The following is a 57,671-nucleotide window of genomic DNA, read 5'->3' as shown; positions in this document are numbered from 1 at the left end:
CGTCCCCATGAAATTGTCTTGACTTTTTCGGCCTGATAACCAATGTTCTTTAGTTAAAACACTCAACCAACATAATAAACAAGTACATCAAAACCTATCCTGTCTGGTGAAGGATGGGTCTGCCCCGGCACCTTTTCAACCCAAACCACCCGACGCGGCCCTTTTCAAGCGGGCCCATACTGCAGAGAGCCATGGTCCGAATCAACAACCCGCGGGTCGCCCTGTTCCTGACCCTGGTGCTGGTGTCAGCCTTCACTCTCCCCATTACCGGCCTGGTGGGAGAGGCTCCCCTTGCCACCGATGACCCGGTGACGGCGGCAGCCGCCCTGCACATGGCCGCGGCCCCATCCCTCTCCCTGGCCACGGTTCGGGAGTACCTCGCAGGCCTTCCCCCGCTCTACCCCCTTGCAGCGGCCACACTGTCCCATGCCACAGCCCCCTTTCTGGAGGGCATGGCTCCCCTTCGCCTGACGTCGGCCCTTTTCAGCCTGGGAACCCTGGTGCTCTTCTTCTGCTTTGCCCTGCGCTACGGAAAAAGCAGGTTTGCGCTCCTTGCCACGGCCCTTCTGGCCACCATGCCCGGTTTTGCCTTCGGTGCCGGGTGGATCGGCCGGGACCCGGCCCTGCTTTTTTTCCTGATGGCTTCGGTGACGGCAACTTTTCGAACCTTTGTGGACGATTCCCCTCCCTGGATCCTCATGGCGGGGACGGCAACGGCCGGAGCCTTTCTCACCAGCTCATGGGACGGGCTCCTGCTCATCGCCTGTGTGTGGGCCGCGGGCATCGTCTGGTTTATCAGCTCCCGAGGCCCGGAAAAAGCCAGCCATGTCAGCCATCTCTTTTTTCACCTGGCCGCTCTTCTGGCCCTCCTCGTCTTCACAAGCGGAGGCATGGCTACCCAGGTCATCGGCCACACGGCAGCACCCCTTACCCAGGGATTCTGGATTCCCGCATCGGACCCGGGTCCGCCACCGGCACCCACCAAGCTGGCCCTTCAGATCCTTGCCCAGACCTGGCCCTGGACGCCCCTGTTCTTTATCTATGTGGGACGCGTTACAGCCCGCACCTTGCGCAGCGGTACCCTGTCTCCTGCCCCCATGTTCATTATCTTCTGGTTCCTTGCTTCCCTTCTCCCCACCATCACCGGTGAGACGGGGCTCAGCCCGATACTCCCCCCCCTGGCCCTCATGGCAGCCTTTGTCCTGAAGGACGGAATGCCCATGTGGGTCCGCCCCTTTGCCGCAGCCTGGTCCTGGGCGGTGATTCTGATCCTGTTCATCCTGGCCCTCTCCCCGGGCCTGCGCCCCTTTAGCCTTCGCACCGACCACGCCCTCCTGCCGGGGCTCCTCCGGGGCGACCTCTTCTCTCCCTTTGCCGCCGCAGAGCTGGTCCTGGCCGCCGTCACCTGCGTGGTAAAGGCCATCCCCCTCACCCGCACGGGGAGACTCCTCACCGTCACCGCCATCCTCTGGGTGACCCTGGCCAACGGCCCCTTTTCCGCCATGACCGGTCACCGGGCCTCTGAGATCCGCCCCCTGATCACCGCCATCAAAACCCACCCCCACAAGGGCACCGCTGCCTACGGGGTGGACCGCCGCCTCCGGGCCTCCCTCTGTTTTTACGGGCGGCTTCACCTGCTCAACACCGACAACCTGGATCGCTGCTTTGACATCCTCAAAGGGGGGGACCCCGATTATGACACCTTGCTCATGCAGTCCGATGCCGCGGATCACCTCCCGGAAGCCCTCTCCATGGTGCCGGTGACCATTGTGGAAAAGGTTCCCCTTGAAAAGGGCGGGAGTCTCCTGTTTGTCCGGGGCCTGTAAAACAAAACCGCAACAAAAAACCCGGAGAGCTGAGCGTTGTGAATTCGCTCGGCTCTCCGGGTCTGTTTTTCCTGGCTTTCTGTTTTTTCAGGTTGGAACAACCAGGGTAAAGGTGGAGCCTTTTTCCGGGGTGCTTTCCACCCGCACCTCCCCGTTGAGCAGGTGCATCACGTGCTTGACGATGGCAAGGCCCAGGCCTGTGCCCCCGAGCTTCCGGCTCCGGGCGCTGTCCACCCGATAAAAGCGCTCGAAGAGCCGGGGGATGTGCTCGGCGGGGATTCCGCCCCCCTGGTCCGACACCCGGATCTCCACTCTGTCCTCGGTTCGTGCCACATCCACGGTGACGGTGCTCCGGGCCGGGCTGTACTTGATGGCATTGTCCAGAAGGTTCACCACGGCACGCTCCAGAAGCATGGGGTCAAAGGTGGCCATCACCCCTTTGGCCCCTGTCACCTCCAGGGTCACCTCCTTGGCGTCGGCGCTCCCCGAAAGAAGAGTAAGGCTGGTCTCCAGCACCCCGTCCACCTGGGACGGTGCCAGGGAAAGCCCGCCCTGCTGCTGTTCGATGCGGGAGAGCTCCAGAAGGTCCTCGATGAGGTGGGTCATCCGCTCCACGTTCTTTTCAATGATGGTGTAAAAACGATCATGGCTCTCGGGGAGCTTCTCTTTTTCCAGAAGGATCGTCTCCACGGCGCCCTTGATGCACGTCAACGGGGTGCGCATTTCATGGGAGGCGTTGGCGGCAAAGTCCCGGCGCATACTCTCCAGCCGACGCATGCGGGTGACGTCGTTAAACACGATGAGGGTTCCCAGGCGCATCTCCCCCACCCCCTTCAAAGGGGTACTCCGACTGTGGAGCAGGGTCTCCCGGTTGTCCCAGAGCTTGATGTCCTCCTCCATGGCCTCGGACGTTCCCGCGGCCTTTTCCACAAAACGGATAAAGGCGATATTTCGAATCGCTTCGGACACCCCGAACCCCACGGCCTCCCCCGGCACCAGGCCGAAAATTCCGTGGGCCGCGGCGTTCATGCTGATGATGGAAAAGTCGGCGTCCACGGCCATCACCCCTTCCACCATGCTCGAGAGCACGGCCTCCATCTCGTTCCTCTGACGGGTGGTGGTGCGGATGCGCTCATCCAGCTGATGTGCCATCTGGTTCATGGACTCGGCAAGCCCGCCGATCTCTAAAGAGTCAGGGACGTAAAGCTTGTGGCTGAAGTCCCCTTCGGCAAAAAGGCGCGCACTCCGCTGCATGTCGGAAATGGGGCGGCTGATCTTCCGGGAGACCACGAGGCTGATGAACCCGGCCACCAGGGCAGTGGCCAGCCCCCAGAAGAGGATGCGTTTCTGAACGGAGCGAACCTCGCCTTCTAGGGCCGTCATGGGAAGCGCCGTGCGCACCACCCCAAGCACCACATTGTCCTGCTCAATGGGAATGGCCACATACATCATGTTGGTGCTCAAGGTGGCGCTGAAACGGATGGACGAGCCCGTCAATCCGTCGAGGGCCTTCACCACCTCGGGACGGGCCCCGTGATTTTCCATGGCACCCGAATCCTTTGTGGAATCCCCCAGGACCCACCCGTCCCGGTCGATGACGGTCACGCGGCTGCCGGATCGTTGGGACGACGCCTTGCAGTAAGCGTCGATGTCGGATACACGCCCCCCTTCCATGAGGGGGCCCACCCGAAGGCCCATGACACCGGCCAGGGACTCCAGGTCCCGAAGGGTCTGGTGGTGATAAAAGGAGGTCATGGAGGAGATGGCCAGAAGGCTCACCGCGGTAAGGGCCAGGACGAGGATTCCCACATAGGAAGGGAAAAGCTGCCAGAAAAGACGTTTGCGCTGTATCATGGGTGTATGCTTGCCTGCCTGTATAAAAGATAAAGGTAACTGTTAAGCTTGGCTCCGGCGGGTCACTTTTTGAAAAAAACTCCGCAAAAACGTTCCGATTTCGGCCGGTCCGAGTCGTTCGCAAAGCCTGTTTGACCGACAGTCATAAGTCTCGTGACGGTAAAAAGGCCTTATACACTGCGTTTACGGCCCCTTTAGACCTCTTTGAACCGATAACCGATACCCCGGACCGTTTCGACATATTGACTGCAGGCTCCGAGTTTCTTGCGCAGCCCGGCCACAATCACGTCCACGCTGCGATCCGTGACCGCGTAGTTGTCTCCCCGGATGCCGTCCACGATCTGGGACCGGGTAAAGACCCAGCCGGGTCGCCGGGCCAGGAGCAGCAGCAGGGAAAACTCGGAGAAGGTGAGTTCCACCCCCTGACCCTGCACCTTCACCTGGACCCTGCCGGGACGGATCTCGATCTCCCCCAAGAGGAGCACCTCATCCATGGATGCGTCCCTTTCTCCCTTGTCGGTGCGCCGCCTCACCGCCCGGACCCGTGCCAGGAGTTCCCGGGGGCTGAAGGGCTTGGGCACGTAATCATCGGCGCCCAGCTCCAGGCCGGTGACGATGTCGGCCTCTTCTCCCTTGGCCGAAAGCATCACAATGGGAATATCCGCGGTGGAAGGACTCCCTTTAAGGCTGCGGGTCACCTCCAGCCCGTCGATACCGGGAAGCATGAGGTCCAGAACAATAAGGTCCACGGCTTCGCGCCTGGCGATCTCCACGGCCCGCTCCCCGCTTCCCGTACAGGTCACCTTGTAGCCTTCCCGTTCGAGGTTGTATTTCACCAGGTCCAGAATGTCCTCTTCATCATCCACGACCAGCATATGTGCTTTGGGTTTCATCACGTTCTCCATGGAAAGGGTGGCATTGACGGCCAACGAGCCCGTCAAGGGTGCTGTAGGTTGTAAACCCGTTGTGTTAGGCTTGTGTTAGGCGGAGGTATGGATCGTATAATATCCCCGTTTTCCAAGGGCCCCCATGCCGCCGCGCCATAAAAAAAGGCGAGGTTCCATGGAACCTCGCCTTGGTATTGGAGCCCCGGTACCCGAAGGCCGGGGCCTTTGACATGGTTACCGATCTTCGGGAAATCCCCTGGGAAAGATGTATCGTGAGATGCGCGCCAGAAATCCGATGCGCCGATCCCCCGGCCGACGCCTGAAGAGCCCTTTCCCCTCGAAAGTGCCCCGTTGACGCCGTTCGTTGCCCCGGCGTCGCCATTTCGGATAGGTATCAAAGCGAAATCGATCGTTATTCCCGTCTCTCCTCTCCTGGGTTTCTGCCATACAGCCCCCCTTTGCCGTTTCGGCGGTACCTCATGCGGGGCCTTTATCGCAGGAGCTGCTCCATCGGCCCATGCGAAACCATCCGAAACGACGCTCACTGGAACGTCTCCGTTCCAAAATACACCGATTCTCCACGCCGCCCTCTTCGGCGCTGTGGAGCACCCCATACCCCTGTCGGCGCTCAAACGGTTCACGCCGATCCAGCCCGAAACGCCGTTCCAACGTCGCAAGGCGGGACATCGCTTCCGGGTCGAGATGAATAATGGTACTCATAGGACCTCCCGGCACAGGGCGTGTCAGGCACGAAGCGGTTCGCGGCACCGGGCTTGGCCCCACGGCCGTAACCGCCCTTTGCAGGCGACACACCGCCCGCAAGGATTCCGCGCCTATCCAACTGATTCCATTTCAATATACACCCCTTCCCCCAAAGGTTCAAGGCGGGTTCCCAGGGCTTCAGGAAGCGGCCCGATCGTAGAAATCGACCAGGGCGGCCACCACCTCGTCCCGCTTCTCGTGGTGGGCCACGTGGCGGCAATCGCTCACCTTAAGGGCCGTGGCCCCGGCAACGGAGCGGCAGATCGCCTCCACCTGTCCCCAGGTACCGTACTGATCGTGTTCCCCCTGGATCACCAGGGTGGGGGCCGCCACCGCGGAGATGGCCTCGGTGATGTCCCAGGTTCGATGGGAAGGGGAAAGCCAGGTGTCGGCCCACCGCCTAAAGGCTTTTTCCGTATTGTCGCCATGGTGCCGGGCGAGTTTTTCCCGAAAGGTGCCCTCGGCAAAATAGCTGTCGGCATCGGCAATGCCGTCGATGGTGAGCTCGTCCACATACACATGGCAGGCCTCCACCACGATCCCGGTCGTGCGGTGGGGAAACATGGCCCCGAACAAAAGGGCAATGGTGCCGCCGTCGCTGTGGCCGAAAAAGAGGGCCTGGTCCAGGCCCAGGGCGTCAAGCACCAGCGGCAGCATGGTCTCTGCCTCAAAGGCGGGGTACTGGGAGTTGGCCTCCCACTCGGTCAAAGGGGATGATTTGCCGTATCCCCAGCGGTCCCAAGCCCAGACCGTCCGACCCGTGGCCCGGCTGAGGACCTCGGGAAAGTCGTGCCACATGCCCACGCACCCCAGACCTTCATGCAGCAGCACGATGGGCACGGCACCGGGGTTGTCACCTTTCACACACACGGTGTAAAGGGTCTGGCCCAGAACAGAAAGCGTCTGCTCCTCACGCATGGGCCTCTCCTTTTGCCGAGGCGGCAAGGGCCACAAGGGCCATGGTCACGGCAGGGACCATGTAATCGGCACGGGTCACGGCCCCGTTTGAGAGAAGGCCGATGATCCCTTCGGCATAGCCGATGCGCCGACTATCGGAAAGCCCGGCCCGATGCACGGCCTCGTCCAGCTCGCAGCCCCCGTCCACAACCATCCGGCACACCTCGCCGGGGAGCTCAAAGGCCGGGCCCACGCCCCGGTGAAACCGCTGGCCGTCGTAAATCACGCAGGCGGTGAGGTTCATGTATCCGGTCTCGGTGCCGGCAACGGGCACCAGGCCCGACTCCAGGCCCACGCCGTAGCCGGAGCCGCCGTAGGCCCCCTGGGCCCTGTTGTCGGCCCCGCTGAGGGTCTCCTCATAGCCCACTGGCTGGTCCGACACCCCGGAGGGAGAGGCCACCGACACAAACGAAAGGTTATTGAACCCGTTAAAGCTTTGAAAAGCCCTTTTTACCGCATCAAGCTTGTTGGGGTTGGCCGAGCCCACGGCCACCCGAACACTGTCCTCTGACATCACGCACAATCCTTTTCCATAAACCCGATGATATCCAGCACCGTCTGGTTCACGGGCACCGGCACCCCGTGTTTTTCCCCTAAGCGAACCACCTCGCCGGTGAGGGCATCGATCTCGGTCTTCTTGCCTGCCTTGAGGTCCTGAAGGGTCGAAGAGACGTGGCTGGCTGCCGTGGGAAGAAGATCGCCGGTGAGCACCGCAAAATACTCCTCCGGGGTCTCCCACCAGGTGCGGTAACCGGCCGCGGCCATCACCGCAAAAATCTCGTTGACCACGGACCGCATCAGGCGCAGCCCTTCGGGGTGGTGGGAGAGCTTGCCGTAGGGCACGCCGAAGATGGCCCCCAGAGAATTCAGGGAGCCGTTAAAAAGCATCTTGGCCCAGAGGTCTTTTCCCACATCGTCGGACGGGGTACAGGAGAGCCCGCCCGTGGTGAGGGCCTCTGCCAGGGGGACCAGCTCGCCGTCCATGGGCCTCTCCAGGTGCCCCATGGAGATGGGGGCCACATGGACGGTGATGTGACTGGTGTTGGGGGCCGGCCTGGAAAACCCGGTGATGACCCGGGCGTTGTAGACACGGTCCGGATCCACCCAGCGGGAAACCCGCTCCCGGTTGCCCCAGCCGTTCTGGCAGAGCACCACGCAGGTGGCGGGCCCCAGAAGCCCGGGAACCGCTGAAAGGGCCTTTCCCGCCTCCCCCGTGGCGCTGGACTTGGTGCAGACAAGCACATAATCATAGGGCCCGTTTGCCGAAAAATCATCCGGGGACACCCCGGCCCGCACGTTGCGAAACACCGCCTGCCCCAACAACCCCGTGCGCGTGAGCCCCCCTTCCGCAATGGCGTCAGCGCCCTCTTTCCGGGTCACAATATCCGGGGTCACCCCCGCCTCAGCAAGGCACGACGCCAGTCCCAACCCCACGGCACCGCCCCCAAACACCAATACCTTCATATGATGACATCCTTTCGCTGCTTTCCACTGTCAAAACCGGTCCACAAAACGGCCTCCGGCGGCGAGGTGAGCCACCTCGAAAGCTGATTGCCCTTGCGCTTTGTCCCTCGTACCTCGGGCCAAAGCGCAAGGGCCTCCGGCTCGGGCTTCGCCCGACAAAAACGCTGATGGTGTATCCGGGCTGCTTTACAGGCTTCGGAGTCTCAGGATACGCAGCCATATTTTGTTTTTTATCATATTTAACTGAGGTGCCTCCGGCGGGTTGCTAAAAAAACTCCGCAATAACATTCCGATTGACTGTCCGTTATGTTCCGAACAGTCGACTCGCCGAAAGCGTTCCACCGCTCCACGTCATTCGTAAGACCTTTTATCAAACTTTTCAAATATTTGACCCCAGGCAGGGCCGCCGGAGGCTTTTTTTCTTCCCGTACGCTTTACACCTGGCGCAGTTTGAGCCAGAGGATCACCGCTTTTTCCTCCCCTTTGTTTTTCCAGCGGGAGGGGGTGCGTTCCACCAGGTGGATGAGGGAGCCTTCCACGGCTTCGAGGTCCCGGCTGCCGCTCTGGAAGAGGACGCTGCCCTTGATGACGTAGCCCACCTCTTCACACTTCTCGTCGAAGAAGTGCTGCTTGATGACCCGGCCCGGCTCGATCTCCAGGAGCCACACCTCAAAACCCGTGTCCCCGCCCGAGGGGATCACCTGGCGCACGGATCCGCCTTTTCCTGTGATGCCGGGGATGTTGATGTCCTGCCACTGGGAGGGCTCGTAGACCGGGGTGGCCTCTTCGGCGGAGTTATCTGAGAAGAAAGAGCCTGTTTCCACGGCAAGGAGCTCTGCCATACGGAACAGGGCGGGAAGGGAGGGGTAGATCTGGCCGTTTTCAATCTGGCTGATGGTGCTGGGGGTGACCCCCACCTGCTTGGCCAGGCCGGTCTGGGAAAGGCCCGCCGAGGTGCGGAAGTGCTTGAGGCGGCTTCCGATGTCGATGCGGCCCCAGCCCTTCTGGTCCCCGGAGCCGAACACCACCTCCCCGTCCCGCACCCAGTAGCCCTGGGGCTTGTTCAAGGGGCCGTGTTCCCGGCCTTCGGCTTTGATGAGGTTGAAGAAAAATTTGCCTCGTTTGACGGACAGCTCGATGACCACCTGGGCGATCTGGGCGATGCCCGCTTTAAGCCGGTCGCTGTGGGCCCGGTGCTCAATGAGCCAGTACGCAATGGTGCTCAGTTCATAGAGCTTGGGGCAGGTGCGGGTATAAAACTTCAGGATCCGCTCCTCATCGCCCCAGAGGTCCTGCATGCCGGTGATGGACTCAAAGATAAACCGGGTGTCCAGGCCGTGGTCCGCCAGGTTGCTCTCCAGGGCGTCGGAGAGGGCCGATGGATCCGAGGGGTTCTCCACCAGGATCACATTGGCGTTTCGTTCCCGCGAGCTGTAGTACTTGAGGAACAGCTCGCTGCCCCCGCCTTTGCCGTGGGTGAAACAGTCCAGGATGGTAAGCCCGGGGGCATCGGCCAGGGGTCCCAGCTTTTTCACGAGGTTGTTGGGAGACCGGTCGAAACTGACATAAATCACCGGCTTGTCTTCCCGTGCGGATGCTTCCATGAGTTTCAGGCAGTAATCGGAAGCCAGGCTCCCGGAATCATCATGCCAGATGACGTTGTCTCCCACCCGAAGTCCGTCAAGTATCTCGTCCACTTTCCCGATGCCGGTTCCCGCTTTTTGGTGCATTCTTACGTCCTCAAAATGGTTGTGAGCCCTAAAATTAAAGATCCCGTTCATGGTTCGCCGCCCATGCGGCCGGGGGCGTCCCCTCCAAACGCCCGCGCCGGTAACACGCGTCTCCCCATAATAACAAAGCCCGGAAGAGGATGCGAGGCACACTCTTCCGGGCTTATATATAGCACTGATCAGGGATGAAATCCCCTATAACCTCTTATCGGTTAGCCGATGAATGCGTCTTCGGGCATCTCCATGATGGAGCCGGTGAGGCCTTTGACGGAGTCCATCTTGCCGAGGCCGATGGGCAGCATGTGCTCGATGAAGAACTTGGCGGTAACCACCTGACCTTCGTAGAAGGCTTTGTCCTTCTTCTTGGCTTTTTCGATCTTGGGCTGAGCAACGGCAGCTCTCCAGAGGTGCATCCAAGCCATGATCAGGTCACCGCAGCACTCCTGGAAGAGGGTAGCGGAACCGAAGGCGTCGAGGAGCTTCTCGCTCATGGCGGCGCCGCCGATGGCCATGGCGCACTCACCCACTTTGTTCAGGGCGGCTTCAACCTTGGCAGCCATGTCTTCGAGACCGGCTTCCTTGGCCAGGGCGATGGCAGCCTGGATTTCACCCATCAGGTCCATCATGGGCTTGCCTTTCTTCATGCCGAGCTTACGGCCGAGGAGGTCCATGGCCTGGATCCCGTTGGTGCCTTCGTAGATGGAGGTAATCTTGCAGTCACGAAGGAGCTGGGCCTGGGGATACTCTTCGATGAAGCCGTAGCCGCCGTAGATCTGGATACCCAGGGAGCAGACTTCGAAGCCCTTGTCGGTGCCGTAGCTCTTGGCAACCGGGGTCACGATCTCGATGAGGCCGTTGTACTTGTCACGAACTGCTTCGTCTTCGGCGGTGGAGACCATGTCGAAGCAGAAGCCCATGTAGTAGAGCAGGGAACGCATGCCTTCAACATAGGACTTCATGATGAGCAGGTTGCGACGCACGTCGGGGTGCTGGATGATGGGCACACCCTTGGGCTCGGCGTCGAGCATGGAGAGCAGGTTGGGGCTCTGGATACGCTCTTTGGCGTAGTTCACGGCGTTCATGTAAGAGGTGGTGGCAAAGCCGTGACCCTGGAGGGCAACGCCCTGACGGGCTTCGTTCATCATGAGGAACATGGCCTTCATGCCCTTGTTCTTCTCACCGATGAGGGTACCGCGGCACTTGCCCTTGCCGCCGAAGGCGATGGAGCAGGTGGCGTTGCCGTGGATGCCCATCTTGTGCTCTACGCCGGTGACGACCACGTCGTTGTCTTCGCCGAAGCTGCCGTCATCGTTGACCCAGAGCTTGGGCACGATGAACAGGGAGATACCGCGGGTCCCTGCGGGGGAACCTTCGATACGGGCGAGAACCGGGTGGATCACGTTGGGAACCATGTCGGAGTCGCCGCCGGAGATGAAGATCTTGTTGCCCACGATGTTGTAGGTGCCGTCGTCGTTGGGGGTCGCCACGGACTCAAGGGCGCCTACGTCACTGCCTGCGTTGGCTTCGGTGAGACACATGGTGCCGCCCCACTCGCCGGTGTAGAGCTTCTTGAGGTAGAGCTCCTTCTGCTTGTCGGAACCGAGGCTGGCGATGATGTTGCCGCAGCCGTGGGTAAGGCCGGGGTACATAAGGAAAGCACAGTTGGCGCCGGTGAAGAGCTCACCGCAAGCCAGGGAAACAGAGTGGGGAAGGCCCTGGCCGCCTACTTCCGGGGCATCGGCCATGGCAACCCACTCGTTCTCGCAGAAGAGCTTGTAGGGCTTGTGGAATGAAGGGGGTACCTTCACCTGGCCGTTTTCCAGCTTGACGCCCTCTTCGTCACCGGTCTTCTGGGTGGGAAGAATTTCATTGACGGCGAACTTCCTGGCTTCGGACAGAACCATGTCGATGGTTTTCTTGTTGAAATCACCGTACTTCTCGGTCTCTGAAAACTGAGCAACGTTCAGCATTTCGTGAAGAACGTAATCCTGGTCCCTGCGGTCTGCAATCTGTTGTGCCATAACCAAATCTCTCCTTATATTAAGACATTTTAAGATTATTTAAGGCATATTAAGGGCCTTGTCAGCTCTGAAATCTAATGAATTCCCTTCCAATACAGCACTTTCGACCAAATCATTATTACTCAAAGCAGAACTATGTTTATGGTTTTACACAAAAAACCAATGTCCCGCCTGCCTTGTGTGGCAACGCCCTTACAGGCCTAAAACAAGCCAATTGTCAGCGTTAACGCGGTATTATTCCAGATTTTTACCTGTCGGTCAATAACTATCCCGACCTCTCCCTCACTTGGAGACACAAAAGCCGTTGGTCAGAAGCTCAAAGGCCCGATTCAGCCAGGCTTCAATGTCGTAAGCCTCCTTGTTCCCCGAAACCCAGGGCCAGATGGCCGAAAAGATCACCCCGTAAAACAGGGCCGAAAGGTCTTCGGCGGGGTAGGGTCTGAACTCCCCTTTTTCCACCCCCTCCTGAAAAATCTCGGTGTAGGTCTCCACCATCTTGTCGTTCAGGCGATTGATATCGGCGTTGAGCTCCGGGGAGAGGATCATGTCGACGCTGCTCCGCAGGGAAATGTACACCCGCACAAAGGCCTGGTTGCTCCTCAGGAAGCGGGCGTTGGCCTGGAGACAGGCGTATGCCCTGTCCCTGGGGGCCAGATCCTTTCGCGAGGCGGCCTCGGCAATGAGGCGGCCCAGGCGGATGCCCCTGTCCATCACCATGTCGTGGAAAATCTGCTCTTTTCCACTGAAGTACTTGTAGATGGTGCCCAGGGGATATTCGGACTTCTGACTGATCTGAGCCATGGTGGTCCCGTAGTACCCCCTCTCCGCAAAAACGGAAAGTGCCGCTTCCAGAATCTCTTCCCGACGCCGTTTGTACTCCCGTTCCTTTCTGCTCAGTCCCGAATCCGTCACGCCCCCTCCCAGTTAGTGAAGTAAATTTTATTATTATTTTGACTTATAATTCTGTCAAGTTGTTTCTCTACGAACCATCGGAAAAGCAGGAAGGGCGGGCTGTTTCGGTGCTATCCCCCCGCCATGGAAATCTACTCGATCTGGTATCAGGGATGCGTATGTCACCCAATACCTTGGGGAATCACCCGCCCTTTCCCGACTTACTTCGGGGTGATCTCCTCCTTGAGCAGGCAACATGCCACGCGCCACTCCGGGGTCCCATTTTCTTTGTATACAATGTTTCCGGGCTGGATGATCCGGTTCATGACGCACCCCTCGGCAATGGAGAGATCAAAGAGATCGGTCTCGTTGATGCGGGGGGCATCCTTAAGTTTCCCGTCCTCGATGACCATGGAGTGAACGGGAAAATCTTCGCACAGGGGACACCTGTAGACCCTGCCGTTGGGAAAGAGAAAGAGGTTGTCCGCCACATGGCCTGCGCACTCGAAGGCCTCTCCCTCCTCTAAGAACACCTTGGGCCAGGTGACCTTGATCCCCCTTCGGGCCACCTCTTCGGCCACCTTGGGAACCACCTCCATCCAGCTGTCCCGGGTCACGCGCATGAGGCCTTCCTCTTCAGCCTCTTCCCGGGCTGAGTTGCCGCGGATTCCCAGCACCTGGATAAAAAAGTGGTTCACCCCGAGTTCTTCCAGGAGGTCGGGCATCTGATCCAGTTCGTGGAGGTTGGCTCCGCTCACCGTGTAGATCAGACTTGTGGAGAACCCCTTGGCCACCCCTTTACGGATACCGGCCATGCAGGTCTCCCAGGAGCCTTTGCCCCGGATGGGGTCGTTGGTGGCGGCGGTGGCGCCGTCCAGGCTGAAGGAGAGGGCGTCCACCTCGGCCGGGGTCACCTTGTCCAGGATGTCATGAAAGAGGTACCCGTTGGTATCGATGGTGATGGAGGCGTAGCCTAAAGCTCTGGCTTTTTTGATGGCCCGGGCAAGGTCGGGGTGCATGGTGGGCTCCCCGCCAAGGAAGATGATATTGGCCTCCTTGGAGCGCGTGGCAAACAGGGCCAGCCACTCTTCGATGGTCTCAATGGGCAGGGTCTGGGTTCCGTGCTGGGTGGGGTTGATGTAGCAGTGGCGGCAGGAGAGGTTGCAGGCCGTCAGGATATGGAAAAAGACGTTGGTGGCGTCTTTGGTAAAGGATACGGTCTTTCTCATGGTTTGTCCTTCTCGTTCGGACCTTCAGGCAGGGGAAAAGACTCCCCCCGGCAATCTGCCGATCCGAACACGGACAAAAGACGCGGCACAGGAAGAAATGGGGTTGTGACTCCCTGGTATTCCCCGGAGCGGTCTCAGTCGGCCATCACTGCTGGGAGCCTTCGATGTGGCGCCTGATGATGACGTTCATTTTCTCTTCTCTGATGCGCTGAAGATCCTGTTTGGTCTTGATCAGTTCCTCGTTGGTTGCCCGAAGGCGAATGGACATGTACTCGGCAAAGATGCGGTAGAGGAGCAACAGAAAGTCGAGGCGTTCGTCGTGGTCGGCCCCGTCTCCTTCCAGCTTCTCCCCGGCCATGGTGTTAACGGCAATGCAGGTGGTTCGTCCCACGGCCGTCACCGTGGCGGACCGCTTCAGGGAGTCGATGATACGCATCTCCCCGAACAGCTCCCCGATGTTGGTCAACCGGGTGATCTCCACGTCCTCTTTGGATACCCGTACGGAACCGGCCAGTAAAAAATAGAGCCAGGGATCCCGATCCCCTTCTTTGATGATCTTCTCACCGTCCTCATACTCACGGATTTTACTCAGCTTCAGGAGTTTTCCGAGGTAGCGGGTTTCGAAATTCTTCAAAGCTGGAATGCTCATGAGTTTCTGGATATTCTGAATATTATCCTTGAGATATCGCGTCTCAATCATGAAGCCTCCTGCCTCCTTTCCATAGAGAAATCCAAGCGGTCCCGTCGGTACATCCGACACAATCCTCAAATTAGTCCCTGTTTGCAGATTATTCAATAAAAATTGTCACTATTCAGCCCAAACAAGCCTTCCGGGGCCAAACTTTTAAAACATTTGACAAACAAGTCGTTGGAGAGCCCTTCCAGGCTTCGCCGAAATCTATTCGACAGGGTCCTGGATAAAAGGGGTGGGTCTTGCCGTGGACTAGCCAAAGACGAGGGAAAGATGAGGAGCTTTCCGGACCATCCATGGCCGGGTCAATGATGGGGTGAAAGGCGCGGCAGAGCCGCGCCTTTCAATGGGCGGGATTAGCAGTGGTAGTCCTGGAGCGGTTTGACCGCGCAACTCTCCTCTTTCAGGCGGGCAATGGCACGGGCAACGGCCATGGCACCGGTGAGGGTCGTGGCAAAGGGCACCTTGAACTTCAGGGCGGCCCTGCGGATCTTGTACCCGTCATGGGTGGTCTCGCTCGTGCCGGACGGGGTGTTGATCACCAGCTGGATCTCGTTGTTCTTGATGGCGTCCACCACGTGGGGGCGTCCCACCGAGACCTTGTTCACCAGCACGTTGGCCACCCCGTTCTTGGTAAGGAAGTCCGAGGTGCCGCTGGTGGCCATGATGGTAAAGCCAAGGGCCTTGAACAGGGAGGCCGTGGGCAGCATCTGGCCCTTGTCTCCCTCCTTGACGCTGATAAAGACGGTGCCCTCGGTGGGCAGGTCGTCTCCGGCAGCGATCTGGGCCTTGGCGTAGGCAATGCCGAAGTCATCGCCGATGCCCATGACCTCGCCCGTGGATTTCATCTCGGGACCCAGCAGGGTATCCACATGGGGGAACCGGTCAAAGGGCATCACCGCTTCTTTCACCGAGATGTGGCTGGGAACGAACTCCTTCTCCAGGCCAACCTCGGCCAGGGTTTTGCCCAGCATCACCTTGGTGGCCAGTTTGGCAAAGGGGATGCCCGTGGCCTTGCTCACAAAGGGAACGGTACGGGACGCCCTGGGGTTGACCTCAATAATATAGAGGCGGTTGTCCTTGATGGCGTACTGAACGTTCATCAGCCCCACCACGCCCAGCTCTTTTGCCATGGCGCGGGTGGCTTCGTGGATCTCGTTGAGCAGGCGGTTGGGGATGCTCATGGGCGGAAGCACGCAGGCTGAGTCGCCGGAGTGGATCCCCGCCTCTTCGATGTGCTGCATGACCCCTGCGATGATGGTCTTCTTCCCGTCGGAGATGGCGTCCACATCAAGCTCCACCGCATCCTCCAGGAACTTGTCGATGAGCACGGGGTGGCCCGGAGAGGCCTCCATGGCTTCCCGGATAAACCCTTCCAGGTCCTCTTCGGAGTAGACCACGCGCATGGCCCGACCGCCCAGCACGTAGGAAGGACGCACCATGACGGGGTAACCGATGCGGCGGGCCTCCACCAGGGACTCCTCGTAGTTCATGGCGATGCCGCTCTCGGGCTGGGTGAGCTTCAGCTTCTTGAGCATGGCCTGGAACTCGTCGCGGTCTTCGGCGCGGTGGATGCTCTCGGGTTGGGTGCCGATGATGGGCACCCCGGCTGCCTTGAGGCCCAGGGCCAGGTTCAGGGGGGTCTGTCCCCCGAACTGCACGATGACCCCGTAGGGGTTCTCCTTTTCCACGATGTGCAGGACATCCTCTTTGGTGAGGGGCTCGAAGTAGAGCTTGTCCGAGGTGTCGTAGTCGGTGCTCACGGTCTCGGGGTTGGAGTTGACCATGATGGACTCCACGCCCTCTTCGCGCAGGGCAAAGGAGGCGTGCACGCAGCAGTAGTCGAACTCGATGCCCTGACCGATACGGTTGGGGCCGCCCCCCAAGATCATCACCTTCTTGTTTTCCGTAACCCTGGCTTCACACTCCTCTTCATAGGTGGAGTAGTAGTATGGGGTCGAGGCCTCGAACTCGGCGGCACAGGTGTCCACCAGCTTGTAGACGGGTCGGATGCCCAAAGCGTAGCGCTGAGCACGGACCCAGTCTTCGTCCGTACCGGTGAGCACACCGATCTGCACATCGGAGAACCCGTTGCGCTTGGCGCGTTTGAGAAGGTCGGCGTCCATCTTCTTGCCTGCGTCGCGGATCACGTCTTCCATGTCGCTGATGCGCTTGATCTGGTGGAGGAACCAGGGGTCCACCTTGGTCATGGCGTGGATCGCCTCCAGGGAGATCCCCGCCTTCATGGCCTGGCGCAGGTAAAAGAGGCGCTTGGAGTTGGGGGTCACCAGGTGGTGCTCGATGTCGGTCTTGGAAAGCTCCTCCACCTCACGGCCGTCGCTGCCCAGGCCGAAGCGGCCGATCTCCAGGGAGCGGATCGCCTTCTGGAGGGACTCGGTGAAGGTACGCCCGATGCTCATGGTCTCACCCACGGACTTCATGGCCGTGGTGAGGTAATCTTCGGTTTCGGGGAACTTCTCGAAGGTCCAGCGGGGCACCTTCATGACCACGTAGTCGATGCTGGGCTCAAAGGAGGCCAGGGTCTCGCCGGTGATATCGTTCTTGAGTTCGTCCAGGGTGTAGCCAACAGCCAGCTTGGCGGCAATCTTGGCAATGGGGTAGCCGGTGGCCTTGGAGGCCAGGGCCGAGCTTCGGGAGACCCTGGGGTTCATCTCCACCACGATGATCTCGCCGTCGGCCGGGTTCACGGCAAACTGGACGTTGGAGCCGCCGGTGTCCACCCCGATCTCGCGGAGGATGGCGATGGAGGCGTCACGCAGCTTCTGGTACTCCTTATCGGACAGGGTCTGGGCCGGGGCCACGGTGATGGAGTCCCCGGTGTGGACCCCCATGGCATCCAGGTTTTCGATGGAGCAGATGATCACGACGTTATCCGCCTTGTCCCTGACCACCTCCAGCTCGTACTCTTTCCAGCCGAGGACAGACTGCTCCAGCATCACCTGGGTGTTGAGGCTGGCCTCAAGACCTGCCTTGCAGAAGGCCTCCAGCTCCTCGGGGTTATAGGCCACGCCCCCGCCGGTGCCGCCCAGGGTAAAGCTGGGCCGGACGATGATGGGAAAGCCGATCTCATCGGCAACCTGCCTCACCTCGTCCATGGTGGTGGCAAACCCGCTTCGGGGAATGTTCAGGCCGATCTTGTTCATGGCGTTGCGGAAGAGCTCGCGGTCCTCGGCCTTCTTGATGGTGGCCACGTCCGCGCCGATCATCTCCACACCAAACTTATCCAGAACGCCCATCTCGGCCACGCCGATGGCGGTGTTGAGGCCGGTCTGGCCCCCCAGGGTGGGAAGGATGGCGTCGGGCCGCTCCTTTTCGATGATCTTGGCCAGGGTCTCCGGGGTCACCGGCTCAATGTAGGTGCGATCGGCCGTCTCCGGGTCGGTCATGATGGTGGCAGGGTTGGAGTTCACCAGAACCACCTCGTACCCCTCTTCCCGCAGCGCCTTGCACGCCTGGGTCCCGGAGTAATCAAATTCACACGCCTGGCTGATGATGATGGGCCCGGCGCCTACGATCAATATCTTATTTATGTCGGTGCGTTTTGGCATGATCCCTTGCCTCTACTAATCTATCGGTTATGGTTGCCTCCGGCGAGCCTGCCGGGGGCCAAACGTTTGCCCAATGTATATGAGCTGGGTTTGACAAACAGGTTATAAACACGTGAGGTGCCTTCGTCTTCCTGACCTGCACAGGTTTAAACATGACCGGAAGCATTTTGACCTCATTCAATTCACCTCAGCCTCACCACGGGCGAAGCCCGTCAGCGAATGTGATCGACCTGAGGAACGAAGGTCAGGAGCATTCGCGAACCTGGGGCCCAGGGGATCATCCCCTGGCCGCCGGAGGCAAACTTTCGGGCATAAAAAAACAGGGCAACAAGTGCCCTGTTCTTAAACAGTGAAACGTTCCATCATGGAAACAAACTCATCAAACAAGTACTGGGCATCGTTGGGGCCCGGAGACGCCTCCGGATGGTACTGCACACTGAGCACGGGGTGAACCTTGTGTCTCAAGCCTTCCACGGTGCGGTCGTTGAGGTTCACATGGGACACTTCCACGTCGGCTGCGGACAGGCTGTCCATGTCGGCTGCAAATCCGTGGTTCTGACTGGTGATCTCCACCTTGGATGTTTCGGTGTTCTGCACGGGCTGGTTGCCGCCGCGGTGGCCGAACTTGAGCTTGTAGGTCTTTCCGCCCAGGGCCAGGCTCATGATCTGGTGGCCGAGGCAGATGCCGAAAATGGGGCGGTACCCGATGAGGGCTTTCACCGTCTCTACGGCGTAGGTCACGGGCTCGGGGTCGCCGGGGCCGTTGGAGAGAAAGATTCCGTCGGGGTTCATGGCCTTGACGGTCTCAGCGGTGGTGTTTGCGGGCACCACAATCACCTCGCAACCTGCGGCTTCCAGAAGGCGGATGATGTTGAACTTGATGCCGAAGTCAAAGGCCACCACCGCTTTTTTCTCGCCTCGGGCGGTAAAAAGGCCCTCTGCCAGCTCTTCCTGAATGAAGACCGGGGTGTCGTTGACCAGGCGGTAGGGCTTGTCCGTGGAGACGCCGCTGGCCAGGTCGCACCCTTCCATGGAGGGCAGGGCCTTGGCTTTTTCCACGAGGGCCTCGGGGTTGGCCACATCCGTTGAGATGATGCCGCGCTTGGCGCCGTGGGTCCTGAGGTGCAGGGTCAGTGCCCGGGTATCGAGTTCATCGATGCCCACGACATTGGCTGCCTTGAGGTAGTCAGCCAGGCTCATGTCGGCCCGCCAGTTGCTGTAATCGTCCTGATACTCTCGGACGATGAGGGCTGAGGCCTGGATCCGGGAGGACTCCACGTCCTCACGGCTTACGCCGTAGTTTCCAATGAGGGGATAGGTCATGGTGACCATCTGTCCACGGTAGGAGGGGTCGGTGAGAATTTCCTGATACCCCGTCATGCTGGTGTTGAAGACAACCTCTCCACCCACCTCGCCGGGACCTGTAAAGCTGCGGCACGAAAAAATTCGTCCGTCTTCGAGGGCAAGCAGTGCTTTCATGAAAGGTGATTCCTTATTTGACAAACGATGCGGGACACCAAAGGGCGGCCCTGCATGGCCCGTCCATAATGCATGAATCATGGTGAGACGGATCACGTGGATCCATCGTCATTACGGCTCTTTGAAGGGGTGTTTTCCTTTGCCGGAGTCCGCGCGCAACTATCCCGCTTCTTACGCAGGCGGTAAAAAGCGGGATAGCAATAAACCAAATGGAAACTGTCAGCTGTTGTGTCGGTGAAGATAAAAGGGCGCTCCCCTCACCTTGAAACCGATATAAAACCGGTTTTACCCCATGGGGGTGTTGGTGATCAGGGTCCAGATCCCGCACGGGCAGGCATCGGCGCAAAATCCGCAGCCAATGCAGCGATCCGTCTTCACCACATACTCAAAAGGCGAGCTCGGATTCCCCGTCTCGCGTCTTTCAATCGCCTCTTTGGGGCACAAGGTAACACAGATACCACAGTCTCTGCAACTCCCACATGACGAACATTCGGTTCCGCAGGTCTGGAGATCTTCAAAGACGGAGAGCCTGGGGTCGAAATAGGCCAGGTTCATGCGGTCTTTGGCGATCACCTCCCGGGGGTCCCGTCCAGACGGACGCTTGCCCTTACTGATGGCGTCGATGGTCTCGGCGGCTCGCCTGCCCGCGCCGATGGCGTCGGTGATGAGCCCGAGCCCCGTGATATCGCCGATGGCAAAGATCGAGGGGTCGGTGGTCTGGCCGTTCTCGTCCACGGAGACGTAACCGTTCCGGGCAATGGTGACGCTTCGGGGCAGAAACTCCGAATCGGCCATGTCCCCGATGGAGAGGATCACTGTATCGGCTTCCAGAAGCTCTCCGTCCGTGAGCAGCACGCCCTTGTCCGTAATCTCCCGGGTAAAGCAGGGCCACTTGAACTTGGCCCCGGCCTTTTCGGCGGCCTCTTTCTCTTCGCCGAAGGCGGCGGGTTCCTGGATGTCGATGAGGGTGACATCCTCAGCCCCGCAGCGCACGGCCTCGGTGGCGGCGTCACATGCGGAGTTGCCCGCACCGATGATCACCACCTTTCTGCCCGGCTTGGCCTTGTTCTCCTTGGCCTCGGCCAGAAAATCGTTGCCGGTGACCAGGCGCTCTTTTCCGGGGATATCGAGCATGCGGGGTTTCTGGGCCCCTGCGGCCATGACGATAAAGTCGTTGTCCGCCTTCATCCGATCGAGCTCCACCGCGGACAAGGGCTGCTGGAGATGGATGTGGGGCAGAATCTCGCTGATGCGAGAAAGCTCCGCATCCAGGACCTCTTTGGGAATCCGGCTCTCCGGGATCACCGAGGCGATCTTTCCGCCCAGGGTGGGGGCGGTGTCGTAGACCACGGGATCATGGCCGGCCATGCGCAGCTGCCAGGCCACGGAGACTCCGGCGGGCCCGCCGCCGATGACCGCCACCTTGCGACCGGACACCTCCGGCACGCTGGGTACCTGGGCCGCAATGCTCGCCTTGCCCAGCTGCTTGATGTCGATGGAGGGCATAAAGGCCGACTGCTTGGTGCAGGCCGCCATGCAGGGGTTGGGGCAGAGGTAGCCGCACACCGTTGCGGGAAAGGGCGTGTAGTGAAGGGCCAGTTCCACGGCCTCGTCCACCAGACCGTTTCGCACCAGTCCCCAGCGCTGCTGAACGGGAATACCCGAGGGACAGGCCCCCTGGCAGGGTGCCACGTACTTCTGGTTCTCCCACACCGGCACAAAACGCCGCATCTCTCCGGTGGTGATGACGGGGACATGGCTCATGTCCAGGTCGGTAAGGTCTCCGATGAGTCCCCCCTCCCCCAACTCGCTGTCCCACACCTCACGGCGAAAGGAGGCCATGGACCGGGTTGCGCTTCCCATCTTCTCCTGGGGAGTCCGGGCCACGATGAGCTGCCAGTCGTCGCGACGGGCCAGCTTGGTGTAGGCGTCCTCTTTGCCGATACGGGAAAGAAAGGACTTCAGGTTCGTTGCAAGCCACTCCCACTCCTCATCGGAGATGGGGGCCATGCGGGCGTCGCCCTGGCTGTAGCCTTTGATGGGACCCCGGAAAAAGACCCGTCCCCCCACCATGCCCACCAGGGGGCGGTAGCCGAGGACGTTCTCTTCGTTCTGGGGATCCCAGCCGCAGACCACGGCGGTGCCGCCAGCCATGAACTCGCCGAAATAGTCACCGGCCGACCCCAGCACCCAGAGTTCAGGGGGTTCGAACCGGGGGTTCTCCTTGGTCATGGTCATGCCGCGGGCGCCGATGTTGCCGCATACGGACACACGGCCCTGGGCCATGGCGTTGCACGCGCCGTTGGAGGCGTTGCCGTGGACGATAATCTCGGCCCCGGCGTTGAGCCAGCCGATGTCGTCGGAGGCCGCCCCCATGATTTCGATGGTCGTGTTGGGAAATCCCATGGACCCGGTCCGCTGACCGCAGGTGCCGGTGATCCTGACAGAGACCTTCTCATCACCGGCGCCGTGAAGGCGGCCGCCGATGCCGTGCTGCCCTAAGGCATCCACCTCAATCTGTCGGTACCCTTTGGCGACGGCCTTCTGGATCTTCTCCTCCATCTGGCGCGAAGCAATGCGGGTTCCCTCTTCCTTTCCATGGATGGTAATTTTCGTCTTGCTCTTCATGTCGGTTACACCATGTATTTGATATCGAGACGTTCTGCCGCGTCGCGGTCGTCAATCCCCAGGGCATCGGACATGCCGATGGGCAGGGAGGTGGATCGGCCAAGGGGTGCGATGATCTTTTTGAGCTCGGTGTCAAAAGAGACATACATATCCACCACGCGCTGGGCCACATGCTCCGGGTCGAGGCGACGGTAGAGCCTGGGATCCTGAGAGGTGATCCCCTTGGGACAGATCCCCAGGTTGCAGACATTGCACCGGTCGGCCTCGGAACCGACACAGCCGGCTGCCGCCTGCATCACGTACTTGCCCGTCTGCACCATGCTGGCCCCCAGCATGATGAGGGAGGCCGCGTTGGCCGCCAGGTTCCCGTTCTTGCCGATGCCGCCGCCGGCAGACAGGGGCAATTCGTTCTCCATGCCGATCTCCACCAGGGTCTTGTAGCAGTCCCGTAAGCTTGATGCGATGGGGTGCCCCATGTGGTTCATGGAGACATTGTACGCCGCCCCGGTGCCCCCGTCTTCCCCGTCGATGGCAAGACCCGCCGCGTAGGGGTTTCGGGTGAGGTTGTTCAAAACCGCAAGGGAGGTGGAAGACGCCGAAATTTTGGGGTACACCGGCACCCGGAAGTTCCAGGCCATGGACATGGACTGGATCATCTTGGCCACGGACTCCTCAATGGAGTACTGGGTCTGGTGGGTGGGCGGACTGGGCAGGCTGACCCCGGTGGGGACGCCGCGGATGGCCGCAATCAGTTTATTGACTTTATGCCACATCAAGAGACCGCCATCGCCGGGCTTGGCGCCCTGGCCGTACTTGATCTCGATGGCGCAGGGATCCACCTTCATCTCGGGGATGGCGTGGATGATCTCGTCCCAGCCGAAGTAGCCGGAGGCCACCTGGAGGATGACGTATTTCAGGAACTCGGAGCGCAGCAGGCGCGGAGGGCACCCGCCCTCACCTGTGCAGATGCGCACGGGCATGCCCAGCTCTTCGTTCAGGTAGGCCACTCCCATCTGGAGCCCTTCCCACATGGTGGGGGACAGGGCACCGAAGCTCATGCCGCCGATGACAAGGGGATAGATCTCCCGCACCGGGGGGACCCACTCGCCCTTCATCTGGCGCTGGATCTGCTCCTTGGGAGGCAGCACCCGACCCAGAAGGGTCTTGATATCAAACTCGTGGCGCCCGGCATCCAGGGCCGGGTCCGTGAGCATGGAAATACGGGTGAACTTGATCCGATCGAGGATCCCTGCGCCTTCGGACTTCCTGCGACCGCCCCGCTTCAGGGGCTGACCGCCCTGGTCGATGTGGTAGCGCTGCTTGTCCGCTTCGTCGTTCCGCCTCGGAAGGATGGCGTCGTTGGGACAGACCTGGGAGCACATGGCGCACCCGATGCAGGCGTGCTTGGGCTCGGTCTTCTGGCGAATGCCGTAGAACAGGGAAAATTTGTTTTCCACCTTGCCGCTGAGCCCCATGGGGACGTCGACGTGCCGCTTGCGGAAGACCCCCAGCTCAAGGGCCTTCACAGGGCAGACTGCCGTGCACTGGCCGCAGAGGGTGCAGGCATCCTTGTTCCAGTCGATCTGCCAGTGCAGATCCTTGATGCTTAATGAGGAAGGTGTAATCGTTCCGTTTGCCGACATATCTGAACCTCCTGACGATCGGGACCCACAATGGCCGTGTCGAGATACATGGGTTGAAAATCTTTGGACTTGTCTCGGTCGGGAATGGCTGAATCCAGGCCGCAAATCTCAGATGAGTAGGCGAAGATTCCGGGCCGTCCCCCGATGACCCCGGGGCGCAGCTTCTTTCTGTCCTGCACCATAAACAGGCTGTGGTCCGGGAGGCTCCCGATGACACAGTTGGGCCCGTCGATGATCAGGCGCCTGCAGGTGTGTTTCAGCTGGGTGAGCAGATCGCTGTTGGCGTGGGAAGCCAGGGCTTCTCCTGCCAGGGGGGTGATGATGTGCTTGTAGAACTCCAGCCCCAGGCCCAGCTCTTTTTGCATGTAGTGCAGAATATGGGTGAACACCTCGGAGTCGGAGTTGAACCCCATGTACCCCTCAAAGCCCCTCTTCTGAAGGAATTCCCGGATGGGAATAAAGGCAGTGTTCTCCCCGTTGGTCATGGTGGAGAAGCCCTGGACAAAGAAGGGGTGGCACGCGTAGAGGTTGATGGCGTAGTTGGTATTCTGGCGTCCCTGAGCCATGATGATGCGGGCCTGGATGTCGTTGGCGTCAAGCTTGAGGTAGCGTCCGACAGTCAGGGGATCGCCGATCTCTTTGATCATGATGACATCGGGCCAGAAGGAGAAGACGATCATGTCTTTCTCCTCTTCACCCATGGCGCGGAGCTCCAGGCGGATGCGGGTAAGCTCCTCCTGCTTTTTCTCCCAGCTCCAGTCCTCCCACTCCTCGGGGTATTCATAGGCGCGGATGAGATAAACGTCCCGCTTGGGCACCCCTTCGGGGGGGGTCTTGTCGAGTTTGAAGGAGATCTTGTATTTGGTAATAAAGCCCTTCTCCATCATCTTGACGTCAAGGCGACGGAGCCCGGCCTCGGTAAAGATCCCCGAGAGGATGGGTGCATCCTTCATGGTTTCAAACGGTCCGCCGAGGTCCCTTAAAAAGAGCCCGACACCGGAGCCGTCATGGCCTTCCCGCATCACGTCCAGGGCCTCAAGGGCCACCATGGGCGATACGGGATCTTCGCTGGTGATTGCAAACAAACGACACATCTTTGTCTCTCCTTACACGGGTGCGAATCCATATCTCACACGAGAAAAGATCATTTCACGCCAGCGAGACATCCGTCGGCGCAAAGTGATCTCGAAGATTTTCAAACAACCCCCTTGGTCCCACATCGGTTAGCTGCCTCCATGCCTGACTGAGGCATGGGGCCTATTCTCTGCCGGGATCTCCCTTTTTACTGCGGCCAACGGGGCCACAAGACGGAGACATCCAAAGCCACCACTCCCTATGGGGCGGGCTCTTGGCCGTCCTGTCGGGAAACACCGCAAGGTGGTATGCATGAGATAAACCAGGTCGTGGTTTCGCAAAAGCCATCGCTGGGAAGCCCTTCCGAAACCGTCCATCGTGGGTGGTAAATCGGTATTATTACCGAACTCGAACAAGAAAAGCAATAATTTTAGTTTATTACACAGATATATCAGATACCAGATACAAAACACCCCCACCCAGCCATCGTGATCCATTCCGCGTTACGAAGCCGGCGACGGGCGTATTTTCGGGATTTCGCCATTTTTTGGTAGCAAATCTGAAAAAAACGCATTCGCAACAGTTAAAGTGACGATATTTGCTTGATATCAAAAGTATCAGATTCCATCAGTGATCTGACTCCCGGACTCCCCTGCTGCGGATCGGGCGCGTATGGCCTGCCCAAGGCCCATATTCAAGGCCATGATGACTGCCTCCATGCATATATGTCACACCCCACGCGAATTCCTCGATAACGCTTGCACAATGGCAGCCTTCATGCATTCGCCACAGGGTTTCCAGGTGCCCCCACCTGGCCGCCGGAGGCGCGCCCATGAAAAGGCTATTTGCAGGGGCGCCTTTCGCTTTTCCCCGGCAACAAAAAAAGCCCCCGGCAGGTATGCCGGGGGCTTTCTTTACAACTGACAGATCTCTTTTAGGTGTGCTTCCCGCAGGAAGCAAAGGGATCAGGCGGAGAGCTTCTCCACAGCAATATTCAGCATGCGGCGCACGGGCTCGGCCGCTCCCCAGAGGAGCTGGTCACCCACGGTAAAGAGGCTGATGACCCCGGGACCGAGGTTCATCTTTCGGATACGGCCCACGGGCACGGTGAGGGTCCCGGTAACGGCCGTGGGGGTGAGGTCCTTCAAGGTGGCTTCCTTGGTGTTGGGAACCACCTTCACCCAGTCGTTGGCTGATGCCAGCAGGCGTTCCACCTCGGCGATCTCCAGGTCGTCCTTAAGCTTAAGGGTAATGGCCTGGCTGTGGCAGCGCATGGTACCGATGCGCACACAGATACCGTCGATGGGAATGGGCGTCTCGTTTTCCAGGATCTTGTTGGTCTCGGAAACCCCTTTCCACTCTTCCCGGGTCTGACCGTTCTCCATGGGGCTGTCGATCCAGGGAATGAGGCTGCCGGCCAGGGGGGCACCGAAGTTGTCCGTGGGAAAGGCGTCACCCCGCATGGCACCGGCCACGGCAGTGTCCACGGCAGCCACGGGGCCGTCAAGGATGGGCTGCGCCGCTTCGTTGATGGCGCCCATCTGGGAGACCAGCTCTTTCATGTTTTTGGCGCCGGCACCGGAGGCCGCCTGGTAGGTCATGGTAGAGAGCCACTCCACCTGGCCCGCCTCAAACAGGCCGCCCAAGGCCATGAGCATGAGGCTCACCGTGCAGTTGCCGCCGATGAAGTCCCGAATGCCCGCATCAAACCCTTTGTCGATGACCTCACGGTTTACGGGGTCCAGGACGATGATGCTTTTTTCGGACATACGCAGGGCAGAGGCCGCATCAATCCAGACACCGTTCCATCCGCCCTCGCGGAGCTGGGGGTGTACCTTTTTGGTGTAGTCGCTGCCCTGGCAGGAGACGATGACCTCCATGCCTTTAAGGATCTCCACATCAAACCCGTCCTGGAGCACCGGGATCTCTTTTCCGATGTCCGGTCCCTTCTGGCCTGCCTGGCTGGTGGTAAAAAAGACCGGGTCGATGCCCTGAAAATCATTTTCCGACCGCATTCTCTCCATGAGAACCGAGCCGACCATTCCTCTCCATCCGACGATACCTACCTTCACCATGATTTTCATGCTCCTTACGATATGTTTGAATAACGATCAGCCTGGGTCATCAGACAGTTTCCATCCCTCCCCTTCAGGGCCTCGGAAGCTGATCGGTGTGGTGTCACATCGCCCAGGCAGCCGCATTGTGCGCCTCAACGAGTGCATTAATATGAAACCTGCTTAGCTGAACACGGTCCCCACTCTTGGCTTTGTCAATCCATGCCCTGGATGATCCGCAGCAGCTTCGGGGCCAGGGGGGACCCGGCTCGGTGCAGTTTCCGGTATACCTCAAGGGCTTTTTCCATCTGAGCTGTTTCGTCATAAGCCATGCCCAGCCGAAAGGTGGTGGGCAGGTCATCGGGCTTCAGCTGCGATGCCTGATAAAAAGCGGACAGGGCCCCGAAGTAGTCTCCGGTCTCCTCCTGGAGGTTGCCGAGACGATAGTGGATCTCCCAGCTCTCCGGGTGGCGTTCGGCCCCCTTTTTCAGCACACTGACGGCCTTCCAGCGTTTCTTGAGCCGAAGGTAGCAGTCGCTCAGGAGCAGGGTCGCCGACTCATTGCTCTCGGCCTCGGCCTCCAGGGACTGCTTCAACACCTTCGAGGCCTCTTTGTATTGCTCCTTTCCGTACAGGGTCCGTCCCTCGTTAAAAAGGGGCCCGGCGTACAGGGCAGAAGACCAACCGGCAATCAGAAGGGCCGCCAGCCATATGCACCCCCACCTGCGATTCCTGCGAGATATCATCATGATTCATTCCATCCGTTCACTGATCCGGTTCACATCATGTCGCCGCCCCTTGAATACAGAAGAGCACCCACAGATATCGACAAAGCCATATCGCTTGGTCAACACGTTGCGTGGTCATCATGAAAGATGTCGGCGATTCTCAAGGAAGCATTTCCCAGCGGCGAGGTACATACGATAAAGATCTTATAGATAAACACAAAACGTCAAGAAACGGCAAGCTATTCCTGACGCGCCTGCTGTTTTAAGGCATGGCCCCCGGGGTCGGGAGTGCTCTTTTCTGCTTTCGTTTGTGGAGCCGTGACCCGGTGAGATGGGCTGGCTGGTGACATGATGATGGGCATATGAAATTCACCTGGCTTTAACCGGAATATCTCCGGCGGGACGCTTTTTGAAAAAAGGTCCCCTTCGCGTTCAGCTTTGCGTAAAAAAATGTTCTGGTGCAGGTGAAAAACGAAAAAGGCGAGGCAGTGTTGCGGGGCGTCAACAAAGAAAACCAGATTGCCAAACCCAGCTTGAAAAATAGGCAAGGGGATGGCCCCCGGCACGGTCGCCGGGGGCTGCTTTTTTTTTGAACGGAACCGTTACGATGCTTTTTTCTTTGCCACCATCACGAGCCAGGACTCTTCAAGGTGACTCTCCACCAGGTCAAACCCGGTCTCATCGAGGCGGGCTTCCACCATGGGGCCCTTCTCATCCAGAATCCCGGAAAGGATCACCAGGGAGTCGTCGTGGACCACCTTGTGGATGTCACCGAGAAGCTCCACCACCACCTCGGCCAGGATATTGGCCACCACCAGGTCGTAGGCTTTACCCGCCTGGGAGATGAGATCGGCGCAGATAACCGAAAAACAATCCGGCACCTGGTTGAGGGCAAGGTTCTCGGCGGCGGTCTCCACAGCCACGGGGTCGTTGTCCACCCCCAGCCCCTCTTTTGCCCCGCACAGGCTGGCCGCCACCAAAAGAATCCCGGATCCGGTGCCCACATCCAGGACTGTCATACCCTCTTTGGTGTGGTGCTCGATCATCTCCACGCACAGGCGCGTGGTGGGATGGGTGCCTGTGCCGAAGGCCATGCCCGGGTCGATGGAGATCACCTTCTCGCCTTCGGCGGGCTCATAGGCCTCCCAGGTGGGACGCACCACAAACCGCTCGGTAAGGTGCACCGGCTTGAAGTTCTCTTTCCAGGCCTCGTTCCAGTCCGTGTCGGGAATGGTGTCGGTGGTAACAACACAGGCAATGCCCGTTCGCTCTGTCAGGGCACCAAGACGCTTTTCAAGGGCGACAACTGCCTCCCCTTCGGTGCCGTCTGCAGTCAGGTAGCCGGTGACAGCGTATTCGGTGTCCTGGCTGTATCCGCCGGGATCCCACCCCTCCACAGGCTCGACATCGGGAAGGGTAACAGAGACCGATCCGATCCCCACTGCGGTAAATTCATCGGCGATGAGCTCATCGGCCGGAAGGTCCCCTTTCGGGGTATAGGTCACACGTATCTCAAGCCATGCCATGGCAGTATTCTCCTTAACTGTGTTGCTGATTCGGCCCCTGGAAAACAACCAAAAGCGATGCCTCCGGCGGCAAGGTGAGCCACCTTGAAAGCTGGTTGCCCCAGCGCTTTCCCCCTCGTTCCTCGGGGAAAAGCGCTGGGGCATTCATGGTCAATTCGACTATTTATTTCTTATATTCCCTCTTACGAGGTATGTCCGATAGGTTAAAACAGTCGGCTTATCCATAACGTTCGACGGGTCCAAGTCGTTGGTAAGACCTGTTTGTCAAACTTTCTAAAAGTTTGGCCCCCGGCAGGGCCGCCGGAGGCTTTTTTAAGCTAAATGGCTACTTCCGTTTTTTCTTGGCCCCGCTTGCTGCCTTGCCCACGGCTTTTTTTGGCACGTTCCGGCCCCCGGGGCGGGTGTCGTACATCTCCCGGGAAGGGTTGAAATAGCCGTGTTTGAGCTTTGGAAACCGTTTTTCCAGCTTCATGATCATGCGCCGGATGCCCACGGGCAGTCCCACGGGACCGGCTTCCTGCATCAGGGTGTAGTACCTTAAGGGGTCAAAGTTCAGGTTGCGCCACTGGATGAGGTCCACGGAGCACGCCTCAACAAATGTGTTTAAGGCCTCCACCTCCTCCAGGCAGTCGGTAACCCCGGGCACGTTGAGGTAGTTGATGGCTTTGTAGGCCCCGTACTCCTTGGCCACGGCAAAGCTCTCCACCACATCTTCGAAGCAGTAGCCATTGGGACGGAAATAGGCGCTGTAGATCTCTTTTCTCACGCTGTTCATGCTCACCCGGATGGAGTCCAGGCCTGCGGCAAAGAGGCGGTCCAGCACCTTGGGCAGGCTGCCGTTGGTGTTCATGTTGATGGTCCCTGTGGTGTTTTGAGCACGGATCAGGGCAATGGCCGGTTCAATCACATCTGCGGCAAGCAAGGGGTCCCCTTCGCAGCCCTGACCAAAGCTTACCACCCCGTTCGGTACCCGCTCAAAGTGGGTAAGGGCCACCTGGCTGATCTCTTCGGGACTGGGGGTAAAATCGATGCGGTCCTGGCAGGAGGAGAGGGAGGGGCCGCTCTGAAAGGAGATGCACCCCAGGCACCGGGCGTTGCATTGGCGCGAGGTGGGCAGCGGCGCTTCGCATCGTCCGATATACAGGTTCTTGGCAGCCGGGCACCCGTAGGAGAGGGCGCAACGCTCCAGATGACGGAACAGGCGGTTGTCGGGAAACCTTTCACGCATCTCCTCCACCCCGTCCTTGACCTTGGGAATGGGCATGAGGCGAAGTTCCTGGCGCTCTTCGGCGTCCACCCTGAAGGAGGCGGTGCGAAACCCCTCATCATACCACCCCACGGCACAATAAGAGAAGAGGGGCAGGGGCTCTGCGCCGTCCTCTTCCACGGCCGCGGCCTGGGCGGTGTTCACGTATCCCGGCGAGTTGAAGGCCGCCACCGGAAAAATACGCTCTTCGGGATTGTACGGGTTGTGGGAGAGGGTCTCTACCACACCCTCTTCCATGTTCCAGACCAGGGCGTACCGGTCGGGAAGCCGCATCAGCTCGCCTCCGTCCGGCATGAACAAGGTCTCCCCTACGGTGAGGGGAATGAGCATCTCTCCGCATCGTCCCACGGCAGCGTAACCTTCCAGATCGAAGATTTCGCCTTTTTCATTTGCCACCAGGGCGGTCACCAGCCTCTCTTTACCATGCGCTCTTACCACTGGAATTGTTTCCCGTTATCTATTATATTTAAAAGGATTTATCAAAAATATTGCCTAAATGGGCCTCTTGCCTGTATATAAGGTACATCCTAAAGCGGGATGCCCTGGTTGTAGCACAAAGGACCGGGGCGTCAAACCGTCTTTTTTTCACAGGATGACCGCTCCGATATCCCCCCCACCGAAGGATCGTGATGCCGGCAGGCCGCACCCGCATCCATCCATCGACGAAAGGGATGTGCTCTTCGAAGGCCTCATCGGAATCTGAGCCATCCAAAGCGATCAGGGCACGACTCCCCGAGCCACACGTACGCCTGACTTTACGCACCGTGGCCATGGTCTCAATCACCAATCACACGCAACATAACTGAAACGATTTGGGAAGAAATACGATTGATACGAAACCTATTTAAACGCATAGCGGAATTTGTCACAGGATCGAGCAAGGACGACGACTCGTCGGCCATACCGTTCGCGGAACTCTCACGCAAAAAAGCGGAAGAACAGGCAAAAAAAGAGCGGGCTGAACGAAAACGACGGCCCCGGGACAAGAAGAACACCGACCAGAAAAAGGACGCGGCCAAGTCCCAACGCGGTGATTCCCGACAGCGCTCCAAGGGCAAGACAACCAAACAGGCCCCTGCCAAACGCGCCTCCGAAGGCCAGAAACCCCGTGAAGAGAAAGCACCAAACCGGAACGGCCGCAACTCCCAGAGCCAGCGACCCCAGCGTGAGGCCTCTCCCAAAAAAGAGGCCCCAAAACGAAACGCGGCCCCGAAGCAGCCCAAAAAGCCTGCCTGGAAGCTTGAAGATTTTCAGGTTCCGGAAAAAGAAGGCGAGGTCCGTTTCCACGACCTTGACCTGCCCATCAAGCTCATGCAGGGCATTGCCGACCTGGGCTTTCAGTACGCCACCCCCATTCAGGCGGGCTGCCTGCCTGAAACCCTGAAGGGCCGGGACGCCATCGGCAAAGCACAGACCGGTACCGGAAAGAGTGCGGCCTTTCTCATCACCATCATCAACCACATTGCAAAGCACCCCATGCGTGGCGGCCCCGAGCGCGGATTTCCCCGTGCTCTGATCCTTGCCCCCACCCGCGAGCTGGCCCTGCAGATCGAAAAAGATGCCCGGGCCCTCTGCAAGTTCACCCCCTACACCATCGTCTCCCTCTTCGGGGGCACCGGTTACGACAAGCAGAAAAAAGGCATGGCCGGTCCCGTGGATATCATCGTGGCCACCCCGGGCCGCCTCATCGACTTCAAGAACCAGAGGCTGGTGGACCTCTCCCGCGTGGAGATCCTGGTCATCGACGAAGCCGACCGCATGCTGGACATGGGCTTCATCCCCGATATCCGTAAGATCGTCTACGCCACTCCCCACAAGGAGCAGCGCCAGACCCTCTTTTTCAGCGCCACCTACTCCAGTGATGTGATGCGCCTGGCCGAGCAGTGGACCCGGGATCCCCATCACACAGAGATCGAGCCCGAAACCGTGGAGTCCGCATCCGTGGACCAGAAGATTTTCCTGGTCACCACCGATGAGAAGTTCCCCCTCCTCTACAACCTCATTACCTTGAGAAAGCTCACCAAGGTTCTGGTCTTCACCAACCGAAGGGACCAGGCACGAAACCTTGCCGAGCGCCTCAACAAGCTCAAAATCAAGGCTGACCTGCTCTCCGGAGAAGTGGCCCAGAACAAGCGCATCCGTGCCCTGGAGGATTTTCGATCCGGCAAGGTCGAGGTGCTCGTGGCTACGGATGTGGCCGCCCGCGGTCTTCACATCGATGAAATCAGCCACGTCATCAATTACAACCTGCCCCAGGACCCCGAGCACTATGTCCACCGTATCGGTCGTACCGGCCGGGCAGGCGCCACAGGCACATCCGTGAGTTTTGCCTGTGAAGACGACTCCTATTACATCCCGGCCATTGAGGAGCTCCTCGGCCACAAGCTGAGCTGCGAGTACCCCGCTGACGAGCTGATTCAGGAGGTGAAGTCTCCGTCACGCAATCAGCGTCAGAGATCTCGAAAGCCCCAGTCTTCCCGTCAGGAGCCCAAGGCACAGGAAGCCGATACCCAGAAGCCTGACCTTGAAAGTTCCCAGGAAGAGGATACTCCCCGTGAGGAGACCGCCCCCAGGGAACCCCGTAAATCAAGGTCACCCCGGGCCAAAAAAGGACCCGCCAAAGGCCCGGCAGCCCACTCTCCCTGGCTTGATCCCATCGCCATGGAAGAGCCGCCGGAAGATGAAGGAACCTCGGATATCCCAGAGACGTCCACTGTAGCCATGCCCGAGTTAACCCTTACGGATAAACCCGAGCCTAAAGCGGACCCTGTGGAAGAACCCGAAGCGGCTCCTGCGGAAGAGCCTGAAGCGGCTCCTGCAGAAGAACCTGAAGCGGCTCCTGCAGAAGAACCTGAGACTGCTCCTGCAGAAGAGCCTGAAGCAGCTCCTGCAGAAGAGCCTGAAGCAGCTCCTGCAGAAGAGCCTGAAGCAGCTCCTGTGGAAGAGCCTGAAACTGCTCCTGCAGAAGAGCCTGAGGCAGCTCCTGTGGAAGAGCCTGAGGCAGTTCCTGTGGAAGAGCCTGAGGCAGTTCCTGTGGAAGAGCCTGAGGCAGTTCCTGTGGAAGAGCCTGAGGCAGTTCCTGTGGAAGAGCCTGAGGCAGCTCCTGCGGAAAAACCTGAGGCAGCCCCTGCGGAAGAACCTGAAACGGCCCCTGCAGAAGCACCTGTCGAAATGGCAAATGAACCCAAGGCCACTTCGCGTCAGCCGAAGAGTCCCCGACCGATTCGTCAGACCCGCCGTCCCAACGCACCTAAGTATCGCAAGCGTTCGGGAGGCCGGTACACGAGCAAGCCTCGCACCGACAGATAAAGCCCCCTGATGACACAAAGCGCCGCTTGAAAAAGCGGCGCTTTTTTTTTGTTTTTTTGATAACAATGCAGGTGAACCTCCGGCCACCCGGAAGGGCTCCATGGATTCGTTTCCTCCGGGTCATCGGTTATCTTCACACAAGCCATCGCGTGACAACGCGATCCAACTGGTTGAGGTGCTCCCAATGAACCAACCCGTCAAGCTGCTGCTCTTTGATATCGGCGGCGTCTTTATCCAGCTCTCCGGCGTGGACCAGATGCTTTCGTGGACAAGGGGCCTCCACACGGAAACAGAACTCTGGACACTCTGGATCAACTCCCGGGCCGTGAAAGAGTTTGAAACCGGTCGGATCACACCCGACACCTTTGCCGCTGAGTTGATCCGTGAATTCTCTCTTCCTGTGGATGTCCCCACCTTTCTGGAAGCCTTTGTCTCCTGGACCACCCAGCCTTTTCCGGGCTTTCAGGAGCTCATGGCGGGCCTCAACGGCGACTACCTCACCGCCTCCCTCTCCAACACCAATGAGCTTCACTGGAACAACCTCTGCGACAGCCTGCACATTCACCGGCTCTTTCACCACAACTTTCCCTCCCACGAACTCGGGTGCATGAAGCCGGACAAGGCCTCCTTTTGCCACGTCCTTGACACCCTTCAGGTGCCCCCGGAGGAGACCCTCTTTTTCGATGATACCCCCGTCAACATCGACGCTGCCCGCGCCCTGGGTATCAAGGCCCATCAGGTCTGCGGCGTAGACAACCTTTCTCAGACACTCAAGGAGCTCGATATCCTGTGACCCCACGTCAGCGCCGGGAACTGAAAACCCATATGGAAAATGAACTCACGCAGCTCAAAGAGGAGCTCGCGGCCACCGAAGCTCACACCAAACCCGCTGTGACCCCGGACAGCGCCATCGGACGCATCTCCCGGGTGGAGGCCATGCAGAGCCGCCACATCGGGGAAGCCTCAGCCCGAGCCAGGAAAACGCGTATCGCTCGCCTCGAACACGCCCTGGACCATGTGGATGATGAGGACTACGGTCTCTGTATTGCCTGCGAGGAACCCATACCCCTGGCCCGCCTGCGACTCATTCCCGAAGCCACCCACTGCGTGGCCTGTGCCGCTGATATGGAGAGGTAAGGCCACTCTTTACGGGTGTCTTCCGGCCGGTCTGGTCGGCACCCCTCACCTTTTTGTGGATGATGTTTCACGTGAAACACCATCCACAACACCATGCTCTGCCCCAACAACCCCTCTGTTAAACCTCCCCTCAAAATCGTCTCCGGCGGGCGGCTTCTTGAAAAAAGCTCCGCAGAACCGTTCCGGTTGAATGGCCGTTATGGGAAGATCACACGGCTCGCCGAAAGCTCTCGGCAGCTGCAGGTCGCTCCGAAGATCTGTTTGTCACACGTTTTAAAATAAGGCCCCCAGCAGAAAAGCCAGGGCAAAGATGAGCTGAATGGTTGCGCGCCATAAAGATCAAAACAACCTGCATCGCGCGCCTGCTCACTGGTTGCTTTCAAATAGCACGGGTTGTGATCCGGTAGAAAGGTGTCGGAGGGTGATAAAGGGAGAGAATGGGAAAAACGTGCCCTTAATGGGCACAAAACACCAGAATATGGACATTATTAAGCTATATAATCAGGATATTACAAAGAAAACAGCCAAATTCACAAGAACTCACACTCTTGAGGGGACAAACATCCATAATCAGAAAAGAGGGCAAAACGGTGAATTATGCGCAAATATCAAAGAGAGCTCTTTTTCATGTGCAATCCAACCCACCCCTGGCGGGTTTTTTGCGCTTTGATATCAAAATGAGACGCGTAAGCCTCTATCACCCTGCCCTCTTCCCCTGACTTGATGCCCGACAGTACCAGATCCCCTGTCGGTGCAGTCCACCGATGAATGGAGTCCTCCAGGGAGATCAAGGTGGGGTATCTCAGGTTGGCTGTGACCACATCATAGTTGTGGACAGAAGAAAACCCATCGGCGTGATGGACGTGAAGGCAATGGGAGTACCCGTTGAGCACGGCGTTCTCCCGGGCATCGTGCATGGCAATGGGATCAATCTCCGTGGCGTCCACATGGGAGCACCCGAGCTTGATGGTTAAAAGGGAGAGCACCCCGGTGCCGGTTCCCAGATCCAGAGCACGGTTCCAGCGGGAACCGTTGTTGTGTGCAGTGGTCATAAACTCCGCACAGAGACGGGTGGTGGGGTGGGTTCCGTTGCCGAAACTGATCCCCTCTTTCATGGTGATGCAACAGGAACCGTCGGTGGAGGAAGGAAGGTGAGGCGGGGCCAGGACAACCCCCGGGACCAGGGAATGGTACCGATTAAGGGACGGCACCACCACGGTGCGTCCCAGCTGCTGGCGATAGGCGAGATGGTTGTTCTCCACACAGCGGGTCAGACAGGCCCGGGCCGTCCGTCGGGTCATGCCGTGATCGGCCATGAGGGTGGCCATGATCTCAGCGGGCGTCAGGGAACGGGTGGTCCCATTTACATGGGCAATCACAACATCATCAACACAGATCGTTTCCATACAGTTCCCTGCTTTGCCTCGGGCGACTCGCTTAGTGAAAAAAGCTCCGCAAAAACGTTCCGGTTGAATGGCTGTTATGGTTAAAACAGTCGGTTCGCCGAAAGCTTGCGGACGGTCCACGTGGTTCGTAAGACCTGCTTGTCAAACCCAGTCCATAAAAGTGGTGAAATATTGGCCCCCGGCAGGAGCGCCGGAGGCTTTTTTGGGGAGCTGAATAGTTCCCTTGGGTCTAACAAACAGGTCATCAAAAACATGTTTATGAGTGTCGTTTTAAAAGTGGCACACCTTGCCGCCGGAGGCATACTGACCTCCCGGTTAATCAAAGGTCAGGGTTTTCCCCTCTTTTTTCAAGAGCTCGTCGTACCAGTGAACAAACTCAAAGGCAGCGCGCACCTTGTCGGTGTTGTTCATCACCCCCATGGCCATCTCCATGACCGACTGGGAGTACTGATTGGACGGATTTTCGGGACCCACCTCGGCCAGGAACTCGCGGATAAGCTGATCCACGGTGCGCTCGGAGCCGTCCACCCGGATATCCAGGGGGTCCTTGGGATCACCAAAGGGGTTCCAGTTCTCGTAGCCCTGCTTCATGATCATCTTCTGGCCCCGTTTTCCCATGGAGTCGAAGATGGCCTTCTTCTTGGCCTCGACTTCCTCATCGGTAAACTCGTTGTGGGTCATGCCGACGGTGCTCATACCTTGACCTCCACCCCTAAATACTCTTCGTTGAAATCGGTTAACAGGACCATGGACAGGGGCATGAGCACGCTTCCCATCTTGGTGAAACGGGAGTCGAGCTTTCTCACCAGCTCCCCTGAAACTTTGTAGAGACGGTTGTACACCAGGTCCATGTTGAGGGTGGGGTAGGCCTTGCCCTGGTCAAAACCGGAGAGACCGCAGGTGTGGCCCTGGCCCCCTGCGGAGGTGGGGATCCCGTACACCCGGCAGGCGATGGGGCGGTAATCGTACATCAGGCAAGTCCCCTCTTCCCCGAGAAGGGGGCAGCGCATGCGCGCTTTGGAGACCTCTTCGATGATGGCCGCATCTGTCTCTCCGGCTTCATGGCGCTTGTACGCTTCTTTCTTGAGCTTGGCCAGAGCCCGGTCCACGGTGTTGGCACGTTCGGTGATTTCGTAGCGCGCCTTGCCCGTGAAGTGCTCATCAAACTTGCTTTTGATGTAGAGGGCCTCCACAAAGGTGAGGTCGAACAGGGCATGGCAGCAATCGTCGCAACCGGCCTTGCAGGTCACCTCGGTGGGAAACTCTGAGTTGACCTTGGTGAACACCTGGCCGACCTGATCCACCAGCGTTTCGTAACGGGTAAATGCCTCTGAAAAATCCATGACCATTCCATCCTATATCTTTGGCCCAGGATGCCGTCACCCCAAAAGGGTCGGCAGTCCCCATGACGGTCCTGCCCTTGTCCTGGGTAATCAATGTTTCACGTGAAACAACCGGCCACCTTCCGCAGGCGCCGGTCTATTTTCCAATGCAGAAATTGCTGAAGATCTCATCTAAAATATCCACCTGAACCTCCTCGCCCAGGATCTCACCCATCAGGTCCATGGCCGAACGGATGTCGATGCTGATGGCATCAAAAGAGAGATGAGAATCTATACCCTCTACAGCATTTTCCACATTATTTAAAGCCTTTCTTACCAGGGCCACCTGGCGTCTGTTGGGAACCAGGGCGCTGCGGTCCTCGGGAAGACGGGTAAGGATCCTGGCCACCACCGCCTCCTTGACAGCGGTTAGCCCCTCCCCGGTCTTCACCGAGACCACCAGGTGCTCAATGCCCTGGGCGTTGAGCCCGTCGGCCGCTCCCCCCGGGTCCAGATCGGCCTTGTTCACCAGCACCAGGCACTGCCGGGAGGCCACATGCTGGCGGATCTGAGCAACGGAGTCAGTGTCCAGATCTTCGGAGCCGTCCACCAGGTAGAGAACCAGATCCGAGGCCTCGATGCTGGAGAGGGTCCGCTCGATGCCGATCTTCTCCACGGGATCTTCCGTGTCACGGATCCCAGCGGTATCGGTCACCTGAAAGGCAATGCCGTCGATGTGAATAAACTCTTCGATGAGGTCCCGGGTGGTGCCCGGGACATTGGTGACAATGGCCCGATCCTGACCCGAAAGGCGGTTCAGGAGGCTCGATTTGCCGGAGTTGGGAGGTCCTGCAATGACCACGCGGATTCCATGGCGGAAGATATCCGACTGGTCGAAATTGTCGATGAGAGAAACCAGGGTGGGGGCCACGGTACCGGTGAGCTGACCACGAATGGTTTCGGCCTGGATCTCTTCGTCCACGTCGTCGGGGAAATCAAGGATCGCTTCCAGGGTAACGGAGATCTGTTTGAGGGTCTCCCGCAAGCCCGCAACAGCTTCACCGAGTTCCCCCTTGACCATGGAGATGGCCATCTCATGGGAGGTGGTGGTCCGGGCGTTGATCAGGTCGATGACGGCCTCGGCCTGGGAGAGGTTGATGCGGCCGTTCAAGTAGGCTCGCTTGGTAAACTCCCCGGGCTCGGCAAGGCGTGCTCCGGCCTCAATGAGAAGGTCCAGGATCTGACGCATGACCACGGGGCTGGCGTGGGACTGGATCTCCACGCAATCTTCAGCCGTATAGGACTTGGGTCCTTTCATGTAAAAAAGGATCACCTCATCCAGGGATGCCCCCTTGCCGTCCTCAAAGGTGCCGTAATAGACCCGGTGACTCTTGGGGTTGGTGACGCCGGAGGCGGACCTGAAAAAGGTCATGGCAATGGAAACGGCCTTCTGGCCGGAGACCCTTATAATGCCGATGCCGCCACGCCCCACGGGCGTGGCAATGGCTGCAATGGTATCAAGATCCAAATAGCTCATAGCTCTTTTCTGCTGTTGTGTTGTTATACCTGCTGATCATAATGCCTCCGGCGGCCCTGCCGGGGGCCAAACTTTTAAAAAGTTTGACAAACAGGTCTTAAGGAAGCCTTTCCAGGCTCCGCCGAAATAATTTCCCCTTTTTTACATTAGAAAAGTTTTTTGCGGAGCTTTTTTCCAAAAAAGCGACCCGCCGGAGGCAAAGGGAGACCACGTCACAGAGGCAATTTATCACATTTAAACTACCACGTCGCCTGCGGGGCGACCATAAAAAAAGCCCGTTTGACCGGGGAACGGCCAAACGGGCTTCAATAGCGTCAAAACCCAGATTATCTATCTGTTTTTATTGCGCATTCCCTTATTTCTCTTGGGAAAAATCACAAGGCGCCGGTAATACCCCTCGCCCATGGACTGGGTGCGCACGCCCCGGTCATCCTTCAGGGTAAGATGGATGATGCGGCGGTCGTGGGAAGACATGTGCCCGATGGTGTGGGGCTTGCCTGTTTTCTTGACCTTTTCAGCCATACGCTGGGCGTGCTGACGGAGTTTTTCCTTGCGCATCTCCAGGTAGCCTTCGATGTCCACCTGGACCCGCACACGCTCCATGCTGTGCTTGTTGATGATCTTATCCAACAGGTACTGGATCGCTTCCAGGGTCTGCCCTTTTTTACCGATCATCACGGCCGCGTTGCCGCCGGTGACGTTGTAGGTGAGGATGTCTCCTTCCACGCTGTAGGCGATCTCGGACTCCTCGGAAATAAAGGAGGCGATCTCTTTTAAAATCTCCACGCCCGCCTCGGCAGGTGTGAGTCCTTTGAAAAAGCCCTCTTCAAAGGTCCGCTCGGTGTACTCGTAGGTGCGGTCCTCCCCTTTGAAGCCGTCGGATTCCGCGGTGGTACGCTCCTCGGATTTGGGAGTCCCGAAGGCCTCGTCCACGAGGGATTTGGCGGCCCGTCCCTGCTTGGCCCTGGTCTGTTTGAGGGTTACGGAGATCTTGGCTTTCTTGGCCCCGAAGAGGCCGAACAGACCGGCGCTCCCCTTGGTCACCACGTTGTAGTCCAGCTCCTCTCTCGGGATATCGAGTTCCTGCAAGGCAGCATCAATGGCTTTTTCCACGGTTCTGCCCTCAAATTCCCTAAGCGAATTCATACACTCCTCCAGAGGTTACGAGAGTTTCTTGGTGATATAGTACTGCTGAGAAATCGAAAGGATGTTGTTTACAAGCCAGTAGAGTACAAGCCCGGATGAAAAGTTCACGAAGATAACCGTCATCACGAGGGGCATCATCATCATCATCTTGGCCTGGGTGGGATCCCCGGTGGAAGGGGACATCTTCTGCTGGAGAAACATGGTGGCACCCATCAGAAGAGTCAGGACCGGAATCCCGGAGGGCTCGGCCATCATGGGGATGTTGAACCCGAAATGGAAGAGACGGTCCGGAGCAGACAGGTCGGTGATCCATCCGAAAAACGGAGCGTGACGCAGCTCAACCGCAGAGTAGAGCATGCGGTAGAGGGCAAAAAAGATGGGCATCTGTACCACCAGGGGCAAACAGCCGCTCATGGGGTTGACCTTGTAGGTCTTGTACAGGGCCATCACCTCCTGGTTCATGCGCTGCTTGTCGTCTTTGTACTTCTCCCGGAGCTTGGCCATGATGGGCTGGAGCTTTTTCATCTCGTGCATGGAGGTGTAGCTCTTGTTGCCCAGGGGCCAGAAGATCAGCTTGATGAGAATGGTCAAAAGGATAATGGCGATGCCGTAGTTGGCAATCACATGGTCGTGGATCAGGTTCATCAGGCTGAGGCAGGGCTTGGCGATGATGTCAAACCAGCCGAAGTTCACCGCCTTGTGCACCGAAGAATCGAGCTTCTTGAGCATGCGGTAGCTCTTGGGGGCTGCCAGGATGTCCACGGTGAGGGTCTTCTCCCCGCCGGGCTGAATCATGCCCGTGGGCAGGTTCATGGCTGCGGTGATCACCCCGCTGTTGTCTGCCAGGGCCATGGAGGTACCGGCAACACCCTTGGGTATGACGGCGGTCATGAAGTAGCGGCTCTGCTGGGCCACCCACTCCACGTTCCCTTTAAAAAGGTTCTTGTCCTCGATCTTCTTGACCTTGACGTTTTCGAGGTGGCCGTCCACAAAACCGCTGGGGCCTTCGAACCCGTAGGTCCTGCCGCCTTCCACCGTGGAGATCAGGCCGAAGGCCAGATTATCGTTGATGGCAAGGGGGCTTCCGTTGCGCAGGGTCACTGTGGAGCCGATGTCGTAGGAGTCCGGGTTGAAGTTGAAGCTGCGGACCACTTCCACGCCCGAAGCGCTGACCCAGCGGTAGGTAAGGCTGGCACCGTTCTCGCCGACCAGAACCTTTTCCTTGTCCACTTCAAACAGGGCGTCCACTGCGCCTTCCACACCGCTGCCCGTCACCGTTAAGGTAAAGGTGCGGTCCACTCCCTCGGGCACGAGGTTTTTAAAGGCGTCCCCTTTCAGGGTCTCTTTGTATTTCTTCAGTTCGAACCGTTTCACCGCGGCTCCGCGGTTGGTGAACTCGATGCGGTAAAGGGGAGACTCCACCACGGTGATGTTTTCCGCCACCACCGTCACAGGCTTGATATCCACGGCAGCTGCTGCCGGCTCCCCGGGTTGGGCCACGGGTTGTTCCACCTGTGTCTCCTGGGGAACGTCCACGGGCTTTTGGGGAGGAAAGAGAAAATTCCACCCTACAAACACAATGATGGAAAGAATGATTGCTGCAAAGAGTCTGACTTGTTCCATTAGGTTCTCCGTTGTTCATCTTCTTTGTATAAGAAAGATGGTGCCTTGTTCATGTGCCAATGGCCCGTCCCTGCCCCGTGGGTTCACAAATGGTGCAACATCAAGGTGCCTGTTGCCGGGCGCTGGAATCTTCTGGACGGTTTCGTAATGTTACGGATGATGCACGGCACAACCATTCATGCGCAGAGGGGCTGGCGTGATCATCGGGTGTTTGCGGGTTCTTCTGGTCGGTGGGTGGGTGCTGAAGCTCTGATGAAGGATTTTATGGAAGCGGGTCGAACCCTCCGGGATGAAACGGGTGGCACTTGAGAATGCGTTTCACCGCCAAAAAGGACCCCTTAAGGATTCCATACCGTTCATAGGCCTCAATGGCGTATGCCGAACATGTGGGATAAAAACGGCATCTGGGACCAATCAAAGGGGAGATCAAATACTGATAGGCCTTTATCAATCCGACAAAGACCTGCTTAAGACTCAGTACTTGCTTTAATTTTTTGAAAAATATGCTCAAGGGATAAAAGGGTCTCTTTATTGCTGAGTTGAGCCGCTGTGCGCTTGGCAATAAGTTGGATATCCCGATTCTCAAAAAAGTGTCGACCGTTTTTCCGAAAATACTCGCGTACAATCCGTTTGATGCGGTTACGCGTGACAGCACCCCCAACCTTTTTTGATACAGTGATGCCTATGCGGGATGTCTGAAGGTTGTTTTCCAGGATATTGGCAACGAAGTGGCGGTTATGGACGGCTGCCCCTTTTCGGTAGAGTTCCTGGAACTGATGTCTCTTGAGAATCCTCAGCTCTTTTGTAAAGGCGTTCGCTCGCAAGTCTTATGTATCCCTGTATCATCGTACACTCCGTCGTGCCTCGTTCCGGCGGACCATAATGCAAGCCGTTTCCGGCCTGCCGATCCCCCAAACGAGGCCCTCGGAGCTACCCTTTAACGAAGGCATCATAAAAATCAAGTGCGTATCAGGCGGACAGGCGCTTACGGCCCTTCGCACGACGGCGCTTGATAATACGACGACCACCGGGAGTGGACATACGATTCATAAAACCGTGCTTTCTGGATCGCTTAAGGTTGCTTGGCTGAAATGTTCGTTTCATATGTGAATACCCCTATTTTACGTTTGATTTCACACTTTTGTGACGTTAAAATAAACCCGGTAACTTAATCATAAAATGCGACGGGTGTCAACAGCCATATTTTACTTGAATTTCTCGGTGAGTTCAAACTCTTCACGGTGAAAACGGCGGATGGGATAGATTTCGATTTTCTTTCCCAGCCGGTACTCTATGGCGCTGATGGTGCTGACCTCGTCTCGATGCAGGTAATCGGCCATCTCTTCGCTCACCTTGAGGGTAAAAATATCCCCCATCATGTCCCGGGCGTGACGATGGATCTCCCGATAGATCTTCTGGGAGATGGTGGTTTTTGAGATGGTGTATCCGTCCCCGTAACACAAAGGACACTCCTCGCAGAGCATCCGGGTCAACGATTTTCTTACCCGCTTTCGGGTCATCTGGACCAACCCGATCTCGCTCATGGGAAGGATGTTTGTCCGGCACTTGTCCTTTTTAAACGCCTCCTTCAAGGACTCAAAGACACGCTCCCGGTTCTCCAGATTCTCCATGTCGATAAAATCGAGGATGATGATTCCCCCGATGTTCCGGAGGCGCACCTGGGCGGAAATTTCCCGGATCGCCTCCAGGTTGGTCTTGAAGATGGTCTCTTCAAAGTTGTGCTTGCCCACGTAGCGACCGGTGTTGACGTCGATGGAGGTCAACGCCTCGGTCTGCTCGATGACAATGTACCCCCCGCACTTGAGCCACACCTTCTTTTTCAGGGCACGGGTGATGTCCCCTTCCAGGTTGAAGGCCTCAAAAATAGGCTCGGACCGATCGTAGTACTCCACCTTCACCTTGAGCTCGGGCATGATCTTTCGGATGAAGTTGTTCACCGAATCGAACCCGAACTTGTTGTCGATGGTGAGGCGGTCCGCCTCGTGGGTCAACAGGTCCCGGATGGCCCGAAAGGTCACGGTGAGGTCTCGGTGGAGACGATAGGGAGCCGAAAAGCTCCGGTACCGTTTCTTGATGTTCTCCCAGGAGTTGACCAGAAGGTCCATCTCCCGCTTGAGCTGCTCTTCGGCGATCCCCTCCCCTGCGGTACGGAAAATATATCCGTAAGGGACATCCCGCTTGTCGCTGATCAGATCCCGCAGACGGGTGCGCTCCTCCTCGCTGGCAATGCGCTTGGAGATGCCGATGTGATCCACGTTGGGCATGAGCACCAGGTAACGGCCCGGCAGAGAGATGTAGGTGGTGATGCGGGCCCCCTTGGTGCCGATGGGGGATTTCACCACCTGGACCATGAGCTCCTGGCCCTCTCGGAGCAGCTCTTCAATGGGAATCTGCCGGCCGGTGTTGTCCGGAGCAAACTCCTTGTTGCCGTTTTCGCTGTACGGCGCCTCATGTTCCCCGATGTTCTGCTTCTTCTGAACGTCGTCCACATAGATAAAGGCCGCCTGGTTGAGGCCGATATCCACAAAGGCAGCCTGCATGCCCGGCAGGACACGCTGCACACGGCCTTTATAGATATTGCCGTTGATGTTGGTATCATCGCCGCGCTCAACAAAAAGCTCAACGATATTACCATCTTCCAGGAGGGCCACACGGGTCTCCTGTTCCGTTACGTTAACAACCAGTTCCTTGTACATGTATAGGGACCACGATTCGGTTATCGGGTTAAGAGACTTCGTCAATCCGGCAGATTTTTACCAGACCCAGGTGAGCAGCGGCGTCATCGGCAAGGGAGAAAATATGCTTCACTGCGAGATCAGGACGGATGACCACGCCATCAATCCCTTTGAGATCGATGGTCAACTGAGAGGGGGAGAGAATCTCCACTCCTCTGACAAACAGCTTTAAATCAACCTCTTTTATATTTCCTTTTTTGCCCTTTTTTTCAATTATAAAATTATTTAATTCCATAAATTTACTTAAACAATGGGCATCAAAAAGATCGGATCGCGCCTGTACCTTGTATCTGAACGTATCGTCTTTCGGGCCTTTGGTTTTAACAAATGGCGCGATATCCCGAATTTCTATTCCTTCAACAAGATGTTGGTTCAATTTATTTTTTATCTCACCTGAAGAGAGCTCAGAGGCCACGGAAACCACGAACGCCTCCTCCAGGCTCTCCATGCCCAGGGGCATGGGATCGGAAAAGGTAATCCGGGGCCGGGGGTTGTACCCGTGGGACTTTTCGATGGTAAGCCCGGCTCGCCGAAAGGCCTTGGTGACGATGTTGACCAGCTCCAGATGACCGAAAAAGCGGGCATTACCCACCTTGGTGTAGGTCAGGCTGTACTTCACGAAGGGCCCCGGTTCAAAAGCCTGAACCGGAGTGGCCGGAGCCTCGTCTTCCAGGGGAGCGCAGATCACGGGGCGGATGGTCTTGAAATCGCAGATCCCGCAGCCGGAACAGTTTCCGTACCGGCAGTCAGGGGTCAGGGAGGCACACAGGGCCCTTGCCCTCTCCTTCTTCAGGTAGGCCTTGGTGACACCGGAGTCGATGTGATCCCAGGGCAACGGCTCGTCCAGGCTGCGATGACGACGGCAGAGGAGGTCCCAGTCCAGCCCTTCCTCTTCAACGGCCTCACGCCAGAGCCCAAGGTCCATGTACTCGCTCCAGCCGTCAAGGCGGCATCCCTTCTCCCAGGCCCGGATCAACAGGGAGGTCAGGCGACGGTCCCCGCGGGACCAGATCCCCTCCAGCCAGCTGATGTCCGTGCTTCCCCACTTCAGGGTCACACCGCGCATGCGCAGGCTCTCTTTAAGCCAGCAGATCTTCTCCCACGCCTCGTCCCGGGTAATCTGCCCCTCCCACTGAAACACCGAGTGGGGCTTGGGAATAAAGGTGGAGACACTCACGTTGATGACCGCCCGCTTGTTCCGGGTAAGACCGCGCAAGGTCTTCACCAAATCCACAATACCCTGGAGGTCTTCGTCGGTTTCCGTGGGAAGCCCGATCATGAAGTAGAGCTTGATGGTGGTCCAGCCCAGTTCAAAGGCGCTCTTAACCGTGCCGATGATGTCCTCTTCGGAGATCCCCTTGTTGATGACGTCCCGAAGGCGCTGGGTCCCCGCTTCCGGTGCAATGGTAAACCCGGTCTTGCGGACGTTCTTGATGATCTCCATGAGCTCGCCGGTCAGGCGGCCCGCCCGGATGGAAGGAAGGGAAACCGCCACCTTCTCCCCGTCGGCACAACACCCCGAAGTGATCCCCCGCATGAGCTGGGCCAGCTGCTCGTAGTCCCCGGTGCTTAGCGAGAGAAGGGAGATGTCGTTGTACCCCGTGGTCTCAAGGGATTCGCCGCTTAAGCTCAGGAGATCGTCCACGCTGCGCTCCCTCACCGGCCGGTAAATCATGCTGGCCTGGCAGAAACGACAGCCGCGGGTGCATCCCCGGGAAATTTCCAGGCGAAGCCGGTCATGCACAGGTTTGCCAAAGGGAATCACCGGCTTTTCGGGAAAGGATTCCTTGGAAAGCTCAGGAACAATGGCCCGTTTCACCCTGGGAATCGACGGATTCCTGGGCTTGACCACGGCCACAGTGGCGCCTTCGTCGCCCATGGCCTCGTAACTCACATCAAATCGCGAGGGCACGTAAACCCCGGCAATCTGCTCCACCTGGGTGAGCAGGGCCTCTTTGTCCGCACCGCTCTTGCGCCAGACGGCAATGGCCTCGGCCACCTCCACCAGCGCCTCTTCACCGTCGCCCACAATCAGAAAGTCGAAAATCTCGGCCACGGGCTCGGGGTTGAAGGTGCAGGGCCCCCCTGCAATCACCAGGGGATGGGATGCATCCCGGTCCTTGGCAAGGAAGGGAATCCCGGACAGGTCCAGCATGGTCAGGACGCTGGTGTAGTTCAGCTCGTAGAGGAGGCTGAACCCCACCACATCAAAGTCACCCAGGGGCGTCCGTGTCTCCAGGGAGAAGAGAGGCTCTCCCTTCTCTTTGAGCAGGGCCTCCATGTCAGGTGCCGGGGCAAACACGCGCTCGGCATAGATGTTCTCCCGCTTGTTAAGCAGGGCATAGAGAATCTGGATCCCGAAATGGGAGGTGCCGATATCGTAAAGGTCCGGAAACGCCAGCACCATATGCAGATCCACGGCTTCCGGGTTTTTCACCACACGGTTCACCTCGGTCCCCAGATACCGGCTCGGTTGGGCCACCTCGGTGAGGAGGTCTTGAATCGTCGTATTGTCCATGTTACGTTATTTTATAACCTTTTGAAATCTTAAGGATTTTATTTCGCATCGAATTGTAAACATTTCATAATAGACCACATTTCAATAAAATACCATACGCTAAATCCCCAGGGTTAACGCATTTAGATTTTTGCCTCCGATGGCCCTGCCGGTGGCCAAACATTCTGGCCGTCTGCATATGTGACAACCCCGTGATAAATCTTTCTTGTTGTCCGGGGTGGGCCTGGGTATTACACTACGGTCTACCTTTAATTACACGAACCAACCAACACACAGGTGTTTTATGAATCGAACAAAAATCAAGGCGCTTCTGGCACGAACCGCTCCCCTGGAAAAAGTCCTGATAAAAGGCTGGGTCCGCACCCGGCGCGACACCAAAGAGTTCTCTTTTCTTGAAATCAACGACGGCTCCTGCCTGGCCTCCATCCAGGTGATCGTGGACGCAGGCAGCCCCGGCTCCGAACACCTCCCCGACCTCTCCACCGGAGCGGCCGTTGCCGTCACAGGAGAGATGGTCCCCTCCCCCGGCAAGGGCCAGGCCTTTGAGATCCGCTCCCATGCCCTGGAGTTCGTCGGAGGCTCCGGAGGAGACGCCTATCCCTTACAGAAAAAACGACACAGCGACGAGTTCCTGCGCACCATCGCCCACTTAAGGGCCCGTACCAACAAGTACGGTGCCATCATGCGCATCCGCTCCCGCACCAGCCACCTGATCCACCGCTTTTTCGAGGAAGAGGGCTTTTTCCTCATCCACACCCCCGTCATCACCGGATCGGACTGCGAAGGCGCAGGGGAAATGTTCCGCATCACCACGGTCAAGGGAACCACACCGGCCTCCGAAGATTTTTTCGGCAAAGAGACCAACCTCACCGTCTCTGGCCAGCTCTCCGCTGAGATGATGGCCCTGGCCCTGGGAGACGTCTACACCTTCGGCCCCACCTTCCGGGCGGAAAACTCCCACACCAGCCGCCACGCCGCCGAGTTCTGGATGCTGGAGCCCGAGATGGCCTTCTGCGACCTGGCCGGCAACATGGACGTGGCCGAGGCCCTCATCAAGTATGTGGTGAAAGGGGTCCTTGAGACCTGCAGCGAAGACATCACCCTCTTTGCCAAGTTTGTGGACAAAACCCTTATGGCCACCCTCACCTCCTTACGGGACGACACCTACGAGCGCCTGCCCTACAAAGAGGCCGTGGAAATCCTTCAAAACGCAAAGAAAAAATTCGAGTACCCGGTCTCCTTCGGCATTGATCTCCAGTCCGAACACGAACGCTACCTGGCCGAAGAACACTTTAAAAAGCCGGTCTTTGTCTACAACTACCCCAAAGGGATCAAGCCTTTTTACATGCGGGTCAACGACGACAACGAAACCGTGGCCGCCATGGACCTTCTGGTCCCCCGCATCGGCGAGCTGGTGGGCGGCAGCCAGAGGGAAGAGCGGGAAGATGTCCTGCGCAAGCGCATGGCCGACATGAACCTGCCCGAAGAGGAGTACTGGTGGTATCTGGACTCCCGCCGCTTCGGCTCAGTCCCCCACAGCGGCTTCGGCCTGGGCTTCGAGCGGCTGCTCATGCTCCTCACCGGCATCACCAACATCCGCGACGTCATCGCCTTCCCCCGAACCCCGGGAAGCATCGATTTTTAGAAAGCAAGCCTCCGGCGGCCCAGGTGGGGGCACCTGGAAACCCTATGGGTCCGTAAAAACAAGCTACGCCGTGACAAGCCGCAAAAAAAGAACTGCTGGGAAAGAGTCTGAATTGTTTCGGCGTAGCCGCGAAATGATGCTTTAAAACCTGTTTGTCAAACTTTTCAAAAGTTTGTCCCCCGACAGGGCCGCCGGAGGCGTGTTTCCCTTAGTTTAACCATGAAAACCGTTTTTCAGAAATGAGGAGAGATATGGAAGCCAGGAAACGGATTGCCCTTGTGGCGCACGATGAGATGAAGCCCAAGATGATGGCCTGGGCCTTGACCCACAAAGCCGAACTGGAAAAGCACGAGCTCTACGGCACCGGCACCACCGGCGGACTCCTGACCTCGGAAGTGGGTCTTGAGGTGACCTGCCTGAAGAGCGGGCCCCTGGGCGGGGACCTGGAGCTGGGCAACCTCATCGTCAACGACGGCCTGGACATGCTCATCTTCTTCTGGGACCCCATGACCGCCCAACCCCACGACGTGGACGTCAAAGCCCTCCTGCGCATCTCCGCTGTCCACAACATTCCCATCGCCTGCAACCAGGCCTCGGCAGACTTTTTTGTCACCAGCCGCTGGTTCAGCACGCCCTATGAATCAGCCCAACCCGATTACACCGCCCACATCAACCGAGCCGTCCAGGCTGACACATAACAAAAAAAGCAGCGAAAAACATGCCTCCGGCGGCGAGGGTGGCGAAGCCACTATTGCGAAAACACCTCGAAAGCAGATTGCGGATACGCTTTACCCCTCGTTCCTCGGGTCAAATCACATCCGCCTTTAAAGTAAAAATTCACGCAAAATGATTTTTTAAAACCTGTTTATTAAACTTTTTAAAAGTTTAGCCCCCGGCAGGGCCGCCGGAGGCGGTTTTTAAGAAGGGCTCCGCAGGAGTTTGCGGACTTCGTCGGAGAGGTGAGCGAGGCTGAAGGGTTTTTTGATGAACCCGGTGTTGGGTTCGGTGAGGAAGGTTTCCACCCGCTGGTCTTTGCGGTACCCGCTGGAGATGAGTACCTTGACCCCGGGGTCGATGTCTTTGAGCAGGTGGTAGGTGTCGATGCCGTCGATACCCGGCATGATGAGGTCCAGGATGACCAGGTCGATGGTCCCCCTCTCCCGTTTGTAGAGTTCCACGGCTCCGGCCCCGTTTTCGGCGGTGATCACGTCCAGTCCGATCTTGGCCAGCATCTGGGCCCCCACGTCCAGGATAAGGGCTTCGTCATCCACAAGCAGGACCCGGTGGGTCTCCGGCGAGGCCTGGCGGTAGATATCCATGCCGCGGCGCGCACCGCCCGGTGGACGTGCCAGTTCCCTTTCATCCGGCAGGGACGAGACCGAAAAAGCCTTGCCCTCGGAGTCCGTGCTTTTTTCCACCACATTGAGGAGTTTTTCGGTGAGGCGGGTTCCGCTTCTGATGTAACGCTCCATGTTTTTAAGGCGCTCGTGGAAGGGGTCGTCCGTGTCCGTGTCGTGGAGCATGATGGAGATGTTCCCCTGGATCACCATCATGAGGTTGTTGAACTCATGGGCCACGCGCCCGAAGATGCGGTTGCGCTCCTGGGAGATCTCTTTTTCGCGCAGGGAGTCAAGCTCCGCTTCCAGGGCGGCTATTTTCTTTTCAAGTTCTCGATATGTGGGGGTCTCAGCCATTATTGATCTCTTTTCGGGTAAAAAAGTCCAATCCCACGCCGCTCCCAAAAAACCAAAGGGCCCGGACAAAACCTGCCGCACACAAAGAAAGGTGATCCCTTCATCGTACCCCGGCGACCTTGCACGAGCCCTTTAGAAAAATACGTATCCCTTCGGATACCTGCGGTTAAATATCCAGGGACGAGACCTCAAGGGCGTTCTTCTGGATAAACGCCCGCCTGGGTTCCACCTCTTCCCCCATGAGCAGAGAAAAGATGTCATCGGCATTTTCCGCGTCGTCGATGGTCACCTGAAGCAGGGTTCGACGCTCGGGATCCATAGTGGTCTCCCAGAGCTGGTCCGGGTTCATCTCCCCGAGACCCTTGTAGCGCTGGATGTTGATCCCTTTCTTGCCGTCCTTCATCACGAGGTCGAAAAGCTCAAAGGGGTCTGTGGCGGTGTGGACCGTCTCGCCGGTCTCGCTGTTGGTGACCAGCACCTCCCCGTCCATGACCGCCTGGATCTTGCCAAGGCTTGTGACGGCGGCGATGTATTCGGAGGAGTAGAAGAGCACACGTCCCACCTCCATGGTGCCACCCATATGGAGGGTCACCTCGTCGTCGTCGGCCTTGCTCTTTTTCTCCACATAGAAGCGGTAACGCTCCCTTTCCGGGTTGTAGGCCAGGTCGCCCACGTCAAACCCGCTGTCCACGACGCGGCAGCGGAAGGCTTCCATCTTCTCGCGGTCCGTCAGGTAGGCCTTGTCGATCATGCCCTCTTTGAGGATCTCCATGAGGAGCCTGCGGTCGTAGCCCCGGCGCTCCATGGTGTCCATGGCCTGAACAAAGGTGGACAGGTCCATGAGCATGTTGAAAAGGGCTTCCCCTGAAATCTCGGTGCCCCCTGCCGTGATGTTGCGGTTTTCAAAAATACGCTTGAAGATAAAGTCCCGGTACCCGGTTTCATCCTTTAAGTAGACGCTGCTCTTGCCTTTGCCCACCTTGTAGAGGGGGGGCTGGGCAATGTAGAGGTACCCGCGCTCGATAAGGGCCGGCATCTGGCGGTAGAAGAAGGTCAGCAGCAGGGTACGGATATGGGATCCGTCCACGTCGGCGTCGGTCATGATCACCACCTTGTGGTACTTGATCTTCTCGATGTCGTACTCTTCGCTGCCCACGCCGGTGCCGAGGACGGTGATGATGTTTTTGATCTCATCGCTTCGTAAGATCTTGTCGAACCGGGCCTTCTCCACGTTGAGGATTTTGCCTTTGAGGGGAAGAATGGCCTGGGAACGCCGATCCCTGCCCATCTTGGCAGAGCCCCCTGCGGAGTCGCCCTCCACGAGAAAGAGCTCGCGGAACTCGGGCTCGGAGTACTGGCACTCGGCCAGTTTGCCGGGCAGGGTGGAGTCGATGAGGGCGCCTTTGCTGCGGGCCAGGTCACGGGCGCGCTTGGCCGCATCCCGGGCACGGGCCGCTTCCACGGCTTTGGTGATGAGCTTTTTGGCCACCGACGGGTTCTCCTGGAGAAAGTCGGCAAACTTTTCGTTGACCAGGGACTCCACCACCCCTTTGACCTCGCTGTTGCCCAGCTTGGTCTTGGTCTGGCCTTCGAACTGGGGCTCGGGGACCTTGACGCTCACGATGGCGGTGAGCCCCTCACGGGTGTCGTCCCCGGAGATCTTGCCCTGCATGTTCTTGGGCACGTTGTCGCTGGTGGCGTAGGTGTTCACCGTGCGGGTCAGGGCGCCTTTGAACCCGGAGAGGTGAAACCCCCCTTCATGGGTATGGATGTTGTTGGCAAAGGAGTAGATCTTTTCGTTGAAGGTGTCGTTGTACTGAACCGCCACCTCCACCTGGATCCCGTCCCGCTCTCCTTCGAAGGTGATGGGCTCGTGAAGGGCTGTCTGGGACCGGTTAAGGTATTCCACAAAGCTCTTGAGGCCCCCTTCATAGTGAAAGGCCTTTTTCTCATCGGAGCGTTCGTCTTCGATGGTGATGCGGATCCCGCTGTTCAAAAAGGCCAGCTCCCGGAGCCGTTTGGTCAGGATATCGAGGTTGAAGTTGTCGTCGTTCATCACCTCGGTGTCGGCCTTGAAGTGAACCCTGGTCCCGCGTTTTTCGGTCTCACCCGTCACCTTAAGGTCGCTGGTCTTCTCCCCTTTGGCAAAGGACATCTGGTGGATCTTGCCGTTCTGGTAGATCTCCAGGTTCAGGAAAACCGACAGGGCGTTGACCACGGAGATACCCACGCCGTGGAGACCACCGGAGACCTTGTAGGACTTGTCGTCGAACTTGCCCCCTGCATGAAGTTTGGTGAGAACCACCTCAGCCGCGGTCATGTTCTCGGTCTCGTGCATGCCCGTGGGGATTCCACGCCCGTTGTCTTCAATGCTGATGGAGTTGTCCGGGTGGATGACGATGGAAATGGTATCGCAGTAGCCTGCCATGGCTTCGTCGATGCTGTTGTCCACCACCTCGTAGACCAGGTGGTGAAGCCCCTGGATATCCACGTTACCGATATACATGGACGGTCTTTTCCGGACTGCTTCGAGTCCTTTCAATACCGTGATACTGTCTTGGTTGTAGCTGTTGGTCTGTTCTTCTGTCATGCGTCTCTATAGCCTTTGGCCCACGTGTTGAGTTGATCCCCTGCGTCCCTGCCGTGTCGATGAAAGGGAAAGGATCAGATCTTCATGGGCATAATGATGCTCAAAAAGCGCTTCGCTTCCACCCCTTCCACAAGGCAGGGGTGGTGGTTGTCCCGAAGGTTCACCAGAATACGCTCATCGTTTATCACATTCAATGTATCGATTAAATATTTGGGGTTGAAGGCCACCTCCACCTCGTCCCGCTCAAAGGCGATGGCCATGTCCTCTTTGGACTCCCCAAGGTCCGGGTTGGTGGCGGTCACCTCCAGCCGGTTATCGGAAAAGTTGAAAATGACGCTGTTGTAGCTGTCGGACGAAAGGATGGACATACGCTTGAGCATCATGGAAAAGAGTTTACGGTCCACCTCGATGTCAAAGGCGTCGTCTTTTTCGATGACCTGCTCGTACTCGGGAAAATCCCCTTCCAGGAGCCCGATGATCACCGTCTCCTTGGCCATCTTGAAGATCAGGTAGTTGTCCTTGACCCCCACCTCCACGTCTTCGGCGTCCTTGTCCAGGATCTTGGCCGCCTCCATGAGGCCCTTTTTGGGAACGATGACGCTCTCCCCGGGGACAAAGTTGGCGTCGTCTCCGATTTCCACATCCACCTTGCACAGGCGGCGACCGTCCGTGGAGACCATGCGCATGAGGTTCTGACCGCTGCGCTGGATCCGTTCGAAACAGACACCGGTGATGTGGGCCCTCTTTTCGTCGGAGGGTGCCTGGATCATCACGGTCTTTTCGATCATCTCACGCACGCCGCCCGTGGGGACGCGGGTAAAGACCACCTCATCCACCCTGGGAACATCCGGGAAGTCGTCCGGGCTCATGCCGACGATGTGGTAGACGATGTTGTTGTTCTTGATCTCGATCCACTGGCGCTCGATCTCTTCGATGAGAACATCTTCACCCGGAAAATTCTGGACAATCTCAAAGAGCTTCTTGGCATTGATGGTGATGGCGCCTTCCCGCTCCACATCCGCGGTGTAGTGTCCTTCAAACCCTGTTTCAAGGTCCGTAGCCACAAAGGAGATGCCTTGGCCTTCCCCTTTGATCAGAACATTGGCGGTAATGGCCAGGTTGCTTTTACGTCCTGTAATCCCCTGTACCCGTCCAAGAATGGTGGAGATATCTTTTTTGGCTATTTTGAATTTCATGAGGTTTTCCAAAGTTTCATGCTGAATCCGTGGTTCGATGGTCGGTGCAACCGGTACATGGTGTCCGAAGGTGCAGCCGGGGTGTGGTCGAGACTGGGATCAGGTCGTTCAATCAAGGGGTTTGGATTCAACGATTCGGTTTGTGAATGAAGGGGTCCAGGACCTGATCACCCCCTATGTCATAGTAAGTTATACCGAAATTATCAATATAAAAAAAAGTCATTTACCCCTTTTTTGGGGATCTTTTGAGGGGCTTTTGGGTCTGGGTTTGAAAAGTGGTCTAACTTTTTAAAAATTCTTTCCGTTTTCATAAAGCGGGATGTGTGAAGGCAGCCTTTCCGGCTGCTTTTTTTTGTTGGGTGTGTTTCAGGGACAGGAAGTGTGAAGAGGTATGGGGTATGTTCTTATTTTAAACTTTTTATAAAAGATCATCATAATAAAGGGTGTTGATAAGTGACATAAGTGGGGTAAAGACCTTAAATGAATAGAAATAAAAATGTCAAAAAAAGGGTTTCTTCGGTCTAAATCGTTGTTGAAAACCCCCTGCTTTTTGACAGGTTTTGAAAAATTGTTGATAACCCCACAGGTTTTGAACAATCCGTGAACCGGTTTTGGACAATAAAAAAGGGGCGCGGAAGACCGCACCCCTTGGGATATTCGTTCAAACCCCCTGTATATACAGGGGGTTTTGGTTATGAACAGGTTATGAACAATAAGAAAAACCTTTTTGATTCTAAGCTGTTAACCAGCCCTTGATGGCGGGAACCGTCTCTTTTTTCCAGGCTTCGGAGATGCGCAGCCGCACAAAGTCACGGAAGAGGCCTCCGGTAAGGTCCACCACCTCCCGGGAGAGAAAGAGCTTGTCGATGACGGCCCCTTCGGTTTCGTCACCCGATTCCACCGGGGGCGTCTCAGGGGTTTTCAGGCCTGTGATGTTGAAATTCTCCCCTTTAAGGGTGAAGCTCCACCCCAGGTCCCCTTTTTTGTAAGCCAGGGAGATTTCGGTGACCAGGGCCCCTTTGCGGATGGCCACGATGCCTTCGCTTAAGTCTGCGTTGTCACCTTTGATGGTAACGCTCTCCACGGTGCTTTCCTCCCGGATCACCTCCAGGACGATGCGGTTGCCCACGGTGAGCTGCACGGGCATGCCTTCGTCGTCTTTGAGGCGCTCGGGGTCGTTTTCCAGGGTAAACCACAGCCAGGTGAGGAACTCATGGCCGAGGAATTTGTATTTGTTGTATAAGACAGCGATGTCGAGCATGGGTTACTCCGTAAAGTCTTCAGGGGTGATGGACGAGAGACGGTCCCGGTCCGTGTCGGAGAGGGAAAAGGTCAGGTCGGCCTGGGTGTAGGGAAACAGGCGAATGAGTTTCAGGCCGGAAAAACTTTTGTTGAAAAGGGTCTCGAACTCTTCGTTGGCGGCCTTCTGGGTGGAGTAGAGCCACACCTCCTGCTCCTCATACTGCCACACCACATCAAAGACGTTGGGCGTGGGCGGGATGCGGATGGTGAGGACGTTCATGACGTGCTCTTTGATTTCGCTTTTTTCGTTTTTTGACAAAAACTCCCGGTCGCTTTCAGCCAGGCGTTTGGCCGAGGCAATGGCCACCTGCTGTTTCACCACCTTGGTGGGAATGGACTTTTTGTCGATACGCATGCCAAAGACATAGTGGGTGCCGATCTGAAAGGTGGCGTCGTCGAAGTCGGGGGTATAGGGGGCCTCAAAGGAGGTCCAGCCCACGGCCATGTCCTGGGCTTCGTTGTCAATATCGGTGATGATCTGTTTTTTTAGCCCTTTGCGAACCTGCTCGGTGGGGTTCTCCGAGAAGCTTCCCTCCACCCGGTATCGGGCGATGGTCTGGGTGGCTGATAACAATCCCATAGGGTAGTCCTTCGTGGTGTCGGTTGGTTTTGTTGATAACCCGGCGGCATCGTTTCCTGGGTGCTTTCTGTGCACAGGGGATGTAACAAAAAGGGGGCCGGGTTGATGAGGGGCACCGGAAATTAGGGCGGCCCAAAGGCATTTTATATCGTGAATACTGGAGCCAAACAAGGCATTATATCTTGATTTTTAAGGGGGCTGCCCCGTATACCCCGTTTACGTATTGCGCTGTGAACCCGTCATGGGAAAAGGGATGAAAAGGCGCACTCACCCTGTGAAAAAGGCCCCATACCAGGGGGTACAGCCCCATAGTCGATGTAAAAATGGAGTTTAATGATGACGAAAAACTGTGTAAAATCAATGAAACTTGAAAACGGTCTCACCTTGATTCTTGACGACGCGTCCCGAAGGATCAGCGAGGACGCCTTTGTGGTGACGGCCCTTTTTTCCATTGAGTTTGAGGTAACCGAGACCGAGGCTGCCGCCGTGGGCCTTTCCCTTGCCGAGTTGACCAAGGCCCTGGGGGGAACCACAGCGCGCTATGAAAAGCGGCTGGAGCGGAATTTTATTGCGGCGTCCGACAAAGAGAGGATCTTTGAAGAGGTGACAGGGTCCTTTCTCAAGACCGGTCTTGCGTATTTGTCCCACCCTTCGTTTACCGGCGGCGTGGTCCGGAAAATTCTTGTGGAAAAACGGGGACGGTACAACAGCATCGGGTCGTGACACCTAAAGGACCCAATTTTGGACAGGGGGCGCTATGGCGCGGAGCCGATGGATGATTGTGTTGTGGATGGTCATGGGATTAACCGCTGCGGAGGCCGACATCTATATCTACAGGGACGCCTCGGGTACCCTGTGTTATACGGACTCACCGGACGCCCGTCAGATCGACCTCATGGGGGCACGGCCCATGGGGGGGCAGAAAAAACAAAAAAACGGGAGAATGTGGAGTTCGTCGGCCTATGACGCCATCATTGTCCGTGCCGCCGAGGCCCACAGCATTTCCTTTGCCCTGGTGAAAGCCGTCATTCACGCGGAGTCGGGGTTCAACCCAAGGGCCCTTTCCCCCAAGGGTGCCAAGGGGCTCATGCAGCTGATGCCTCACAACGTGGCCTTTTACAAAATCAAAAACCCCTATGACCCGTACGAAAACATCATGGGGGGGACAGCCTACCTCAAGAGCCTGCTCACAGACTTCAAGGGCAATCGGAAACTCGCCCTGGCAGCCTACAACGCAGGTCCCACAACCGTCAGACATCACAAGGGTATCCCGCCCATTGCCGAGACCCGGGCCTACGTGGCCAAGGTGGAACGGTTCAATTCCTATTACAGCGCCCATTGACCCATGCGTATACTTCGGGTCGGGCGAGGAGGTTGTGTCCCCCTCGCCCGGGCTGATCAGTTGAGGAGGGTCTGGAGGTAGGTGGTGAGGCGGCCCTTGATCTCCGGGTTGTCCATGGCATAGGCGATGTTGGCCATCTGGAACCCTGCCTTGTCCCCGCAGTCAAACCGGGTGCCTTCAAAGAGAAAGCCGTAGATATCCTGGGTGGTCAGAAGCTTTTCCATGGCGTCGGTGATCTGGATTTCACCGCCTGCACCGGTCTCTTTGGCTTCCAGGAGTTCGAAGATC

Annotated in this window: 47 protein-coding genes (1 of these 47 cut by a window edge); 8 read left to right on the top strand and 39 right to left on the bottom strand. The window is 57.8% G+C overall.

What is annotated here, in order from left to right:
• Nucleotides 1–191: 191 nt before the first annotated feature.
• Complete coding sequence (locus MSL71_RS07315) at nt 192–1,826, top strand: glycosyltransferase family 39 protein (RefSeq protein ID WP_180138280.1); 1,635 nt, start codon at nt 192–194, stop codon at nt 1,824–1,826.
• A gap of 87 nt (nt 1,827–1,913) precedes the next feature.
• On the opposite strand, the gene MSL71_RS07310 is transcribed toward MSL71_RS07315, so the two are convergent.
• The 22 genes from MSL71_RS07310 to MSL71_RS07205 all read right to left on the bottom strand — a co-directional run bounded on the left by MSL71_RS07310 (nt 1,914) and on the right by MSL71_RS07205 (nt 30,718).
• Nucleotides 1,914–3,680 carry an ATP-binding protein gene (locus tag MSL71_RS07310; RefSeq protein ID WP_180138279.1) on the bottom strand — a complete coding sequence of 589 codons (1,767 nt, stop codon included), beginning with the start codon at nt 3,678–3,680 and terminating at the stop codon, nt 1,914–1,916.
• Between the two features lie 194 nt (nt 3,681–3,874).
• Nucleotides 3,875–4,573 (bottom strand): response regulator, encoded by a 699-nt coding sequence (locus tag MSL71_RS07305; protein ID WP_180138277.1) that lies wholly within the window; start codon nt 4,571–4,573, stop codon nt 3,875–3,877.
• A gap of 228 nt (nt 4,574–4,801) precedes the next feature.
• A complete protein-coding gene (locus tag MSL71_RS07300) occupies nt 4,802–5,014 on the bottom strand; it encodes a hypothetical protein (RefSeq protein ID WP_180138275.1) in 213 nt (70 codons plus the stop codon).
• A gap of 30 nt (nt 5,015–5,044) precedes the next feature.
• Complete coding sequence (locus MSL71_RS07295) at nt 5,045–5,287, bottom strand: hypothetical protein (protein WP_180138273.1); 243 nt, start codon at nt 5,285–5,287, stop codon at nt 5,045–5,047.
• Between the two features lie 180 nt (nt 5,288–5,467).
• Nucleotides 5,468–6,247 (bottom strand): alpha/beta fold hydrolase, encoded by a 780-nt coding sequence (locus tag MSL71_RS07290; protein ID WP_180138271.1) that lies wholly within the window; start codon nt 6,245–6,247, stop codon nt 5,468–5,470.
• Nucleotides 6,240–6,800: an inosine/xanthosine triphosphatase gene (gene yjjX, locus MSL71_RS07285; protein ID WP_180138269.1), complete on the bottom strand. Its 561-nt coding sequence runs from the start codon at nt 6,798–6,800 to the stop codon at nt 6,240–6,242. Before yjjX ends, MSL71_RS07290 begins: the two co-directional genes overlap by 8 nt.
• Complete coding sequence (locus MSL71_RS07280; protein WP_180138267.1) at nt 6,800–7,750, bottom strand: ketopantoate reductase family protein; 951 nt, start codon at nt 7,748–7,750, stop codon at nt 6,800–6,802. The genes yjjX and MSL71_RS07280 overlap by 1 nt, the downstream gene beginning before the upstream one ends.
• Before the next feature lie 434 nt (nt 7,751–8,184).
• On the bottom strand, nt 8,185–9,480 hold the full coding sequence (locus tag MSL71_RS07275; protein WP_180138265.1) for a helix-turn-helix domain-containing protein: 1,296 nt from the start codon (nt 9,478–9,480) through the stop codon (nt 8,185–8,187).
• Between the two features lie 212 nt (nt 9,481–9,692).
• Nucleotides 9,693–11,501, bottom strand: coding sequence for an acyl-CoA dehydrogenase (locus tag MSL71_RS07270; protein WP_180138264.1), 1,809 nt, complete (start codon nt 11,499–11,501; stop codon nt 9,693–9,695).
• A 282-nt stretch (nt 11,502–11,783) separates the two neighbouring features.
• On the bottom strand, nt 11,784–12,413 hold the full coding sequence (locus MSL71_RS07265) for a TetR/AcrR family transcriptional regulator (RefSeq protein ID WP_180138262.1): 630 nt from the start codon (nt 12,411–12,413) through the stop codon (nt 11,784–11,786).
• 200 nt (nt 12,414–12,613) lie between these two features.
• Nucleotides 12,614–13,621: a radical SAM protein gene (locus MSL71_RS07260; RefSeq protein WP_180138260.1), complete on the bottom strand. Its 1,008-nt coding sequence runs from the start codon at nt 13,619–13,621 to the stop codon at nt 12,614–12,616.
• A gap of 145 nt (nt 13,622–13,766) precedes the next feature.
• Nucleotides 13,767–14,321: a cyclic nucleotide-binding domain-containing protein gene (locus MSL71_RS07255; RefSeq protein WP_180138258.1), complete on the bottom strand. Its 555-nt coding sequence runs from the start codon at nt 14,319–14,321 to the stop codon at nt 13,767–13,769.
• 347 nt (nt 14,322–14,668) lie between these two features.
• Nucleotides 14,669–17,881 carry a carbamoyl-phosphate synthase large subunit gene (gene carB / locus MSL71_RS07250; RefSeq protein ID WP_180138256.1) on the bottom strand — a complete coding sequence of 1,071 codons (3,213 nt, stop codon included), beginning with the start codon at nt 17,879–17,881 and terminating at the stop codon, nt 14,669–14,671.
• Nucleotides 17,882–18,223: 342 nt separating this feature from the next.
• Nucleotides 18,224–19,360 (bottom strand): glutamine-hydrolyzing carbamoyl-phosphate synthase small subunit, encoded by a 1,137-nt coding sequence (gene carA / locus MSL71_RS07245; protein ID WP_180138254.1) that lies wholly within the window; start codon nt 19,358–19,360, stop codon nt 18,224–18,226.
• A 285-nt stretch (nt 19,361–19,645) separates the two neighbouring features.
• Entirely contained in the window at nt 19,646–21,988 is a 2,343-nt protein-coding gene (locus MSL71_RS07240) for an FAD-dependent oxidoreductase (protein WP_180138252.1), read from the bottom strand.
• Between the two features lie 5 nt (nt 21,989–21,993).
• Nucleotides 21,994–23,631, bottom strand: a complete 1,638-nt coding sequence (locus tag MSL71_RS07235; RefSeq protein ID WP_180138250.1) for a glutamate synthase-related protein — start codon at nt 23,629–23,631, stop codon at nt 21,994–21,996.
• Entirely contained in the window at nt 23,595–24,725 is a 1,131-nt protein-coding gene (locus tag MSL71_RS07230) for a class II glutamine amidotransferase domain-containing protein (RefSeq protein ID WP_180138248.1), read from the bottom strand. Before MSL71_RS07230 ends, MSL71_RS07235 begins: the two co-directional genes overlap by 37 nt.
• Nucleotides 24,726–25,670: 945 nt before the next feature.
• On the bottom strand, nt 25,671–26,780 hold the full coding sequence (gene asd / locus MSL71_RS07225) for an aspartate-semialdehyde dehydrogenase (protein WP_180138246.1): 1,110 nt from the start codon (nt 26,778–26,780) through the stop codon (nt 25,671–25,673).
• Between the two features lie 194 nt (nt 26,781–26,974).
• On the bottom strand, nt 26,975–27,508 hold the full coding sequence (locus tag MSL71_RS07220) for a tetratricopeptide repeat protein (protein WP_180138245.1): 534 nt from the start codon (nt 27,506–27,508) through the stop codon (nt 26,975–26,977).
• Between the two features lie 218 nt (nt 27,509–27,726).
• The gene (locus MSL71_RS07215; RefSeq protein ID WP_180138243.1) at nt 27,727–28,035 is read right to left on the bottom strand and encodes a hypothetical protein; all 309 of its coding nucleotides are present in this window, start codon (nt 28,033–28,035) and stop codon (nt 27,727–27,729) included.
• Nucleotides 28,036–28,089: 54 nt separating this feature from the next.
• Nucleotides 28,090–29,013, bottom strand: a complete 924-nt coding sequence (gene prmA / locus MSL71_RS07210; protein ID WP_180138241.1) for a 50S ribosomal protein L11 methyltransferase — start codon at nt 29,011–29,013, stop codon at nt 28,090–28,092.
• A 325-nt stretch (nt 29,014–29,338) separates the two neighbouring features.
• Nucleotides 29,339–30,718, bottom strand: coding sequence for a radical SAM protein (locus MSL71_RS07205; RefSeq protein ID WP_246317738.1), 1,380 nt, complete (start codon nt 30,716–30,718; stop codon nt 29,339–29,341).
• A 390-nt stretch (nt 30,719–31,108) separates the two neighbouring features.
• Between MSL71_RS07205 and MSL71_RS07200 the strand changes: the two genes are divergently transcribed.
• From MSL71_RS07200 to MSL71_RS07190, 3 genes are all read left to right on the top strand, one after another.
• Nucleotides 31,109–33,589, top strand: a complete 2,481-nt coding sequence (locus MSL71_RS07200) for a DEAD/DEAH box helicase (RefSeq protein WP_246317737.1) — start codon at nt 31,109–31,111, stop codon at nt 33,587–33,589.
• A gap of 184 nt (nt 33,590–33,773) precedes the next feature.
• Nucleotides 33,774–34,382 carry an HAD family hydrolase gene (locus MSL71_RS07195; RefSeq protein WP_180138239.1) on the top strand — a complete coding sequence of 203 codons (609 nt, stop codon included), beginning with the start codon at nt 33,774–33,776 and terminating at the stop codon, nt 34,380–34,382.
• Nucleotides 34,379–34,726 (top strand): TraR/DksA family transcriptional regulator, encoded by a 348-nt coding sequence (locus MSL71_RS07190; protein WP_180138237.1) that lies wholly within the window; start codon nt 34,379–34,381, stop codon nt 34,724–34,726. The genes MSL71_RS07195 and MSL71_RS07190 overlap by 4 nt, the downstream gene beginning before the upstream one ends.
• 608 nt (nt 34,727–35,334) lie before the next feature.
• Here the strand turns inward: MSL71_RS07190 and MSL71_RS07185 are convergent.
• From MSL71_RS07185 to MSL71_RS07135, 11 genes are all read right to left on the bottom strand, one after another.
• Nucleotides 35,335–36,132: a 50S ribosomal protein L11 methyltransferase gene (locus MSL71_RS07185; RefSeq protein ID WP_180138235.1), complete on the bottom strand. Its 798-nt coding sequence runs from the start codon at nt 36,130–36,132 to the stop codon at nt 35,335–35,337.
• 315 nt (nt 36,133–36,447) lie between these two features.
• Nucleotides 36,448–36,828 (bottom strand): hypothetical protein, encoded by a 381-nt coding sequence (locus MSL71_RS07180; RefSeq protein WP_246317736.1) that lies wholly within the window; start codon nt 36,826–36,828, stop codon nt 36,448–36,450.
• The gene (locus MSL71_RS07175) at nt 36,825–37,475 is read right to left on the bottom strand and encodes a YkgJ family cysteine cluster protein (protein ID WP_246317735.1); all 651 of its coding nucleotides are present in this window, start codon (nt 37,473–37,475) and stop codon (nt 36,825–36,827) included. Before MSL71_RS07175 ends, MSL71_RS07180 begins: the two co-directional genes overlap by 4 nt.
• Nucleotides 37,476–37,611: 136 nt before the next feature.
• Entirely contained in the window at nt 37,612–38,991 is a 1,380-nt protein-coding gene (gene mnmE, locus MSL71_RS07170; RefSeq protein WP_180138231.1) for a tRNA uridine-5-carboxymethylaminomethyl(34) synthesis GTPase MnmE, read from the bottom strand.
• A 330-nt stretch (nt 38,992–39,321) separates the two neighbouring features.
• On the bottom strand, nt 39,322–40,137 hold the full coding sequence (gene jag / locus MSL71_RS07165) for an RNA-binding cell elongation regulator Jag/EloR (protein WP_180138229.1): 816 nt from the start codon (nt 40,135–40,137) through the stop codon (nt 39,322–39,324).
• 15 nt (nt 40,138–40,152) lie between these two features.
• A complete protein-coding gene (gene yidC / locus MSL71_RS07160; RefSeq protein WP_180138227.1) occupies nt 40,153–41,760 on the bottom strand; it encodes a membrane protein insertase YidC in 1,608 nt (535 codons plus the stop codon).
• A 262-nt stretch (nt 41,761–42,022) separates the two neighbouring features.
• Nucleotides 42,023–42,271, bottom strand: a complete 249-nt coding sequence (yidD, locus tag MSL71_RS07155; RefSeq protein ID WP_425484394.1) for a membrane protein insertion efficiency factor YidD — start codon at nt 42,269–42,271, stop codon at nt 42,023–42,025.
• Nucleotides 42,228–42,584, bottom strand: coding sequence for a ribonuclease P protein component (rnpA, locus tag MSL71_RS07150; RefSeq protein WP_180138225.1), 357 nt, complete (start codon nt 42,582–42,584; stop codon nt 42,228–42,230). The genes yidD and rnpA overlap by 44 nt, the downstream gene beginning before the upstream one ends.
• 145 nt (nt 42,585–42,729) lie before the next feature.
• Nucleotides 42,730–42,864, bottom strand: coding sequence for a 50S ribosomal protein L34 (rpmH, locus tag MSL71_RS07145; protein ID WP_180138223.1), 135 nt, complete (start codon nt 42,862–42,864; stop codon nt 42,730–42,732).
• A gap of 101 nt (nt 42,865–42,965) precedes the next feature.
• Entirely contained in the window at nt 42,966–44,477 is a 1,512-nt protein-coding gene (locus tag MSL71_RS07140) for an Rne/Rng family ribonuclease (RefSeq protein WP_180138221.1), read from the bottom strand.
• Between the two features lie 28 nt (nt 44,478–44,505).
• Nucleotides 44,506–47,034, bottom strand: coding sequence for a TIGR03960 family B12-binding radical SAM protein (locus tag MSL71_RS07135; protein WP_180138219.1), 2,529 nt, complete (start codon nt 47,032–47,034; stop codon nt 44,506–44,508).
• A 283-nt stretch (nt 47,035–47,317) separates the two neighbouring features.
• Here MSL71_RS07135 and asnS point away from each other — a divergent pair, with 283 nt between their 5' ends.
• Together asnS and MSL71_RS07125 are read left to right on the top strand one after the other, a co-directional pair.
• Entirely contained in the window at nt 47,318–48,679 is a 1,362-nt protein-coding gene (gene asnS / locus MSL71_RS07130; protein WP_180138217.1) for an asparagine--tRNA ligase, read from the top strand.
• A 251-nt stretch (nt 48,680–48,930) separates the two neighbouring features.
• Nucleotides 48,931–49,377: a methylglyoxal synthase gene (locus MSL71_RS07125; RefSeq protein WP_218950971.1), complete on the top strand. Its 447-nt coding sequence runs from the start codon at nt 48,931–48,933 to the stop codon at nt 49,375–49,377.
• Between the two features lie 219 nt (nt 49,378–49,596).
• On the opposite strand, the gene MSL71_RS07120 is transcribed toward MSL71_RS07125, so the two are convergent.
• The 5 genes from MSL71_RS07120 to rdgC all read right to left on the bottom strand — a co-directional run bounded on the left by MSL71_RS07120 (nt 49,597) and on the right by rdgC (nt 56,041).
• The gene (locus tag MSL71_RS07120) at nt 49,597–50,373 is read right to left on the bottom strand and encodes a response regulator (RefSeq protein ID WP_180138214.1); all 777 of its coding nucleotides are present in this window, start codon (nt 50,371–50,373) and stop codon (nt 49,597–49,599) included.
• 166 nt (nt 50,374–50,539) lie between these two features.
• The gene (gyrB, locus tag MSL71_RS07115; RefSeq protein WP_180138212.1) at nt 50,540–52,963 is read right to left on the bottom strand and encodes a DNA topoisomerase (ATP-hydrolyzing) subunit B; all 2,424 of its coding nucleotides are present in this window, start codon (nt 52,961–52,963) and stop codon (nt 50,540–50,542) included.
• A 74-nt stretch (nt 52,964–53,037) separates the two neighbouring features.
• Nucleotides 53,038–54,159 (bottom strand): DNA polymerase III subunit beta, encoded by a 1,122-nt coding sequence (dnaN, locus tag MSL71_RS07110; protein WP_180138210.1) that lies wholly within the window; start codon nt 54,157–54,159, stop codon nt 53,038–53,040.
• A gap of 733 nt (nt 54,160–54,892) precedes the next feature.
• Nucleotides 54,893–55,420 (bottom strand): hypothetical protein, encoded by a 528-nt coding sequence (locus tag MSL71_RS07105; protein WP_180138208.1) that lies wholly within the window; start codon nt 55,418–55,420, stop codon nt 54,893–54,895.
• A 3-nt stretch (nt 55,421–55,423) separates the two neighbouring features.
• A complete protein-coding gene (rdgC, locus tag MSL71_RS07100) occupies nt 55,424–56,041 on the bottom strand; it encodes a recombination-associated protein RdgC (RefSeq protein ID WP_180138206.1) in 618 nt (205 codons plus the stop codon).
• A 360-nt stretch (nt 56,042–56,401) separates the two neighbouring features.
• Between rdgC and MSL71_RS07095 the strand changes: the two genes are divergently transcribed.
• The gene (locus MSL71_RS07095; protein ID WP_180138204.1) at nt 56,402–56,764 is read left to right on the top strand and encodes a hypothetical protein; all 363 of its coding nucleotides are present in this window, start codon (nt 56,402–56,404) and stop codon (nt 56,762–56,764) included.
• Between the two features lie 52 nt (nt 56,765–56,816).
• Nucleotides 56,817–57,383: a lytic transglycosylase domain-containing protein gene (locus MSL71_RS26655; protein WP_218950970.1), complete on the top strand. Its 567-nt coding sequence runs from the start codon at nt 56,817–56,819 to the stop codon at nt 57,381–57,383.
• 56 nt (nt 57,384–57,439) lie between these two features.
• Here the strand turns inward: MSL71_RS26655 and galU are convergent, their stop codons facing one another.
• Nucleotides 57,440–57,671 carry the final stretch of a UTP--glucose-1-phosphate uridylyltransferase GalU gene (galU, locus tag MSL71_RS07085; protein WP_180138201.1) on the bottom strand. The gene runs 635 nt beyond the window's last position, so 232 of the gene's 867 nt are visible here — the last part of the coding sequence; the start codon falls outside the window, past its right edge; its stop codon occupies nt 57,440–57,442.

The organism is Desulfoluna butyratoxydans, assembly GCF_900699765.1.
GTDB lineage: Bacteria > Desulfobacterota > Desulfobacteria > Desulfobacterales > Desulfolunaceae > Desulfoluna > Desulfoluna butyratoxydans.
Note: the sequence above shows the minus strand (reverse complement) of the source record. Positions and strands in the feature narration are given on the sequence as shown.

Excerpts from the sequence above, each read along its gene's own strand:
- rpmH (WP_180138223.1), bottom strand. The coding sequence starts at position 42,864 with ATGAAACGAACATTTCAGCCAAGCAACCTTAAGCGATCCAGAAAGCAC.
- MSL71_RS07230 (WP_180138248.1), bottom strand. The coding sequence starts at position 24,725 with ATGTGTCGTTTGTTTGCAATCACCAGCGAAGATCCCGTATCGCCCATG.
- MSL71_RS07120 (WP_180138214.1), bottom strand. The coding sequence starts at position 50,373 with ATGGCTGAGACCCCCACATATCGAGAACTTGAAAAGAAAATAGCCGCC.
- yidC (WP_180138227.1), bottom strand. The coding sequence starts at position 41,760 with ATGGAACAAGTCAGACTCTTTGCAGCAATCATTCTTTCCATCATTGTG.
- MSL71_RS07175 (WP_246317735.1), bottom strand. The coding sequence starts at position 37,475 with ATGGATTTTTCAGAGGCATTTACCCGTTACGAAACGCTGGTGGATCAG.
- MSL71_RS07180 (WP_246317736.1), bottom strand. The coding sequence starts at position 36,828 with ATGAGCACCGTCGGCATGACCCACAACGAGTTTACCGATGAGGAAGTC.
- jag (WP_180138229.1), bottom strand. The coding sequence starts at position 40,137 with ATGAATTCGCTTAGGGAATTTGAGGGCAGAACCGTGGAAAAAGCCATT.
- MSL71_RS07275 (WP_180138265.1), bottom strand. The coding sequence starts at position 9,480 with ATGCACCAAAAAGCGGGAACCGGCATCGGGAAAGTGGACGAGATACTT.
- MSL71_RS07280 (WP_180138267.1), bottom strand. The coding sequence starts at position 7,750 with ATGAAGGTATTGGTGTTTGGGGGCGGTGCCGTGGGGTTGGGACTGGCG.
- prmA (WP_180138241.1), bottom strand. The coding sequence starts at position 29,013 with ATGGCATGGCTTGAGATACGTGTGACCTATACCCCGAAAGGGGACCTT.
- MSL71_RS07260 (WP_180138260.1), bottom strand. The coding sequence starts at position 13,621 with ATGAGAAAGACCGTATCCTTTACCAAAGACGCCACCAACGTCTTTTTC.
- mnmE (WP_180138231.1), bottom strand. The coding sequence starts at position 38,991 with ATGAGCTATTTGGATCTTGATACCATTGCAGCCATTGCCACGCCCGTG.
- gyrB (WP_180138212.1), bottom strand. The coding sequence starts at position 52,963 with ATGACAGAAGAACAGACCAACAGCTACAACCAAGACAGTATCACGGTA.
- carB (WP_180138256.1), bottom strand. The coding sequence starts at position 17,881 with ATGCCAAAACGCACCGACATAAATAAGATATTGATCGTAGGCGCCGGG.
- MSL71_RS26655 (WP_218950970.1), top strand. The coding sequence starts at position 56,817 with ATGATTGTGTTGTGGATGGTCATGGGATTAACCGCTGCGGAGGCCGAC.
- dnaN (WP_180138210.1), bottom strand. The coding sequence starts at position 54,159 with ATGAAATTCAAAATAGCCAAAAAAGATATCTCCACCATTCTTGGACGG.
- MSL71_RS07300 (WP_180138275.1), bottom strand. The coding sequence starts at position 5,014 with ATGGCAGAAACCCAGGAGAGGAGAGACGGGAATAACGATCGATTTCGC.
- MSL71_RS07185 (WP_180138235.1), bottom strand. The coding sequence starts at position 36,132 with ATGGAAACGATCTGTGTTGATGATGTTGTGATTGCCCATGTAAATGGG.
- MSL71_RS07140 (WP_180138221.1), bottom strand. The coding sequence starts at position 44,477 with ATGTACAAGGAACTGGTTGTTAACGTAACGGAACAGGAGACCCGTGTG.
- MSL71_RS07270 (WP_180138264.1), bottom strand. The coding sequence starts at position 11,501 with ATGGCACAACAGATTGCAGACCGCAGGGACCAGGATTACGTTCTTCAC.
- MSL71_RS07195 (WP_180138239.1), top strand. The coding sequence starts at position 33,774 with ATGAACCAACCCGTCAAGCTGCTGCTCTTTGATATCGGCGGCGTCTTT.
- MSL71_RS07315 (WP_180138280.1), top strand. The coding sequence starts at position 192 with ATGGTCCGAATCAACAACCCGCGGGTCGCCCTGTTCCTGACCCTGGTG.
- MSL71_RS07240 (WP_180138252.1), bottom strand. The coding sequence starts at position 21,988 with ATGAAGAGCAAGACGAAAATTACCATCCATGGAAAGGAAGAGGGAACC.
- MSL71_RS07305 (WP_180138277.1), bottom strand. The coding sequence starts at position 4,573 with ATGAAACCCAAAGCACATATGCTGGTCGTGGATGATGAAGAGGACATT.
- MSL71_RS07135 (WP_180138219.1), bottom strand. The coding sequence starts at position 47,034 with ATGGACAATACGACGATTCAAGACCTCCTCACCGAGGTGGCCCAACCG.
- MSL71_RS07310 (WP_180138279.1), bottom strand. The coding sequence starts at position 3,680 with ATGATACAGCGCAAACGTCTTTTCTGGCAGCTTTTCCCTTCCTATGTG.
- MSL71_RS07220 (WP_180138245.1), bottom strand. The coding sequence starts at position 27,508 with ATGATGATATCTCGCAGGAATCGCAGGTGGGGGTGCATATGGCTGGCG.
- MSL71_RS07255 (WP_180138258.1), bottom strand. The coding sequence starts at position 14,321 with ATGATTGAGACGCGATATCTCAAGGATAATATTCAGAATATCCAGAAA.
- MSL71_RS07105 (WP_180138208.1), bottom strand. The coding sequence starts at position 55,420 with ATGCTCGACATCGCTGTCTTATACAACAAATACAAATTCCTCGGCCAT.
- carA (WP_180138254.1), bottom strand. The coding sequence starts at position 19,360 with ATGAAAGCACTGCTTGCCCTCGAAGACGGACGAATTTTTTCGTGCCGC.
- asnS (WP_180138217.1), top strand. The coding sequence starts at position 47,318 with ATGAATCGAACAAAAATCAAGGCGCTTCTGGCACGAACCGCTCCCCTG.
- MSL71_RS07295 (WP_180138273.1), bottom strand. The coding sequence starts at position 5,287 with ATGAGTACCATTATTCATCTCGACCCGGAAGCGATGTCCCGCCTTGCG.
- MSL71_RS07125 (WP_218950971.1), top strand. The coding sequence starts at position 48,931 with ATGGAAGCCAGGAAACGGATTGCCCTTGTGGCGCACGATGAGATGAAG.
- MSL71_RS07235 (WP_180138250.1), bottom strand. The coding sequence starts at position 23,631 with ATGTCGGCAAACGGAACGATTACACCTTCCTCATTAAGCATCAAGGAT.
- MSL71_RS07095 (WP_180138204.1), top strand. The coding sequence starts at position 56,402 with ATGAAACTTGAAAACGGTCTCACCTTGATTCTTGACGACGCGTCCCGA.
- rdgC (WP_180138206.1), bottom strand. The coding sequence starts at position 56,041 with ATGGGATTGTTATCAGCCACCCAGACCATCGCCCGATACCGGGTGGAG.
- asd (WP_180138246.1), bottom strand. The coding sequence starts at position 26,780 with ATGGTGAAGGTAGGTATCGTCGGATGGAGAGGAATGGTCGGCTCGGTT.
- yjjX (WP_180138269.1), bottom strand. The coding sequence starts at position 6,800 with ATGTCAGAGGACAGTGTTCGGGTGGCCGTGGGCTCGGCCAACCCCAAC.
- MSL71_RS07290 (WP_180138271.1), bottom strand. The coding sequence starts at position 6,247 with ATGCGTGAGGAGCAGACGCTTTCTGTTCTGGGCCAGACCCTTTACACC.